The organism is Aciditerrimonas ferrireducens (assembly GCF_023130475.1).
In the GTDB taxonomy this organism is placed as follows: Bacteria; Actinomycetota; Acidimicrobiia; order Acidimicrobiales; family UBA8190; genus Aciditerrimonas; species Aciditerrimonas ferrireducens.
The window spans coordinates 5,931-63,601 of sequence record NZ_JAKHEX010000012.1; the positions used below are offsets into that span (position 1 = coordinate 5,931).

General features: G+C 74.0%; 46 protein-coding genes (1 of these 46 only partly in view). 32 read left to right on the forward strand and 14 right to left on the reverse strand.

The genetic code is table 11. The features are described 5' to 3' along the window. The coding region (locus Acit_RS08030) for an acyl-CoA mutase large subunit family protein (RefSeq protein WP_248107859.1) at positions 1–1,099 on the forward strand (1,099 nt) is incomplete at its 5' end. A gap of 83 nt (positions 1,100–1,182) precedes the next feature. Here the strand turns inward: Acit_RS08030 and Acit_RS08035 are convergent. From Acit_RS08035 to Acit_RS13945, 3 genes are read right to left on the reverse strand one after another with little or no spacing between them, the layout of a single operon-like run. After that, complete coding sequence (locus Acit_RS08035) at positions 1,183–2,412, reverse strand: M20 family metallopeptidase (RefSeq protein ID WP_282436598.1); 1,230 nt, start codon at positions 2,410–2,412, stop codon at positions 1,183–1,185. Beyond that, entirely contained in the window at positions 2,393–2,536 is a 144-nt protein-coding gene (locus Acit_RS08040) for a hypothetical protein (RefSeq protein ID WP_248107862.1), read from the reverse strand. Before Acit_RS08040 ends, Acit_RS08035 begins: the two co-directional genes overlap by 20 nt. Further along, positions 2,478–2,813 (reverse strand): SpoIIE family protein phosphatase, encoded by a 336-nt coding sequence (locus tag Acit_RS13945; RefSeq protein WP_376746037.1) that lies wholly within the window; start codon positions 2,811–2,813, stop codon positions 2,478–2,480. Before Acit_RS13945 ends, Acit_RS08040 begins: the two co-directional genes overlap by 59 nt. Between Acit_RS13945 and Acit_RS08045 the strand changes: the two genes are divergently transcribed. Both Acit_RS08045 and Acit_RS13080 read left to right on the forward strand, forming a co-directional pair. Beyond that, positions 2,731–3,108, forward strand: a complete 378-nt coding sequence (locus Acit_RS08045) for a hypothetical protein (protein ID WP_248107864.1) — start codon at positions 2,731–2,733, stop codon at positions 3,106–3,108. The genes Acit_RS13945 and Acit_RS08045 overlap by 83 nt on opposite strands. Positions 3,109–3,304: 196 nt before the next feature. After that, positions 3,305–3,652: a response regulator transcription factor gene (locus tag Acit_RS13080; protein ID WP_282436599.1), complete on the forward strand. Its 348-nt coding sequence runs from the start codon at positions 3,305–3,307 to the stop codon at positions 3,650–3,652. Here the strand turns inward: Acit_RS13080 and Acit_RS08055 are convergent. Next, positions 3,642–5,423 (reverse strand): acetyl/propionyl/methylcrotonyl-CoA carboxylase subunit alpha, encoded by a 1,782-nt coding sequence (locus Acit_RS08055; protein WP_248107866.1) that lies wholly within the window; start codon positions 5,421–5,423, stop codon positions 3,642–3,644. The genes Acit_RS13080 and Acit_RS08055 overlap by 11 nt on opposite strands. A gap of 158 nt (positions 5,424–5,581) precedes the next feature. Here Acit_RS08055 and Acit_RS08060 point away from each other — a divergent pair, with 158 nt between their 5' ends. Then, positions 5,582–6,442: a biotin--[acetyl-CoA-carboxylase] ligase gene (locus tag Acit_RS08060; RefSeq protein WP_248107874.1), complete on the forward strand. Its 861-nt coding sequence runs from the start codon at positions 5,582–5,584 to the stop codon at positions 6,440–6,442. 133 nt (positions 6,443–6,575) lie between these two features. After that, positions 6,576–7,352, forward strand: coding sequence for a hypothetical protein (locus Acit_RS08065; protein WP_248107876.1), 777 nt, complete (start codon positions 6,576–6,578; stop codon positions 7,350–7,352). 245 nt (positions 7,353–7,597) lie between these two features. Here the strand turns inward: Acit_RS08065 and Acit_RS08070 are convergent, their stop codons facing one another. Next, complete coding sequence (locus Acit_RS08070; protein ID WP_248107878.1) at positions 7,598–7,840, reverse strand: ribbon-helix-helix domain-containing protein; 243 nt, start codon at positions 7,838–7,840, stop codon at positions 7,598–7,600. Between the two features lie 155 nt (positions 7,841–7,995). Between Acit_RS08070 and rfbB the strand changes: the two genes are divergently transcribed. The 5 genes from rfbB to Acit_RS13085 are packed head-to-tail and all read left to right on the forward strand — an operon-like array spanning position 7,996 to position 13,862. Next, entirely contained in the window at positions 7,996–9,024 is a 1,029-nt protein-coding gene (gene rfbB / locus Acit_RS08075) for a dTDP-glucose 4,6-dehydratase (protein WP_248107880.1), read from the forward strand. Continuing rightward, positions 9,021–10,001, forward strand: coding sequence for a dTDP-4-dehydrorhamnose reductase (gene rfbD / locus Acit_RS08080; protein ID WP_248107882.1), 981 nt, complete (start codon positions 9,021–9,023; stop codon positions 9,999–10,001). Before rfbB ends, rfbD begins: the two co-directional genes overlap by 4 nt. After that, positions 9,994–10,860: a glycosyltransferase family 2 protein gene (locus Acit_RS08085; protein ID WP_248107884.1), complete on the forward strand. Its 867-nt coding sequence runs from the start codon at positions 9,994–9,996 to the stop codon at positions 10,858–10,860. The genes rfbD and Acit_RS08085 overlap by 8 nt, the downstream gene beginning before the upstream one ends. A 15-nt stretch (positions 10,861–10,875) precedes the next feature. Next, positions 10,876–11,766, forward strand: a complete 891-nt coding sequence (locus Acit_RS08090; protein ID WP_248107886.1) for a hypothetical protein — start codon at positions 10,876–10,878, stop codon at positions 11,764–11,766. Further along, positions 11,763–13,862, forward strand: a complete 2,100-nt coding sequence (locus Acit_RS13085; RefSeq protein WP_312710265.1) for an NAD-dependent epimerase/dehydratase family protein — start codon at positions 11,763–11,765, stop codon at positions 13,860–13,862. The genes Acit_RS08090 and Acit_RS13085 overlap by 4 nt, the downstream gene beginning before the upstream one ends. Here the strand turns inward: Acit_RS13085 and cofE are convergent. Both cofE and cofD read right to left on the reverse strand, forming a co-directional pair. Then, the gene (gene cofE / locus Acit_RS08105) at positions 13,786–14,517 is read right to left on the reverse strand and encodes a coenzyme F420-0:L-glutamate ligase (RefSeq protein ID WP_248107896.1); all 732 of its coding nucleotides are present in this window, start codon (positions 14,515–14,517) and stop codon (positions 13,786–13,788) included. The genes Acit_RS13085 and cofE overlap by 77 nt on opposite strands. A gap of 3 nt (positions 14,518–14,520) precedes the next feature. Beyond that, complete coding sequence (gene cofD / locus Acit_RS08110) at positions 14,521–15,474, reverse strand: 2-phospho-L-lactate transferase (RefSeq protein WP_248107898.1); 954 nt, start codon at positions 15,472–15,474, stop codon at positions 14,521–14,523. Between the two features lie 43 nt (positions 15,475–15,517). On the opposite strand from cofD, the gene Acit_RS08115 reads away from it, so the two are divergent. Genes Acit_RS08115 through Acit_RS08130 form a run of 4 tightly spaced genes read left to right on the forward strand, consistent with a single transcriptional unit; the run spans position 15,518 to position 19,975 of the window. Then, a complete protein-coding gene (locus Acit_RS08115) occupies positions 15,518–16,711 on the forward strand; it encodes a glycosyltransferase family 4 protein (RefSeq protein WP_248107901.1) in 1,194 nt (397 codons plus the stop codon). Then, positions 16,708–17,862 carry a glycosyltransferase family 4 protein gene (locus tag Acit_RS08120; RefSeq protein WP_248107902.1) on the forward strand — a complete coding sequence of 385 codons (1,155 nt, stop codon included), beginning with the start codon at positions 16,708–16,710 and terminating at the stop codon, positions 17,860–17,862. The genes Acit_RS08115 and Acit_RS08120 overlap by 4 nt, the downstream gene beginning before the upstream one ends. Next, positions 17,859–19,088: a glycosyltransferase family 4 protein gene (locus tag Acit_RS08125; RefSeq protein ID WP_248107905.1), complete on the forward strand. Its 1,230-nt coding sequence runs from the start codon at positions 17,859–17,861 to the stop codon at positions 19,086–19,088. Before Acit_RS08120 ends, Acit_RS08125 begins: the two co-directional genes overlap by 4 nt. After that, the gene (locus Acit_RS08130; protein ID WP_248107907.1) at positions 19,073–19,975 is read left to right on the forward strand and encodes a GDP-mannose 4,6-dehydratase; all 903 of its coding nucleotides are present in this window, start codon (positions 19,073–19,075) and stop codon (positions 19,973–19,975) included. The genes Acit_RS08125 and Acit_RS08130 overlap by 16 nt, the downstream gene beginning before the upstream one ends. A 25-nt stretch (positions 19,976–20,000) precedes the next feature. On the opposite strand, the gene Acit_RS08135 is transcribed toward Acit_RS08130, so the two are convergent. Continuing rightward, positions 20,001–20,327, reverse strand: a complete 327-nt coding sequence (locus tag Acit_RS08135) for a hypothetical protein (protein ID WP_248107909.1) — start codon at positions 20,325–20,327, stop codon at positions 20,001–20,003. A 128-nt stretch (positions 20,328–20,455) separates the two neighbouring features. Between Acit_RS08135 and Acit_RS13090 the strand changes: the two genes are divergently transcribed. Together Acit_RS13090 and Acit_RS08150 are read left to right on the forward strand one after the other, a co-directional pair. Further along, a complete protein-coding gene (locus tag Acit_RS13090; protein ID WP_282436602.1) occupies positions 20,456–23,962 on the forward strand; it encodes a glycosyltransferase family 2 protein in 3,507 nt (1,168 codons plus the stop codon). Further along, positions 23,959–25,428: a hypothetical protein gene (locus Acit_RS08150; RefSeq protein ID WP_248107911.1), complete on the forward strand. Its 1,470-nt coding sequence runs from the start codon at positions 23,959–23,961 to the stop codon at positions 25,426–25,428. The genes Acit_RS13090 and Acit_RS08150 overlap by 4 nt, the downstream gene beginning before the upstream one ends. Positions 25,429–25,456: 28 nt before the next feature. On the opposite strand, the gene ftsH is transcribed toward Acit_RS08150, so the two are convergent. Then, entirely contained in the window at positions 25,457–27,574 is a 2,118-nt protein-coding gene (gene ftsH, locus Acit_RS08155; RefSeq protein ID WP_248107913.1) for an ATP-dependent zinc metalloprotease FtsH, read from the reverse strand. A 228-nt stretch (positions 27,575–27,802) separates the two neighbouring features. On the opposite strand from ftsH, the gene Acit_RS08160 reads away from it, so the two are divergent. The 14 genes from Acit_RS08160 to Acit_RS08225 all read left to right on the forward strand — a co-directional run bounded on the left by Acit_RS08160 (position 27,803) and on the right by Acit_RS08225 (position 44,927). Continuing rightward, positions 27,803–28,576: a CPBP family intramembrane glutamic endopeptidase gene (locus tag Acit_RS08160; protein ID WP_248107915.1), complete on the forward strand. Its 774-nt coding sequence runs from the start codon at positions 27,803–27,805 to the stop codon at positions 28,574–28,576. Between the two features lie 73 nt (positions 28,577–28,649). After that, on the forward strand, positions 28,650–30,026 hold the full coding sequence (locus Acit_RS08165) for a phosphohexomutase domain-containing protein (protein ID WP_248107917.1): 1,377 nt from the start codon (positions 28,650–28,652) through the stop codon (positions 30,024–30,026). Beyond that, positions 30,023–30,283, forward strand: a complete 261-nt coding sequence (locus Acit_RS08170; protein ID WP_248107919.1) for a Trm112 family protein — start codon at positions 30,023–30,025, stop codon at positions 30,281–30,283. The genes Acit_RS08165 and Acit_RS08170 overlap by 4 nt, the downstream gene beginning before the upstream one ends. Beyond that, the gene (locus tag Acit_RS08175; protein WP_248107921.1) at positions 30,280–31,329 is read left to right on the forward strand and encodes a bifunctional phosphoglucose/phosphomannose isomerase; all 1,050 of its coding nucleotides are present in this window, start codon (positions 30,280–30,282) and stop codon (positions 31,327–31,329) included. Before Acit_RS08170 ends, Acit_RS08175 begins: the two co-directional genes overlap by 4 nt. Before the next feature lie 104 nt (positions 31,330–31,433). After that, on the forward strand, positions 31,434–32,897 hold the full coding sequence (gene ahcY, locus Acit_RS08180) for an adenosylhomocysteinase (RefSeq protein WP_248107923.1): 1,464 nt from the start codon (positions 31,434–31,436) through the stop codon (positions 32,895–32,897). 415 nt (positions 32,898–33,312) lie between these two features. Beyond that, on the forward strand, positions 33,313–36,123 hold the full coding sequence (secA, locus tag Acit_RS08185; RefSeq protein ID WP_248107925.1) for a preprotein translocase subunit SecA: 2,811 nt from the start codon (positions 33,313–33,315) through the stop codon (positions 36,121–36,123). Then, complete coding sequence (gene prfB / locus Acit_RS08190) at positions 36,110–37,288, forward strand: peptide chain release factor 2 (RefSeq protein ID WP_248107927.1); 1,179 nt, start codon at positions 36,110–36,112, stop codon at positions 37,286–37,288. Before secA ends, prfB begins: the two co-directional genes overlap by 14 nt. Positions 37,289–37,387: 99 nt before the next feature. Then, complete coding sequence (gene ftsE, locus Acit_RS08195; RefSeq protein ID WP_248107928.1) at positions 37,388–38,074, forward strand: cell division ATP-binding protein FtsE; 687 nt, start codon at positions 37,388–37,390, stop codon at positions 38,072–38,074. Positions 38,075–38,158: 84 nt separating this feature from the next. Beyond that, a complete protein-coding gene (locus Acit_RS08200) occupies positions 38,159–39,055 on the forward strand; it encodes a cell division protein FtsX (protein ID WP_248107930.1) in 897 nt (298 codons plus the stop codon). An 11-nt stretch (positions 39,056–39,066) separates the two neighbouring features. Next, positions 39,067–39,990, forward strand: a complete 924-nt coding sequence (locus Acit_RS08205; RefSeq protein WP_312710283.1) for a serine hydrolase domain-containing protein — start codon at positions 39,067–39,069, stop codon at positions 39,988–39,990. A gap of 34 nt (positions 39,991–40,024) precedes the next feature. Then, positions 40,025–40,732 (forward strand): sugar phosphate nucleotidyltransferase, encoded by a 708-nt coding sequence (locus tag Acit_RS08210; RefSeq protein ID WP_248107932.1) that lies wholly within the window; start codon positions 40,025–40,027, stop codon positions 40,730–40,732. A 178-nt stretch (positions 40,733–40,910) separates the two neighbouring features. Further along, positions 40,911–42,446 carry a GGDEF domain-containing protein gene (locus tag Acit_RS08215; RefSeq protein WP_248107934.1) on the forward strand — a complete coding sequence of 512 codons (1,536 nt, stop codon included), beginning with the start codon at positions 40,911–40,913 and terminating at the stop codon, positions 42,444–42,446. Positions 42,447–42,727: 281 nt separating this feature from the next. Continuing rightward, positions 42,728–43,648 carry a hypothetical protein gene (locus Acit_RS08220; protein WP_248107936.1) on the forward strand — a complete coding sequence of 307 codons (921 nt, stop codon included), beginning with the start codon at positions 42,728–42,730 and terminating at the stop codon, positions 43,646–43,648. 163 nt (positions 43,649–43,811) lie between these two features. Further along, positions 43,812–44,927, forward strand: a complete 1,116-nt coding sequence (locus tag Acit_RS08225; RefSeq protein ID WP_248107970.1) for a sortase domain-containing protein — start codon at positions 43,812–43,814, stop codon at positions 44,925–44,927. A 41-nt stretch (positions 44,928–44,968) separates the two neighbouring features. On the opposite strand, the gene Acit_RS08230 is transcribed toward Acit_RS08225, so the two are convergent. After that, entirely contained in the window at positions 44,969–47,539 is a 2,571-nt protein-coding gene (locus Acit_RS08230; protein WP_248107938.1) for an efflux RND transporter permease subunit, read from the reverse strand. 260 nt (positions 47,540–47,799) lie between these two features. Here Acit_RS08230 and Acit_RS08235 point away from each other — a divergent pair, with 260 nt between their 5' ends. Further along, positions 47,800–51,714: a multifunctional oxoglutarate decarboxylase/oxoglutarate dehydrogenase thiamine pyrophosphate-binding subunit/dihydrolipoyllysine-residue succinyltransferase subunit gene (locus tag Acit_RS08235; RefSeq protein WP_248107939.1), complete on the forward strand. Its 3,915-nt coding sequence runs from the start codon at positions 47,800–47,802 to the stop codon at positions 51,712–51,714. 108 nt (positions 51,715–51,822) lie between these two features. Here Acit_RS08235 and Acit_RS08240 read toward each other — a convergent pair whose 3' ends face one another. Beyond that, entirely contained in the window at positions 51,823–53,355 is a 1,533-nt protein-coding gene (locus tag Acit_RS08240) for an NYN domain-containing protein (RefSeq protein ID WP_248107942.1), read from the reverse strand. A gap of 72 nt (positions 53,356–53,427) precedes the next feature. Between Acit_RS08240 and Acit_RS08245 the strand changes: the two genes are divergently transcribed. Beyond that, positions 53,428–54,135: an HAD-IA family hydrolase gene (locus Acit_RS08245; protein WP_248107944.1), complete on the forward strand. Its 708-nt coding sequence runs from the start codon at positions 53,428–53,430 to the stop codon at positions 54,133–54,135. Here the strand turns inward: Acit_RS08245 and Acit_RS08250 are convergent. From Acit_RS08250 to Acit_RS08260, 3 genes are all read right to left on the reverse strand, one after another. After that, entirely contained in the window at positions 54,126–55,991 is a 1,866-nt protein-coding gene (locus tag Acit_RS08250) for a hypothetical protein (RefSeq protein WP_248107947.1), read from the reverse strand. The two genes, Acit_RS08245 and Acit_RS08250, sit on opposite strands and share 10 nt — an antisense overlap. Next, a complete protein-coding gene (locus Acit_RS08255) occupies positions 55,988–56,725 on the reverse strand; it encodes a hypothetical protein (protein WP_248107949.1) in 738 nt (245 codons plus the stop codon). The genes Acit_RS08250 and Acit_RS08255 overlap by 4 nt, the downstream gene beginning before the upstream one ends. A gap of 77 nt (positions 56,726–56,802) precedes the next feature. Further along, positions 56,803–57,671, reverse strand: partial view of a carboxypeptidase-like regulatory domain-containing protein gene (locus Acit_RS08260; protein ID WP_248107951.1) — the 3' portion only. Its footprint extends 406 nt past the window's final position; 869 of the gene's 1,275 nt are visible here — the last part of the coding sequence; its start codon lies beyond the right edge, outside the window — the gene reads right to left on this strand; the stop codon is at positions 56,803–56,805.

The window sequence follows — 57,671 nt, forward strand, 5'->3', positions numbered from 1 at the left end:
TGGGGGCACCATCCAGAACGACATCCTGAAGGAGTACGTGGCCCGGGGCACCTACATCTACCTGCCCAGGCCCTCGATGCGGCTCGTGACCGACACCTTCGCCTACTGCCGGGAGCGGATCCCCCGCTGGAACACCATCTCGATCTCCGGCTACCACATCCGGGAGGCCGGGTCGACGGCGGTCCAGGAGATCGCCTTCACCTTGGCCAACGGCATCGCCTACGTGGAAGCGGCGCGGGCGGCCGGCCTGGCGGTGGACGAGTTCGCGCCCCGGCTGAGCTTCTTCTGGAACGCCCACAACAACCTCTTCGAGGAGGTGGCGAAGTTCCGGGCCGCTCGACGCATGTGGGCCCGGATCATGACCGAGCGGTTCGGGGCGAAGGACGAGCGCTCGAAGCTGCTGCGGTTCCACACCCAGACCGGCGGCTCGACCCTGACGGCCCAGCAGCCGGAGAACAACATCGTGCGGGTCACGGTGCAGGCCCTGGCCGCCGTCCTCGGTGGCACCCAGAGCCTGCACACGAACAGCTTCGACGAGGCCCTGGGCCTGCCGACCGAGAAGGCGGCGAAGATCGCCCTGCGGACCCAGCAGATCGTGGCCTACGAGTCCGGCGTGGCCGACACCGTCGACCCGCTCGCCGGTTCCTACTACGTCGAGTGGCTGACCGACGAGGTGGAGCGGCGGGCCTGGGAGTACCTGGAGCGGATCGACGCCCTGGGCGGGGCGGTGGCCGCCATCGAGCAGGGCTTCATGCAGGAAGAGATCGAGGCAGCGGCGTACGCCTACGCCAAGGGCATCGACGACGGCGAGAAGGTCGTGGTCGGCGTGAACCGGTTCGTGGAGGACCAGGCCGAGCCGGCCGAGGTGTTCCCCATCGACCCGGCCCTCCAGGAGGCCCAGGTCGCCCGGACCCGTCGGGTGCGGGCCGAGCGGGACCAGGCCGCGGTGGACGCCGCCCTGGCCGACGTGGCGGCCGCGGCGCGCGGCACCCAGAACCTCCTCGTGCCCATGCGGGAAGCCCTGCGCCGCATGGCCACCCTGGGGGAGGTGTCCGACGTGCTCCGGGAGGCCTTCGGGGTCTACCAGCCGGGCCACTGATCCCGTCCCGCCGCTGGTCGGCCGCCGGCGGGGCCCGTGGGTCGCCGTCGTCGCGCCGTCGGCGGGGACCTCGCTCCTGGGGGTCAGGCCTTCGAGCTCGGCGGCGGGGGTGCCCCGGGGAGCAGGGGCTGTCGCTGCCCGGCCAGGAGCCGGGCCCGCAGACCCGGGTCGGTGGCGGCGTCGACGACCGTCCAGGCCAGCGCGAGGGCCCCGTCGACGAGGGCCCGCTCGGCCGAGGGGCCCACACAGGCCGCGGCGAAGGCGGGCTGGTGGTTGCAGGCGCCTCCGGCGTCGATGCCGATGAGCGGATGGATGGCCGGCAGGGTCAGGGAGACGTTCGCCATGTCGGTCGAGAGGGCAGGCGGCTCCTGGCCGGCGTCGTCGGCCGGGTAGCGCCGGCCGAGGGCCTCGGCATTGGCCCGCCAGAGCCGGAGCAGGTCCTGGTCGGGCTCCATGTGGGAGTAGGTGGGGGCCAGGGGTCGGATCTCGAGTTGGCAACCGGTGGCGAGGGCCCCGGCCTCGAAGCAGCGCTCGATGCGGGGCCGAAGGGCCTGGAGGGCCTCGAGGGTCGGGGCCCGGAGCATCCAGCGGCCGGTGGCCGACTGGGGCACGACGTTGGGGGCCTGGCCCCCCGAGTCGACCACGCCGTGGACCAGGGCGCCGGGCTCGAAGTGTTGGCGGAGCAGGCCGATGGCCACCTGGGCCACGACCATGGCGTCGCCGGCGTTCACCCCTTGCCAGGGGGCGGCGGCCGCATGGGCCTCCCGGCCGGTGTAGGTCACCTGGAGGTGGTCGACGGCCAGGCAGCGGGCGGTGAGGCGGTCCTCGGGCCAGGGGTGGACCATGAGGGCCAGGTGGGCCCCGGCGAAGGCGCCTCGCTCGAGGAGGAGGACCTTGCCCCCGCCGCCCTCCTCGGCCGGGGTGCCGAGGACCACGACCCGGCAGGCCGTGTCCTCGGCCACGGCGGCCAGCCCGAGGGCCGCCCCGAGGGCCGAGGCAGCGATGAGGTTGTGGCCGCAGGCGTGACCCACTCCGGGCAGGGCGTCGAGCTCGGCGCAGAGGGCCACGGTGAGCTCGCCGTGGCCGGCGGCTGCCCGGAAGGCGGTGGCCAGCCCGGCCAGGGGCCGCTCCAGCTCGAAGCCGGCCTTCTCGAGCAGCTCGGCGCAGCGATCCGAGGCCCGGTGCTCGTCGAAGGCCAGCTCGGGGTCGGCGTGGAGGGCCTCGGCCAGGCCGACCAAGGTGGAGCGGTGCTCGTCGATGGTCTCCTGGACCCGGCGTTTCAGCTCGGCGGCGTCACGGGGCACGGGCCTCATTCGAGCACGCCGGTCGGCCGAGGGCCAGGGGCCGGCCCCCGAGGCAGGAGGCCCGATGGCGGAGGTCACGGAGACCGGCCACGAGGTCCCCGGCGTGCTCGACGAGGCCGTCGGTGGAGAGCACCAGGAGGTCCCCCTCCGGCGAGGGAGAGCCGGACCTCCGGGCCCGGTCCGCCGCCCGGCGAGCCGAGGGCGACGCCCGGGACCGGGAGGTAGCGGGCCGGGACGCCGTCGGCCGGGACCAGGAGCGGGGGCAGGTGGCCCGCCGAGGCCAGGGTGCAGGTGCCGTCGTGGGGGTGGAGGTGGGCGACGAGGGCGGTGGGCCCGGTGGCCGTGGCCCTCGGCGTCGACGACGGCCAGGTGGACCGCCCCGTCGGGCAGCCGGGCCCAGTGCCAGGCATCCCCGAGGAGCGGGGCCTCGGGCCGCGCCGGGACGCCGCGGGCGGCCAGCTCGAGCCGCTCGGCGGGAAGGCGGATCACCGTCGCTGCGGGGGCCATCGGGCGCACGGGCCGAGTCTCCTGGGCCTCCCCGGAGGGCGCCTCACCCGTTCGGGCGATTTCCTCCGCGATCCGGTGGGCTACAACGGGCCCATGTCTTCGCTCGACGACCAGGCCAGCCCGGACCGACGCCTGCTGCGGGTGGCCCTCGCCAACGACTACGAGCTCGTCCTGGCTGGACTGGCCCGGTTGCTCTAGCCCTACGGCGACCGGGTGGCGGTGAGCGAGCTGGACGTCCGGCAGGGCCCGAAGCAGCCGTGCGACGTCTGCCTCTTCGACAGCTACGGCCGCGCTGACGACGGGCTGGCCCAGGTCGGGCGCCTCGCGGAAGACCCCCGGGTGGGGGCCGTGGCCGTCTACACCTGGGTGCTGCGGCCGTCCCTGGAACGGGCCTATGTGGCGGCCGGGGCGGAAGTGGCTGCTGACCCGGCGGGAGAGCGAGGTGCTGGCCTTGTTGACCACGTGCATGTCGAATCGGGAGATCGCCGCCGCCCTGTTCCTGAGCGAGCACACGGTCCGCAGCCACCTGAAGGCCATCTTCCGGAAGCTCCAGGTGGCGAACCGGAGCCAGGCCGCCACCTCGGCGATCTTGGACCCGGACTTCGCCCGTCGGTTCGGGACCCCGGGCCAGCCGGAGTCCTCGAGCGACCTCGCCGCCCTGGTCGAGGAACGGCTGGACGCCGGGGACGCCCCGCGGGGCGACGGCGTCGAGGAAGGACGACTGGACGGGGCTAGCCGATGATCGCGACGACGTCGCCGGGGCCGACGGCGTCGCCGGCCTGCACCCGGACCTCCTGGACCGTGCCGTCCCGGTCGGCGGTGATGGCGTTCTCCATCTTCATGGCCTCGAGGACACAGAGGGTCTGGCCGGCCTCGACGGTGTCGCCCGGGGCCACGAGGACCTTCACGATGGTGCCCTGCATGGGGACGGTGACCGTCCCTGAACCGGTCTGAGTGGCGGCGCTTCGAGGTCGGGACGACCGCCCCGCACGCGTGGCCGACTGGCCGGGCCGGGCCCCGAGGGGGGCCGACCCGACGGGGAGGGCAGCGGTCGGGAGCCAGAGCTTGAGCTGGTAGCGGCGGCCGTTGACCTCGGCGGTGACGTCCCGGAGCACCCGCTCCTCGCCGACCTCCTCAGCGCTCGTCGGTGCGGGCGCCGCCTGGACGCCGCGCAGGTCCAGGCGCTGCTCGACCCAGTTGGTCGAGTGGCGGGCCTCGGCGAAGTCCGGGTGGCGGAGGATGGCGAGCTCGGCGGGGATCGTGGTGGCGATCCCCTCGATGGTGGTCTCCTCGAGGGCCCGGATCATCCTGCGCCGGGCCGCGTCCCGGTCGGGCGCCCAGACCACCAGCTTGGCCACGAGGTTGTCGTAGAACTGGCTGACGGTGTCCCCGGCCTCGTAGCCGGCGTCCAGCCGCACGCCCGGGCCGGCCGGTTGGCGGAAGCGCTGGATGGTGCCCGGGGAGGGCAGGAACCGGCCCTCGGCCGGGTCCTCGGCGTTGATGCGGACCTCGATGGCGTGCCCCCGGCGCTCGATCTGGTCCTGGCCGAAGGGCAGGGGCTCCCCGGAGGCCACCCGCAGCTGGAGCTCCACCAGGTCCAGGCCGGTGACCAGCTCGGTGACCGGGTGCTCGACCTGGAGGCGGGTGTTCATCTCGAGGAAGTAGAAGTCGCCGTCCTGGTAGAGGAACTCGACGGTGCCGGCGTTCACGTAGCCGCAGGCCCGGGCCACCTTCACCGCCGCCTCGCCCATGCGCCGGCGGACCTCGTCGGGGAAGGCCGGGGCCGGGCTCTCCTCGACCAGCTTCTGGTGCCGCCGCTGGCAGGAGCAGTCCCGCTCGCCGAGCCAGAGATGGTTGCCGTGGGTGTCCGAGATGACCTGCATCTCGATGTGCCGGGGCCAGGCGAGGTAGCGCTCGAGGTAGATCTCGGGCCGGCCGAAGTAGGCCTGGGCCTCCCGCTGGGCCGACTCCATGGCCTCCCGGACCTCGTCGGGGCCCTGGACGACCTTCATGCCCTTGCCGCCACCGCCGAAGGCGGCCTTGATGGCCACCGGCCAGCCGTGCTCCTCGCCGAAGGCCAGGATCTCCTCGGGGTCGGTCACCGGCTCGGTCCGGCCCGGGACCCCCGACACCCCGGCCGCCTCGGCTGCCCGCCGGGAGCTGATCTTGTCCCCCATGACCTCGATGGCCTCGGGCGGGGGGCCGATGAACGTCACCCCTTCGGCGGTGATCGCCCGGGCGAAGTCGGCGTTCTCGGAGAAGAACCCGTAGCCGGGGTGGACCGCCTCGGTGCCGCTGCGACGGATGGCGTCCAGGATGGCCTCGGTGTTCAGGTAGCTCTCGGCCGCGCTCTGGCCGCCGAGCGCGTACGCCTCGTCGGCCAGCCGGACGTGGAGGGCGTCCCGATCGAGCTCCGAGTAGACGGCAACGGTGGCGATCCCCAGCTCTCGGCAGGTGCGGATCACCCGGACGGCGATCTCGCCGCGGTTCGCGATCAGGACCTTCCCGAACACCTGGCTCCCCTCTCCTCGGTCGTCGTCCCGCCGGGGACCGGCCGCGGCGGGCCAGCCGCCGACCCGGTGGGGACCCTAGCCTGGCACGGCCCTCGCCGGCGGCGCCATCGTCGCTGGCCAGGGCCTGGGGCGACGGTCACCGGCGCTAGGGTCCGGGCGTGGACGAGGCCTGGCCGACCGCCGTGCCCGGGACCCGCTTCGACCGGATCCGGCACCTCCCGGCGGTCGACTCCACCAACGACCTGGTGGCCGAGGCGGCCCGGCACGGTGAGGCCGAGGGCCTGGTGGTCGCCACCGACTACCAGCGCCGCGGGCGAGGCCGACTGGGTCGGCGCTGGGAGGCGCCACCAGGGGCCAACCTCCTTGTCTCGGTCCTGCTCCGCCCTCGCCTCGGGTGGTCCGAGCTCCACTGGGCCACGGCGGCCGTCGCCCTGGCGGCCAGCGAGGCGGTGCGGACGGTGGCCGGGGTGGCCCTGGTCGGGAAGTGGCCGAACGACCTGCTCTCGCCCCGGGGCGAGAAGGTCGCCGGAGTGCTGGCCGAGGCCGTCGGGGGCACCGACGCGCCGTCCCCGGCCGCCGTGGTCGTGGGGCTCGGCCTCAACGTCGCCTGGCCCACCACGAGCGAGGCGCTGCCCGAGGACCTCCGGGGCCGGGTCAGCTCGCTCGTCGCCCTGGCGGGCCACCGACCCTCGCGTCCCGAGCTTCTCCAGGCGCTTCTGCTCGGCCTGGAGGGCTGGCTGGTCGCCCTGGCCGAGCAGGACGGGCGCCGCCGGCTCCGCTCGGCCTACGAGGCCTGGTGCGCCACCCTCGGCCAGGAGGTCCGGGTGGAGCTTGGTCACGAGGTCCTCCTCGGCCGCGCCGAGGCCGTCGACGAGCAGGGAGCCCTCGTGGTGGCCCTGGGCGACGGGAGCCGGCGGGTGGTGGCGGCCGGCGACGTGCAACACCTGCGGGCCGCCCCGCGGGTGCCAGGGGAGCCGAGGCGAGCCGAGGACTCGCGCGGGAGGTCCGGCGTTCCCTAAGATCGGCGGCGAGCCGGGCGGCGGCTCGGCGATCGGCGGCAAAGGAGGAAGGCGTCGTGGCGGGCAGACAGTGGCGGGTTTGGCGCGGAGATGCGCCCGTGCGGAGTGCTTCGCAGAACCGGGGGCATGCGCGGTGAGCACCACCGACTGGCTTTCGGGGCTCGGCTCGGCCGTGGCCGCAGCCGCTGCTGTGGTGGGCGTGGTGCGTGGCAGCCAGAGGCGGGAGGAGCCGAAGAGCGAGCCGGGAGATCGGCCTTCGGCGCCGGTCGGCCCCTCGGCGGCACCGTTTCGAGCCACCGCTCCCAGCCTGGAGACGACCCCGGCGCGTCCACCAACGGCCGCGAGCCGCAAGGACGTGCCGGTCGCTGAAGAGCTCTGGAAAAGAGTGCTGCAGAAAGGCAAAGAGATCGACCTCGCGGAGCTGGGCACACGCGTCGGAGCCCCAGAGCGCGGTAGGCGGCAAGGCGCGCTGGTCGTCCGCTTGCACTACGGCGGCTCTTTCAGTGACCCGGGTCGCCCGAAGTTCGGGCCCGGCCATATCGACCCGACCACGATCCTCGACAACACGGTGAAGTACTGGCAGATCGGTGGGCTCATCGAGTACTGGCGGGAACACCCCGAGGAGATCCCGGACCGGCTGATCGGCTTGGCCGGCCCGGTGCGACAGCGGTTCGTCGTGAGCTCGCTGCCGATCGACACGGAACGACTCTTCGATCGGTGGGAGGCGAATCGCGGCGAGGTCGCTGTCGTCGAGGCGGCGGACGGCTCCGTGGACCTGGACTATCTGGGGCTGCGGTTCTGCCAGGTGAAGGATGCCCGGTTCGGCAACCTCCCGCAGTGCTTCTTCATCTGGGTGGACCGCGACGGGCAAGAACGGGCCGGCGGGAGGGAAGGCAAGAGCCTGACCTGACGGAGCGCAGACCACGCGCCCACCGCTGGGTGGGTGCGGCGTCGAGCCGACCGCAGCGCTCCGACCCGTACGGCGCCGCTCGGGTCGCCGAGGCGGGTTCGTCGGCGCGTCGGTCAGGGAACCAGCTCGAACGCTGGCACGTGCCGGGGTCGCACGACGGAGAAGTGACGCTGGCCCAGCGCGGCGATCACCCGGGCATGCTGGCGCTCGGCCAGGGCCACCACGGAGGCGTCGACGATCAGCGCCTAGCTCGGCCGCCTCCGGCGGGCCACCGCCTTGCCCACGAACTCGTCCACCCGCTCCGAGGCATCGGCCCGCTCGCCGTCGCCGACAGCGACGAAGCCCAGCCGACCCGCAGGGCCCGAGGCAGCGACGTGCTGGGCGACGGCCTCCCGGAGCACGTCGGCGACAGCGACACCCCGACGGCGGGCCTCGAGGCGGACCCTGGCGTCGAGATCGTCGGGGAGGAGGACCGTCGTCCGCTTCACGATGCGACCCTATCGCCTCTCGATGTCCGCGTCGGGCTGGTCCTGCGACGGGTTCGGATGGGCTCGGCGCTGGAGCGAGCCCCTGGGCCCTGCGGTCGAGCGACCCGGTCGTCTCGGGGCTCCGGCCAGGCACCCGCCGTCTACCATGGCCCGCCGTGCACCTGCTCGTGACTGGCGGTTGTGGCTTCATCGGGTCGAACTTCGTGCGCTACTGGGTGGAGGAGCACCCCGAGGACCAGGTGGTGGTGCTCGACGCGCTGACCTACGCCGGGAACCGGGAGAACCTGGCGGGCCTGGAGGAGCGGGTGCCGGTGGTCGTGGCCGACGTCTGCGACGGCGAGGCGGTGGCCGAGGCGGTGCGGCGCTACCGGGTGGACACGGTGGTGCACTTCGCCGCCGAGTCCCACAACAGCCTGGCGGTGCTGGACCCCGGGCGGTTCTTCCGGACGAACGTGCTGGGCACCCAGACGCTGCTGGAGGTGGCCCGACGGGCCGAGATCGCCCGGTTCCACCACATCTCGACCTGCGAGGTCTACGGGGACCTGGGCCTGGACGAGGACCGGGCCTTCACCGAGGAGGACCCCTACCGGCCCCGGACGCCCTACAACGCCTCGAAGGCCGGTGCGGACCACGCGGTGCGGGCCTACGTGGAGACCTACGGCCTGCCGGCCACCATCACGAACTGTGCGAACAACTACGGCCCCTACCAGTTCCCGGAGAAGGTGATCCCGCTGTTCGCCACCCGGGCGCTGCGGGACGAGCCGCTGCCGCTCTACGCCTCGACGGCCAACCGGCGGGAGTGGCTCCACGTGCGGGACCACTGCCGGGCCATCGAGGCGGTGCTGGCCAAGGGCCGGCTCGGCGAGACCTACCACGTGGGCAGCGGCGTGGAGGCCAGCATCGAGGAGATCGCCGACGCCGTGCTGGGGGCGCTGGGCAAGCCGGCGACCCTGAAGACGGTGGTGCCGGACCGGCCGGGCCACGACCGGCGGTACTTGCTGGACACGACGAAGATCCGCCGGGAGCTCGGCTGGGCCCCGAGCATCGGGTTCGCCGAGGGTCTGGCCGAGACCGTCCGCTGGTACGCGGAGCACGTCGAGTGGTGGGAACCCTTGGTGGCCCGGGCCCCGGTGGTCGAGACCGCCTGGGCTCCGGCGGGCTCGAGCGCGGCGGAGCCGGCGTGAGCGTCCGGCGGCCCCTGCGGGTGCTGGTCACCGGGGCCGCCGGTCAGCTGGGCCGGGACCTCCTGGCCTGCCTGGGCGGCGAGCTGCCGGTCGGGGGGTCCGAGGCGTGGCTGGCCGCGGCCCGCCTCCCGGTGTGCGAGGCCGTGGGGACGGACCTGCCCGACCTCGACCTGACCGACCGGTCGGCGGTTCGGGCCCTCGTGGCGACCCTCCGACCCCACGTCGTGGTCCACGGGGCGGCCTGGACCGACGTGGACGGCTGCGAGGCCGATCCGGACCGGGCCTTCGCCGTGAACGGCCTGGCGACCCGCCACGTGGTGGAGGCCGCCCGGATGGTCGGGGCGCGGGTGGTGTACGTCTCGACCGACTATGTCTTCGACGGGGAGGCCGAAGGGGCCTACACCGAGTGGGACCCGCCCCGGCCCCGGTCGGTCTACGGGCGGTCGAAGCTGGCCGGCGAGCTGGAGCTCGGGCCGGGGGACAGCCTGGTGCGGACGTCGTGGGTCTGCGGCGCCCACGGGCGGAACATGGTGCGGACGGTGCTGCGGCTGCTGGCGAGTGGGCAGCCCCTGCGGTTCGTGGCGGACCAGCGGGGCTGCCCGACCTTCACCGCCGACCTGGCCGTGGCCCTGGCCTGGCTGGTGGTCGACGGCCGGCCCGGGCGGTTCCACCTGACGAACAGCGGGGCCACCACCTGGCACGGCTTCGTGGCCGAGATCCTCCGCCAGCTCGGGGAGGACCCTTCCCGGGTCGAAGCCATCGCGAGCGCCGAGCTGGACCCGCCGAGGCCCGCTCCCCGGCCGGCGAACTCGGTCCTGGACAACCTGGCCTGGCGGGCGAGCGGGCTGCCCCCCCTGCCGGCCTGGCAGGACGCCCTGGCCCGGCTCCTGTCGGCCTGGCGGAGCGGCCGGGTCGAGTGGCCGGAGGTGCCGAGCCCAACCGGCGCACCGGAGGCGGGAACGGGACGCCGTGGCTGAGTCGGCCTCAGTGGCGGTGGTCGTCGTCGACTACCGCAGCGGCCGCCTCGCCGACTGCCTGGCCTCCCTGGTCGGTCAGGGGGCTGCCGAGGTGGTGGTGGTGGACAACGACGGGTCGACGGTCGTGACCTGGCCCGCAGGCCTCAGCGGCCGGGTGCTGCGGCCCGGCCTGAACCTGGGGTACGGGGCGGGGGCCAACCGGGGCGTGGCGGCCACCGAAGCCGAGGTGGTGGTGGTGGCGAACGCCGACGTGGTGTTCCGCCCCGGTGCCCTGGCTGCCCTGGCGGCGGTGCTGCTGGCCGATCCCCTGACCGCCGTGGTCGGCCCGCAGGTCCTGCGGCCCGACGGCAGCCGCTACCCGACGCCGCGCCGCTTCCCCTCGTGGGGCGACGCCCTGGGGCACGCCCTCCTCGGTCGGGTGCTACCCGGGAACCGCTGGTCGGCCCGCTACCGCATGGACGACCTGGCCCTCGGGGAGCCGATGGCCGTGGACTGGGTCTCGGGGGCCTGCCTGGCCGCCCGGCGCACCGCCTGGGAGGAGCTGGGCGGCTTCGACGAGGGCTACTTCATGTACGCGGAGGACCTGGACCTCTGTTGGCGGGCCAGACGAAGCGGCTGGCAGGTCCGTTTCGCCCCGGCGGCCGTCGTGGTCCACGAGCAGGGCGCCTCGACCGCTCGTCGACCGGTGGCCATGGCCGTGGCCCACCATCGCTCGGCGTTGCGCTTCGCGGCCCGCCGGGCTGAGGGGTGGCGGCAGCTGCTCCTGCCGGGTGCTGCCGTCGTGCTCGGGATCCGGCTGCTCGGCGAGCTCCTGGCGCTTTCGGCCACCCGGTCCCGCGCCGGATCCGGTGCGGAGTAGGGTGACGGCCCGACCATGGCGAGGCGTGATACCGGCAAGTGGGTCCAGCGGGCAGCCGCCACCGGCGGCAGCCGGGCTTATCGCGGCCAGCGACCGGTCAAGTGGTACACGAGCCTGGTCCTCATCGCCATCCTCGGCGTGGCGCTGGTGTGGTACAGCCGCTACGAGAAGGAGAACCCCTCGGCGGCGACCCAGCCGGCCGTGGGCACCCAGTGGTTCGACGCCTTCGCCGTGGACATCTGCGGGACGGTCGAGCCGAACCTGCCGGCCAACCCGCCGGTGAAAAGGGGGCCCGGCCTGGGGTTGACGACCGCCGGGGACGGGGTGATCCACATCGACCCGAAGACCTCCGCGGAGGCGGGCGACAACGCCACCCTGGGCCGCTTCGTGCAGGACTACCCCGGGCTGGTGCTGACGAGCAGCTCGATCCGCTACCCGGGCCAGCGCAGCGCCGGCCCGACGGTCGACCGGACCTTCAAGAACGGCGAGGTCTGCCCGAAGGGGACGAAGGACGCCGGGAAGGCCGGCCAGGTGGAGGTCGACCTGTGGCCGACGCCGACCTCGACCTCCCCGGAGCGCTTGGCCGACCCGACCGGGTACAAGCTGGGGGACGAGCAGGAGCTCACCCTCGCCTTCGTGCCCGCAGGGGCCAAGGTGCCTCGTCCGTCGGGTTCGGCGGTGACCGCCATGCTCCAGGACGCCTCGTCGGCCGCCTCGGGCAGCTCCCCGACGAGCACCCCCACCTCGAGCACCCCCACCTCGAGCGGCACCGCCAGCAGTGGGAGCAGCGGCACCGGCTCGAGCGGGACAGGATCGAGCAGCGCCGGGTCGAGCAGCGCCGGGTCGAGCGGTTCCTCGGGGTCCGCGGCGTCGTCCCGCTCGAAAGCCTCGTCCTCCTCGTCGTGAGAGCGGTCGTCTTGGTCGGAGGCGAGGGGACCCGGTTGCGGCCCCTCACCTGGACCCGACCGAAGCAGCTGCTGCCCGTGGTCGGGGTGGCCATGCTGGAGCGGGTGGTGGAGCAGCTGGCCCGGGCCGGGGTCGACGAGGTGGTCCTGTCCCTCGGGTACCGGCCGGAGGCCTTCCTGGCCCACTACGGGTCGGGGCGCTGCGGCGTGCTCCCGGCCCGCTGCGTGGTGGAGGCCGAACCGTTGGACACCGCCGGGGCCATCGCGTTCGCGGCCGCGGTGAACGGGGACGTTCTCGCCGACGTGGACCTGGCTGGCCTGCTGGCCCTGCACCGCCGGCTGGGGGCAGTGGCGAGCATCGCCACGGTCGGGGTGGAGGACCCGTCGCGCTTCGGGGTGGTGGTGAGCGACGAGGCGGGCTGGGTCCGGTCCTTCGTGGAGAAGCCGCCGGCAGGGACCGCCCCGAGCAACCAGATCAACGCCGGCTGCTACCTGCTCGAGCCCGAGGCCCTGGCGAAGGTGGAGCCGGGCCAACGGGTCTCGATCGAGCGGGAGGTCTTCCCGGCGCTGGCTGCCGAGGGCCGACTGGGCGCCCTGGCGGTCGAGGGCTACTGGCTGGACACCGGCACCCCGAGGGCCTACCTGCAGGCGCACGCCGACTACCTCGCGGGTCGGCGCGGCTGGCCGCCGAGCCCGGGCGCGAGGGAGCTGCGACCGGGGGTCTGGGTGAGCGGCGAGGCGATCATCGCAGGCCAGGTCGAGGCGACCAGCTGGCTCGGGCCCGGGGCGGTGGTGGCGGCGGGCGCCCGGGTGCGGGGCAGTGCCCTCGGCGCCGGCGTCGAAGTCGGGGAGGGGGCCGAGGTGGTCGACGCGGTGCTGCTGCCCGGGGCTCGGGTCGGTGCAGGCGCACAGGTGCGGGACTCGGTCGTCGGGGAGGGAGCCGAAGTGGGGGCGGGCGCCAGTCTGCGGGCCGAGACGGTGGTGGGGGACGGTGCCCGGGTGCCGGCGGGAACGGCGCTGGAGGCGGCGCGGCTGCCGGACCCCGCGCTGGTGACCGGCGGGGCCGGCTTCATCGGTTCGACCTTGGTGGACCGGCTCCTGGCCGAGGGCCACCAGGTGGACGTGGTGGACAACCTCTCGACGGGCTCGCTGGCCAACCTGGCCGAGGCCCGAGCGGGGCACCGGCGGGCTTTTTCGTTCCACCAGCTGGACATCCGAGGGCCGGAGCTGGTGCCGCTGATGGTGCGGCGGCGACCCGAGGTGGTCTTCCACCTCGCCGCCCAGGCCGATGTGCGCCGCTCGGTCGCCGACCCGGTCGAGGACGCCGAGGTGAACGTGCTCGGGACGCTCCGGGTGCTGGAGGGAGCGGTGGCCTGCGGGGCCAGCCGGGTGGTCTACGCCGCCAGCGGTGGAACACTGTACGGTGAGCCCCGAGCCCAGGACCTGCCGGTTCGAGAGTCGCATCCGCGCCGACCGCTGTCTCCCTATGGCGTGTCCAAGCTCGCCGGCCTGGAGTACCTGCATTGCTGGCGGGAGCTGCACGACCTGGAGTTCTGTGCCTTGGCGCTGGCCAACGTCTACGGGCCCCGCCAGGACCCCCACGGGGAAGCGGGGGTGGTGGCGATCTTCGCCGAGCGGCTCCTGGCCGGCCAGCCCTTGGTCATCTATGGGGACGGCCGGCAGACGCGGGACTTCGTCTACGTGGACGACGTGGTCGACGCCTTCGTGCGGGCGGTCGAGCGCGGGGGTGGTCTGCTGTTGCACGTGGGAACCGGCCAGGAGGTCTCGGTGCTGGAGCTGGCCGAGCTGCTGGGCAAGGTGGCCGGGGTGGAGCCGGCCCTGACCTTCGCCCCGCCCCGAGCGGGCGAGCTGCGGCGCAACGCCTTGGACCCGGGTCGGGCCGCGGTGCACCTGGGGTGGCGGCCCTGGACGCCCCTCGAGGAGGGGCTCACCGCTGTCCTGGCGTGGAGCGCTGGCCGGCACCGGTCTGGTCGCCGGCGGGTCAGCCAGGGCGGCGAGGTCAGCGGAAGAGATCCTCGGCCGGGGGACGGACCACCTCGGCGCGCACCGAGGAGGACCGGAGCCACTCGGGGCTGACCCCGCGGACGATGGCGGCGGCCACCCCGGCGGCCTTGCCCATGACCAGCTCGGCGGCCCCGGCCAGCTCGTCGGCCAGGCAGACCTCGGTGGCCACCAGGGTGCGGCCCGTGGCGTCGGGCTGACCCCGGAGGTCCACGACGGCGGCCACCCCGGCGCAGCCGATGGCCACGTCGGTGACGCCGCGTCGCCAGGTCCGGCCGAAGGTGTCGGAGATGATCACCCCGACGCTCAGGCCGGTTCGGGCCCGGATCTGGTCCCGGAGCCGCCGGGCCGAGCGGTCGGGGTCCTCGGGGAGCAAGGCGGCCGTGCCGGCCGGCACGTTGGACAGGTCCACGCCGCTGTTGGCGCAGACGAAACCGTGGCGGGTCTCGGTGATGACGAGGTCGCCGCGCCGGCGGAGCACCCGGACCGCTTCGGCTTCGGCCAGCCGGCGTCGGGCCGCCGGGTCCTCGGGGTCGATCGGGACCAGGCGGCCCTCGGCCTTGGAGACCACCTTCTGGGTGACCACGAGGACGTCAGCCGAGCGGAGCTCGGCGCAGGCGAGGATGCGGCCGGCGAGGTCGTCCCCCGGGCGGACCTCCCCGATGCCGGGGACCGGCAGGACCAGGAGGCCGCCGGGGGGCGGGTCGAGGAGTCGGGTCGTCTCGGGCACGGTTCAGGCCGGATCGGGGGTCGGGACGCTGGCGGGGCCGGCGGCGAGGACGACGCGGGCGAGCTCGGTGGCCCGGGCCAGGTCGCTCATGAGGGTCGGGGCGAGGACCGCTCGAACCCCGGCTGCCTGCACCGCCGCCACGTCGTCGCGGTCCTGGTGGTCCAGGACCAAGGTGCCCGCGAGCTCGGCGTAGAAGCGGGCGACGGCCGCTGAGCTGGCGTCGTGGCCGAGCTCGGCGAGCAGACGGTCGGCGGGGCCCTTGACGGCTCGGCCGCCGATGAGGGGGGAGACGGCCACCACGTCGTCCCGGCGGGCGGCCAGGGCCGGGCGGACCCCAGGGACGGCCAGGACGGGGCCGATGGAGAGGATCGGGTTGGAGGGAGCCACGACGATCCGCTCCGCCTCGGCGATGGCCCGGAGGACGCCGGGGGCCGGCTGGGCGGCCTCGGCGCCGAGGTAGCGGACGGCTCGGACCGGCACCTGGTGGCGGAGGGCCACGAAGTACTCCTGGAAGGCCACCTCGCGGCCATCGGCCAGGGTGAGACGGGTCCGGACCGGGTCGTCGGACATGGGCAGCAGCCGGAGCGGGGCCCCGAGGCGGGCCACGAGCTCGGCGGTGACCTCGGTGAGGGTGGCGCCCTCGGCCAGGCGCTGGGTCCGGTAGAGGTGGGTGGCGAGGTCCCGGTCCCCGAGGCGGAACCAGGTCTGGCCGCCCAGGCGCTCGAGCTCCTCCATGACCGTCCAGCGCTCCTCCCGCCGTCCCCAGCCCTGGGCCTCGTCGGCCAGGCCGGCCAGGGTGTAGGCGACGGTGTCGAGGTCCGGGCTGACGTGGAGGCCGTGGAGCACGAGGTCGTCGCCGGTGTTGCCGATGGCCACGAGCTCGCTCGGGGGCACGAGCTGGGCGAGCCCCCGGAGCAGGCGGGCTGCCCCCACCCCGCCGGCCAGGACGCAGATCACGGCGGCGACCCTAGCGGTCGGCGGGCTGTGCAAGGCTCCGGAGGTGCCCGCCCCTCGAGACCCGACCGGCGCGCCCCGACTGGCCGTGGCCCTGGAGGCCACGCCGCTGCTGGGCACCCCGACCGGGGTGGGGCGCTTCTGTCGGCTGGCCCTCGAAGCCCTGGCCGCCCGGGGCGATGTGGCCCTGCGAGCGTTCGCCGTCACCTGGCGTCGCCGGGGGGAGCTGGCAGCGGTCCTGCCCCCGGGGGTCGGGGCCGGGCAGCGGGCCATGCCGGCCCGGCCCCTGCACGCCGCCTGGCGGGTCGTCGACCGGCCGGTCCTGGAGCACTTCCTGGGGCCTCTGGACTGCGTGCACGGGACGAACTTCGTGGTGCCCCCCACGGCTCGGGCCGGTCGGGTGGTGACCGTCCACGACCTGACCACCCTGCGGTTCCCCGAGCTCTGCCACCCGGCCACCCTGGGGTTCCCGGCGCTCGTCCGCAAGGCGGCAGCCCGAGGCGCCCTGGTGCACACCCCGACGGCGGCGGTGGCCGAGGAGGTGGTGGCCCTCCTGGGGGTGCCGGCCGAGCAGGTCGCGGCCGTCCCCCACGGGGTGCCCCCGGCGCCGGCCCTCGACCCCCGACCAGCCCGGCAGCTGCTCGGGCTGGAGCCCGCCGTCGAGCGCTACGTCCTGGCGGTCGGGACGGTGGAGCCCCGCAAGGACCTGCCGGGCCTGGTGGCGGCGTTCGACGAGATCGCCGCCGCCCACCCGGAGACGGCGCTGGTGCTGGTGGGTCCGGACGGCTGGGGCAGCGAGGCCCTGGCCGACGCCTTGGCCCGGGCCCGGCACCGGGAACGGGTCCGACGGCTGGGCTACCTGGAGGGGCCGGCCCTGGCCCGGGTCCTGGCCGAGGCGGCCTGTCTGGCCTACCCGTCGCGCTACGAAGGCTTCGGCCTGCCGCCCCTCGAAGCCCTGGCGGCCGGGGTACCGGTGGTGGCCACGGCCGTCCCCGCGGTGGCCGAGGTGGTGGGCGAAGCGGCCGTGCTCGTGCCGGTGGGTGACGTCAGCGCCCTGGCCCACGCCCTGGACCGAGTCCTCGACGGCTGGACCCCCGAGGGACGGCCGGTCGGGGCGATGGTCGAGGCGGGCCGGGCGCGAGCCGCCGAGTTCCGCTGGGACCGGACCGCCGAGGGCCTGGTCGCCCTCTACCGGCGAGCGGCGGCGAGCCGGGCCGGGGCCCGGGCGGGCCGACCGTGACGCAGCGGGTGGCGCTGGTGGTCGAGCAGCTCCGGCAGCCGGTCCCCGGCGGCATCGGGACCTACTGCCGAGGCCTGCTCCAGGGTCTGGCCCAGCTGGCCGCGCAGCCCGGGGGGCTCGGGGGCGTCGACCTGGTCCTCGTGGCCAGCCGATCCCCGGGGAGCCCCGACCCGTTGGCCGGCTGGCCCTGGCCGCTGCTCCCCTCGGCGCTGCCCCGGCGGCTGCTCGGGGAGCTCTGGCGCCGGGGGGTGGTCGGCCTGCCCGCCGGGGCACGGTCGGGGGTGGTCCACGCCACCTCCCTGGCCGCGCCGTGGCGGGCGGCTCAGCGGGGGGCGGCCCTGGTGGTGACGGTCCACGACCTGGCCTGGCGGCAGCACCCCGAGGCCTACCCGGCCCGGGGTCGGCGCTGGCACGAGGCCAGCCTGCGGCACGCGCTCCGCAGGGCCCAGCGGATCGTGGTGCCCTCGGTCGCGGTGGCCGAGCAGGTCGAGGCGGCGGGGGCGGCCGCCCCGGTGGTGGTGGTGCCCCACGGGGCCGATCACTTGCCGCCCCCCGACGAGCCGGCGACCGAGGCCTGGCTGGCTCGGGCCGGGGTCGAGGGACCGTTCCTGCTGACGGTCGGCACGCTGGAGCCGCGGAAGAACCTGGGCCGGGTCCTGGCTGCCTTCGCCCGAGCCCGGGCCGAGCTCGGGAAGGACCTGACCCTGGTGGTGGTCGGTCCGGCGGGCTGGGGCCGACAGGACTGGCCGCCAGATCCGCGGGAGCCGGCGTCGGCGGGGGTGGTGTTCGCCGGCGCGCTGCCCGGACCGGTCCTGGCCGGCCTCTACCGTCGGGCCGTGGCCCTGGTCTACGCGCCGCTCGCCGAGGGCTTCGGGCTTCCGCCGCTCGAGGCCATGGCCACGGGCGCGGCGGTGGTGGCGTCGCCGGTGCCGTCGGTGGACGAGGAGGTGGCGCTGGTGGTCGACCCCCTGGACGTGGCCGGCCTGGCGGGGGCCATGGTGGCGGTCGTCACCGACCCGGCCCGCCGGCGCCAGCTGGCGGCCGCCGGGCGGGCCCGGGCCTCGACCCGGACCTGGCAGGCGGTCGCCGAGGCGCACCTGGCGCTCTGGCGGGAGCTGGGGGCGACGACGGCGAACGGGGGGGTCCAGTGAGCAAAGGGTTTGGGGCCCCGGGGGTCGAGGTGCCAGAGGGCCGCCTGGCCGTCTCGTTGGACGCCACCGCCGTGCCGCCCCACCCCGGGGGAGCGGGGCGCTACACCCTGGCGCTGGCCAGGGCGCTGGCGGCCCGGGACGACGTGGCCCTGACCGTCTGGGGCCGGCGGGAGGACGAGGCGCGCCTGGCGGAGACGCTGGGGTCGGGGACGGCCCGGCTGCTGGCGGTGGCGCCCGGTCCTCGACCCGCTCGGCTGGCGTGGGAACAGCTGGCCCTGCCGCGGGGACTGGCACGGCTCCGCCCGGCGGTGCACCACGGGCCCCACTACACCCTGCCCGTCGCCTGCCGGGCCCCGAGCGTGGTGACCGTCCACGACCTGACCTTCGTGGACCATCCGGAGTGGCACGAGCCGGCGAAGGTGGCGTGGTTCCGCACCGCGATCGCCCTGGCCCGGCGGCGGGCCGGGGTGGTGGTGTGCCCGAGCGAGGCCACGGCCCGGCGGCTGCGGGCCACGGGGCCGGTGCGGGGCCCGGTGCTGGTGGTGCCCCACGGGGTGGACCACGAGCGGTTCCGGCCGGACCCGCCGAGCCTGGCGGCCGACCAGCAGGCCCTGGCCGCCCTGGGGGTCGCCCCGCCCTACCTGCTCTACCTCGGCACCATCGAGCCCCGGAAGGCGGTGGACGTGCTGGTGGCGGCCTTCGGCCAGCTGGCCCCCGAGCTGCCCCCGGACCTCCGGCTGGTGCTGGCCGGGCGGGACGGCTGGGGCACCGAGCGGGTGGAGGCCGCCTTGGCGGCGAGCCCGGTCCGCCGACGGGTCCAGCGGCTCGGGTTCGTGCCGGACGAGGCGGTGCCGGCCCTGCTCCGGCAGGCCGCCGCGGTCTGCTACCCGGCGGTGGAGGAGGGGTTCGGGCTGCCGGCCCTGGAAGCCTGCGCGTGCGGGACCCCGGTGGTGACCACGGCGGGCTCGGTCATGGAGGAGCTGGTCGGGGAGGCGTGCTTCAGCGCTCCACCGGGCGACCCGGGGGGCCTGGCGGCGGTGCTCCGGCGGGCCCTGACCAGTGCGGCGGAGCGGGAGCGGCGGCGGGCCCTGGGCCTGGCGGTGGCCAAGGAGCGGACCTGGGCGGCGAGCGCCGCCGGCCACCTGGAGGCCTACCGGTTGGCGGTCGAGCTGGCTCGGGGCCGCCGCCGAGGGGCCGGTAAGGTGCCGACGTGCGAGCGGTGGTGACCGGGGCGGGCGGCTTCGTGGGTCGCTGGCTGGTCCGCCACCTGGAAGAGGCCGGTGACCAGGTCGTGGCCTTTGACCGGGACCTGGACGTGACCGACGGCGGGGCGCTGCGCCAGGTGCTGGCCGACCTGGCCCCCGAGGCCGTCTACCACCTGGCCGCCCAGTCCCACGTGGGGCGGTCCTGGGAGGAGCCGGTGGAGGTTCTGCGGGTGAACTGCCTGGGCACGGCCAGCGTGCTCGACGCCTGTCGGCGGCTGGCGAGCCCGCCGCGGGTCCTGGTGGTGAGCTCGGGCGAGGTCTACGGGGCGGTGCCGGCCGAGCGACAGCCCATCGGGGAGGACGAGCCGCTGCGGCCCCTGACCCCGTACGCGGCGAGCAAGGCCGCGGCCGAGGCGGTCGCCCTCCAGGCCCACCGGGGCTACGGGCTGCCGGTCGTGGTGGCCCGACCCTTCAACCACGTCGGTCCGGGCCAGTCGACCGCCTTCGTGGTCCCAGCCCTGGCGGCCCGCATCGTGGCGGCCAGGGCCCGGGGCGAGCGGACGGTGGCGGTAGGGAACCTCGAGGCACGCCGGGACATGACCGACGTGCGAGACGTGGTCCGGGCCTATCGGCTGCTGGTCCGCCGAGGGGAGCCCGGCGCGGTCTACAACGTGTGCCGGGGCGAGGCCCGGACGGTCGCCGAGGTGGCGAAGCGGCTGGTGGCCCTGGCCGGTGCCGACGTCGTGCTGGAGGTCGACCCGGCCCTGGTCCGCCCCGTGGAGGTGCCGGCCCTCGTCGGGGACCCGAGCCGGCTCGTGGCGGCGACCGGTTGGCAGCCGCGCTACGAGCTGGACGAGACCCTCCAGGCAGTCCTGGCCGAAGCCACGGCCGAGGCTCCTGCGCCCTGAGAGTCCCCGACGAGGGCCGCGGGCCTCAGGCCGCCCGGTGCCGACCGAGGGCCCGCCGACCGGTCTGCTCGAGGCGCTGGGCCTGGCGGCGGAGGCTTTCCTGCGTCCGCTGCGCAGTCCCGGCGACCTGCTTCAGGGCCTCCTCGGGTCGGGAAGCCAGGCTCCGGACCGGCTCGGGCACCCGCTGGAGCTGGCTCCGGAGCCGCTCGGCGGCCTGGCCGGCCTGCCGGCCGAGCCCGAGGCCGCGGGCCTGGGCCTTCTGGGCGGCGAGGACCCCGAGGCCGACCGTGACGTAAGCGGCGTCCTTGGCGGTGCGGGTGAGGTGATCGGCGAGCGAACGCGGTGTGGGCACGGCGAACCTCCTGGTCGGGGGGCGCGGCCCCGGCGGGCCGCCCCGGTGTGCTGCTCGCGATCATAGCTGAGTCGCTAACTTCTGCAAGCACCGGCGGGGAGATGGGACGCGCTAGCCTCTCCCCCCTGATGTCGACGGCTCGAGACGATCGAGCGTCGCGGCAGGAGATCGGCACCGAAGGCGTCGTTCCCGCTGTCGTGGCCGTGGTGGCCGCTTCGGACCCGGGCCCTTGGTTCGAGGAGTGCCTGGGTTCCCTGGCCGAGCAGGACTACCCGGGCCTGACCCTGCTGGTCGTGGACGCGGCGAGCCGCGAGGACCTGGCGCCGCGGGTCGAACGGGCGGCCCCCGGCGCGTTCTTGCGCCGCCTGCGCGAGGACCGGGGCCCGGCGGCCAGTTGGAACGAGGCCCTGGCGGGGGTCGAGGGCGCGTCGTTCTACCTGATCTGTCACGACGACGTGGTCCTGGCTCCCGATGCCGTGGGCCTGCTGGTCGAGGAGGCGTTCCGGGCGAACGCCGGGGTGGTGGCCCCGAAGCAGCTGGTCTTCGGGGATCCCGAAGCCCTGCTGCACGTCGGGCAGGGCCTGGACCGCCTGGGGGCGGTGGTCGAGCGGGTCCAGCCAGGGGAGCTGGACCACGGGCAGCACGACGCTGGCCAGGAGGTCTTCGTGGCCCCGGGGGGCGCCATGCTCGTGCGGGCCGACCTCTTCGACCGGCTCGGCGGGTTCGACCCGGCCATCGTGGCCTTCGGCGAGGACCGGGACTTCTGCTGGCGGGCCCAGCTGGCCGGGGCGCGGGTGGTGGTGGCGCCAGGGGCCCGGGTCTGGCACAAGGAGGCCATGGCCGCCGGCGAGCGGCCGGTGCCTCCGGCGGCGGGGACGGCGACGGTCCGGGCCCTGCAGCGGCGCCACGAGCTCTACAGCACCGTGGTCCTGAACGACGGGTGGTCCCTGCTGTGGCTGGTGCCGGTGCTGGCGGTCCTGGCGGTGGGCGAGGTGGTGGTGGCCGAGCTGACCGGCCACCGGGACCGGGCGCGTGCGGTGGTGGAGGCGTGGCGCTGGAACCTCGGCCGGTTCGGCGCCCTGCGGGCCGCCCGGGCCCGAGCAGCGCAGGTGCGGGAGGTGCCGGACCGGGCGGTGCGGCGGCGGCAGGTCGGGGGCAGCGCTCGGCTGCTGGCCTACCTCCGCCGGGCCGGGGCCTTCGGGCTGCACGTGGCCCACCTGGACACCGAGCGGCTGGCCCTGGCTGCCGAGGACCAGGCGGTGAGCCCCGGCAGCGGCCGGCGGGGGGGTGGGTGGCGGGCCCGGCACCCGCGGGGCCAGCCGCGCCTGGCGCCGATGCCGGCAGGCGACGAGGCCGCGGCCCTGGCCGCCGAGGTGAACCGACGGATTCGCTGGCGCAGCGCCGGGTGGCTGGCGCTGGTGGTCGTCCTGCTCTTCGGCCTGCGGGGGCTGCTGGCCCACGGCCTCCCCGTCCTGGGGCAGGCCCTTCCCTGGCCCTCGCTCGGGGGCCTCTGGCACGCTGCGCTGAGCGACTGGCACGCCGGGGACGGCATGGGGGCCACCGGGGCCGCCAGTCCGGGGGTCTGGCTGGTGGCGGTGCTGGCGAGCGTGCTGGGCGGTGCCACCGGCCTGGCCCAGGTGGTGCTCGTGGTGGCCTGTCTGGCCGTCGGTGGCGTCGGGGTGGCCCGGATGGCCGGCCGCTTGGGTTCGCCGGGGACCCGGCTGGCGGTCAGCGCGCTCTACCTGCTGGCCGGGTTGCCCTTCGACGACCTGGCCCGGGGGCAGTGGCCGGCCCTGCTGGCCTTCGCCGGGGCGCCCTGGCTGCTCCAGGGCCTGGTCCTGGTGGCGACCCGGGAGCGCTCGATGCGCCGGAGCGCCCTCGGGGCGAGCCTCGGGCTGGCCCTCGTGGGATCCCTGGATCCCCCCGGGCTGGTCCTCGGGGTCGTGGCCGGGGTGGGGCTGGCCGTGGGCATGGTGCTAGCCGACGGCTGGCAGGCCTGGCGGCGGGCGGCCCAGGTGGCGGGGGCCGCCGTTGGCGGGCTGCTCGGGGCGCTGGTCCTGCTGCTGCCGTGGTCGGCCGAGGCATTGGCCGGGCCGGGTCGCTGGCAGGTCTTCTTCGGTGGTCGGGTCGCCGACGCCGGGGTGAGCGGGGCCGACCTGCTGCGCTTCGCGCCGGGACCAGTCGGCCAGACGCCCCTGGCCTACCTGCTGGTGGCGAGCGCGTTCGCCGTGCTGCTGGTCGTGCGGGGCTGGCGTTGGCGGTGGGCCGCGGTCCTCTGGAGCGTGGCCGGGGTGGCCTGGCTGGTCGCCTGGGCCGGTACGGCGGGGTGGCTGGGTCCGGTGGCGCCCCCGGCGACCGACCTCCTGGCCCTGGGTCTGGCGGCCCTGGTGGGCTGCGTGGGCCTCGGGGTCTCGGCCTTGCCCGGCTGGCTGGCCGCCCAGGGGCGCCGACGGGGGGTGTGGGTCGGGGCGTTGGCCCTGGGGGTCCTCCTGGCGCTGCTGCCCGCCGGGGGCGCCTTGGCCCAGGGGCGAAGCGACCTACCGAGCACCGGCTGGGGCCAGGCCACCGCCTTCGTGGCTCGGCGGGCGGCCCCGGGCCAGCTCCGGGTGCTCTGGCTCGGACCGCCTGCCGTGCTGCCGGGCCCGTCCTGGCCGGTGGCTGACGGGGTGGCCGCCACCCTCAGCACCGGCAGCACGGTGCCTTCGCTGCCGAGCCAGCTGGACGGGAGCCGACCGGGACCGGTCGGGCCCCTGGTGGCAGCCTTGCGGGAGGCCCTGGCGGGCCGCACGGTGAGCCTGGGCCAGGCCCTCGCCCCCGAGGGGGTCTCGGACCTGGTGGTGGTGGGCAGCGTGGCACCCACCGTCTTGGGGTACCGGTCGGTGGTGCCGGCCCCGAGCATGGCGGGGGTCCTGGGAGCCTTGACCCGGCAGGTGGACCTGGCGGTGGTCACCAGCCAGTCGGACTTCGCCGTGTTCCGGAACACCGTGGCCCTGCCGGTCGAGGGGCTGCTGGCCGCCTCGGGCCGGGAGCCGGTGGTCCCAGCGGTCGGCCAGCGCCCGAGCGCGGGCACAGGGCAGGCTGGGCGGGCCCACTGGCTGGCCGTGCTGGGGGTGCGCCCGGAGGCCGACCAGGCGTCGGGCGTGGTGCCGAGGGGGGTGCTGCGGGTGGCCCTGGCGCCGGCCCAGCGGTTCGACGTCCAGGCGTCGGGCCGTTCCCTGGCCCGGTCGGTGACCGGGCCGGCGACGCTCGAAGCGGTGGTGCCGCGCCGGGAACGGGTCACGGTGGGCTTCGACGGGTCCTGGTCGAACGGGCTGCTCCTGTGCCTGGAGCTCGTGCTCTGGCTGGCGGCCCTGGCCGGGCTGGCCGGGGTCGCCGGGCGTTTCGGGGCCCGGTGGCGACGCCGTGCCGTCGGGGCGGCGGGGTCGCTCGCCGGGACGTCGGGGGTCTCCGGGGGGGCGGAGGGACCCGGCGCCGTGGATCGGTCCCCCCTCGGGCCGCCCGGTCGACGGGCGACTGGTCGGGCACTCGAGGGGGCCGGGGTCCGCCGGCCGGCGCACCGGCCGGCGAGAGGGGGCAGGCGGGGCCGAGAGCCGGTGGGCAGCCGTGCCCGCGGTGCCGGCCGGTCGGGCTCGTGAGCGGGTTCGGCGCCAGCCGGCGGGCGAACCCCGGGGAGAGCGGGGCACTGCGGCGCTGGGCGGTCCTGGGAGGGGCGGCAGCCCTGGTGGCCGTGGTGGGCGGCGTCGCCGTCCAGGGCGCCGCTCGGGGCCCCGCGGTGCAGGGCCCGCCGGCCCTGGCGAGCGGGGTGCTGCCGGCAGCTCGGGGCCTCGGCTCGACCTGGTTCTGCCCCGGTGGCACGGGCACGACCGGCGGCGCGGCGGCGACCGTGGTGGTGAGCGACCCGGCCGGTCCGGCGGTCACGGGCGAGCTGACGGCGACCTCCTCCACCGGTCGGAGCCGGACGGTGCCGCTGCGGGTGCCGAGCGGCCGGCAGGTGGGCATCGGCCTCGCCGGCCTGGTCCCTGGCCCGTGGGTGAGCGCCACGGTGACCCTGGACCGGGCGGGGGTGGCGGTGGGGGAGACGGTGGCGGGTGCTGCGGGGTGGGCCGCTGCGCCCTGCGTGGCCACGACGGCGAGCACCTGGTATCTGCCGCCGGGCTCCACCGCCGGGGGCGACCAGCTGCTGGTGGCGGTGGCCGACCCGACGGCCACGACCGCCGTGGTCGACACCACCCTGCTGCGCGCGGGGGCGGGGCGTCTTTCCCCGTCGAGCCTTCAGGGGGTGACCGTGCCGGCCCACGGGGTGGTGGTGGAGTCCCTCGACGAGGTGGACGTCGGGGACCCCTCGGTGGCGCCCGTGGTGAGCGCCTTGAGCGGCACGGTGGTGGCTGCCGGGGTGGAGGTGGCCCAGAGCGGAGGGGCGAGTGGCGTGGCCCTCCTCGACGGGGTCCCCCGACCGGTCCGGGATTGGACCGTCCCGATGGTGACGGGCGAGCCGGCCGGCGCCGTGACGGTCCCGATCGTGAACCCGGGACCGAAAACGGCGCGGGTGACGGTGGTGGCGCGCTCGGTCCAAGGGAGCGAGGCGACGGGAACCCTGACGGTCGGGCCCGGTGAGCAGGAACTGGTCCCGGCCGGGTTGCTGCGGGCCGCCACGGCCGGGGGCGCCGGGTCCCTTGCCGTCCGGAGCCGAAACGGCGAAGGGGTGGTGGTGGCCCGACGGACCAGCGGGTCGGCCAGCTTCGGAGCCCCCCAGGTCGGCACGGTGCTCGGCGTGCCGAGCCGAGGGGCGCGCACCTGGCTGCTGCCGGCAGTCGAGGCTCCCGCAACCGCCCCCATCGGCCTCGGTCTGGTCGACCTGGGTCGGGCCCCGGCCCAGGTCGAGATCGAGGGGAACGCCCCGGGCCAAGCAACGCCGAGCGTGCTGGCCCGCCTGACCGTGGAGCCCGGCGCCCCCCTGGAGCGTCTCGGGAGCGTCCCCGGGGACCTCGGCTTGGTCCCGACCGAGCTCCAGGCGAGCCAGCCGGTCGCGGTCGAGATCGACCCGGGGGGCGTGGGACTCTACGGGGTCAGCGTCTTGCCGAGCCAGCCGGTCCTTCCCTGAAGGGTCGCCGGCCGGTCCCCGGGTCGAGTCAGCCGGCGGTCGGCGGGGCCGGGTCCTCGCCTCGAGGCGCCTCAGGGTCCGAGCGAGGACTGGCCTGGTCCTCGGCGCGGGCAGGGTTCGGGCGGGGGGCAGGCACGTGCTCGGCTCCAAGACCTGGTGTCGCCGTCGCCTCGGCGGCCGCCGGCAGGGCCGGCTCGGTCCCGACCGCGCCGTTCGTGCCGGCGACGAACGCCGGGACCCGCTTGCGCCGAGCGGTGCGGTCCTGGTGGACCGGCCGGCCGTAGGCCTCGTCCACCAGCCGGCCCACCTCCTCGCCGCTGAGCGTCTCGCGCTCGAGGAGGGCCCGGGCCACCGCCTCGAGGCCGGCGCGGTGCTCGGTGAGCAGGTCGATGGCCCGGCGCTCCTGCTCCCGCAGGATGCGGGCCACTTCGTCGTCCACCACCCGGGCGGTGTCCTCGGAGTAGTCCCGGGAGTGCAGGAGGTCCTCGCCGAGGAAGACCATGCCCTGGGAACCCCAGGCCATCGGGCCGAGCTTCTCGCTCATGCCCCACTCCCGGACCATCTTGCGGGCCAGCTCCGTGTTGCCGACCAGGTCGTTGCTGGCCCCGGTGGAGAGGTCCCCGTAGACGATGAGCTCGGCCGCCCTGCCCCCCATGCGGACCACCAGCGAGTCCTCGATGACCTCCCGGGGGTAGATGTGGCGCTCCTCGCTCGGCAGCTGCTGGGTGACGCCGAGGGCCATGCCGGTGGGGAGGATGGTGACCTTGTGGACCGGGTCGGCGTGCTCGAGGACGTAGGCCAGCACGGCGTGGCCCCCCTCGTGGTAGGCGACCCGCTCCTTCTCCTCGTCCGTGAGGACCAGGCTCTCCCGACGCTGGCCCATGAGGACCCGGTCCCGGGCCGCCTCGAAGTCCTCCATCTCGACCTGATGGGCGCCTCGCCGGACGGCGTGGAGGGCGGCTTCGTTCACCAGGTTGGCCAGGTCCGCGCCGCTCATCCCCGGCGTGCCCCGGGCGATCAGCTCCAGGTCGACGTCCGGCCCGATCCGCTTGTCGCGGCAGTGGACCTTGAGGATCGGCAGGCGCTCCTCGAGGTCGGGGAGGGGCACGACGATCTGCCGGTCGAACCGGCCGGGACGCAGGAGGGCCGGGTCCAAGATGTCGGGCCGGTTCGTGGCGGCCATGATGACGACGCCCTCGGCCGGGTCGAAGCCGTCCATCTCCGAGAGCATCTGGTTGAGGGTCTGCTCCCGCTCGTCGTGCCCGCCGCCGAGGCCGGCACCGCGCTTGCGGCCGATGGAGTCGATCTCGTCGATGAAGATGATGGCCGGCGCCTGCTTGCGGGCGGTCTGGAACAGGTCACGGACCCGGCTGGCGCCGACCCCGACGAACATCTCCATGAAGTCGGACCCGCTGACCGAGAGGAACGGCACGCCGGCCTCGCCAGCCACGGCCCGGGCCAGCAGGGTCTTGCCGGTCCCCGGCGGGCCGACCAGGAGGATCCCCTTGGGGATGCGGGCCCCGATGTCCCGAAAGCGGTTCGGGACCTTCAAGAAGTCCACGACCTCGGAGATCTCGAGCTTGACGCCCGGGTAGCCGGCGACGTCGGCGAAGGTGGTCCGAGGCCGCTCGGTGGTGTAGAGCCGGGCCCGGGACCGGCCGATCGACATGATGCCGGTCATCTGTCCCTGGGCCCGTCGGGAGAACCAGTAGAAGATGCCGACGAGGACCAGGACCATGATGATGACGGGCAGCCACTGGGAGAGGAAGCTCTCCTGGGGGGTGACGTAGCGGGCCGAGACGCTGGCCAGGAGCTGCTCCTCGACGCTGGTGACCGGCGAGGGCCCGTCGACCGAGTAGTGCTTCCCGTTGCGCAAGGTGCCGGTGATGACCCCGGTGGAGTTGTTGACGGTGGCCGAGGAGATCTCGTGGGCGTGGACGTCCTTCACGAAGGTGGAGTAGGGGATGTTCTCGACCGGCGTGTGGTGGAGGAGGGGCGGGATGACCACGACGGCTAGCACCGCCAGGATGAGGAGCGCGAAGACCCAGCGCCAACTCTGATCGGGGCCCGACCCGGGGGCGCCGCTGCCGCCCGGTCCGCCCATCGAGTTGCGGCCCTGGCGCCGGTCGGAGGTGTTGACAGGCATCGCCCCATCGTAGGCCGACGACGTGCTGCTCCAGGTCGCGGCGGGCGGCACCCGGGGGTTGGCTAGCCTGAGCGCGTGCCCCGGGCGCCAGAGGGCGGTGAGCGGGCCCCCGCAGCGGGGCGGACTGCAGCGGGGCGGACTGCGGCGGGGCGGACTGGGGCGGGGCGGTCGTGGCCGGCTGAGCCCGGGCGGAACGAGCGCCCGTCGGAGGCCCGCCCGGCGCCGGTCGTGCCGGCAAGCGGTCGGGACGCGGCAGCCTGGCTGTTCCTGGGCCTGGTGGGCTTCGCCGTCGGGCAGCTGCTGGCCCTCCTGTTCGTCAGCGTGGTGGCCGCCGCCCTGGGCGAGCTGGGGCGGGTGGCCGCGCTGACCGCCGCCGCCGAGCCGCCGGGGTGGGTGGTGGTCGCCGAGCTGCTGGGCCTCTGGGTGGGGTTCCTGGGCGCCGTCGTCGTGGCCAGCCGGACCCGGGGGACGGGACGGGTCGCCCGGGACATGGGCCTGGCGATCCGCCCCGCCGACCTGGTGGTCGGGGGGGCGATCGGGGCGGCCTGCCAGCTGGTGCTGATCCCCGTGCTCTACCTGCCGCTCCGGGCCCTGATCCCCCACCTGGACCGGCGGCTGTCGACGCCGGCCAAGCACCTGACCGGGGGATTCCACGGTCCTGAGCTGGCCCTCATCGGCTTCCTGACGGTGGCCGTGGTCCCGGTGGTGGAGGAGCTGCTCTTTCGGGGCCTCGTGCTGCGGGCGCTGCTGCGGCTCGCTGCGCCGGCCGGACGGGTGCTGGGTCCGGCCCTGGCCGTGGTGGGCACGGGGATCCTCTTCGGGCTGGCCCACGCCGAGCCGCTGGAGCTGCTCGGGCTGGCCGTCTTGGGCATGGTGCTGGCCGTGCTGGCGTGGCGGACCGGGCGCCTGGGCCCCTCAATGGCGGCACACGGGGCGTTCAACCTGGTGGCCATCGTCACCTTGGCCTTCGGCACCGCCGGTGTGCCCGGCCTGTGGCGCTGAAAGCCAGGGCCCCGTGGGGTGCCCGCTGCGTCCTTCGGGCCCGTCGGGCGGCATTGGGTAGGGTGAGGGCGCCATGGCGGACCTGCGCAGCCTCTTCAAGGCCTACGACATCCGGGGGCTGGTCCCCGAGCAGCTCGACGACGAGATCGCCCGGGCGATCGGCTACGGTTTCGGGCGCTTCGTGGGCGGCCGGCGGCTGGTGGTGGGGCGAGACATGCGGCCCTCGGGGGAGGGGCTTGCGGCAGCGTTCATCGAGGGGGCGCGGGCCGCGGGGTCGGACGTGGTGGTCCTTGGGCTGGTCTCGACCGACCTGCTCTACTTCGCCTCGGGCCACCTGGACGCCCCGGGGGCGATGTTCACGGCGTCGCACAACCCGGCGGCGTACAACGGCATCAAGCTCTGTGGCCCAGGAGCCAGCCCGGTGGGGCAGGACACCGGTCTGGCCGAGGTGCGGCACGTGGCGGAAGCGGTGCTGGAGGGCCGCGAGCAGCTCGGGCCGGCCCGGGGGACCGTGGAGGAGGCAGACCTGCTGGAGGCCTACGCCGCGCACGTCCGGTCCTTCGTGGACCTTGGGGCCCTGGCCCCGCTGTCGGTGGTGGCCGACACGGCGAACGGGATGGGCGGCCTGGTGGTGCCCCGGGTGTTCGCCGGCCTGCCGTTCCGACTGCGGGTGCTCTACCCGGAGCTGGACGGCACCTTCCCGAACCACCCGGCGGACCCCATCCAGCCGGAGAACCTCCGGGACCTCCAGGCGGCGGTGGTGGCCGACGGGGCGGACGTGGGCCTGGCCTTCGACGGGGACGCCGACCGGGTCTTCCTGGTCGACGAGCGAGCCGAGCCGGTCTCGGGGTCGCTGACCACGGCCCTGGTGGCCCGGGCCATGCTGGCCAAGCACCCGGGGGCCACGGTGCTGCACAACGTCATCTGCTCGCGGGTGGTGCCCGAGACCATCCTGGCCTGCGGGGGCCGACCGGTGCGGACCCGGGTGGGGCACTCGTTCATCAAGCAGGTCATGGCCGAGACCGGGGCGGTCTTCGGCGGCGAGCACTCGGGGCACTACTACTTCAAGGACAACTACCGGGCGGACTCGGGGCTGATCGCCGCCCTGCTGGTCCTGGAGGAGCTCTCGAAGGCCGGCCAGCCCCTCTCGGCGCTGCTGGCGCCGCTGCGGCGGACCTGGACGTCGGGGGAGGTCAACACGGAGGTCGCCGACCCCCAGGCGGTGGTCGAAGCCGTCGCCGAGCACTACGGGGCGATGGGGGCCGCCGTGGACCGGCTCGACGGGGTCACGGTCGACCTGGGCGACTGGTGGTTCAACGTGCGGCCCTCGAACACCGAGCCGCTGCTGCGGCTGAACCTGGAGTCGAGCGTGGTGGACGAGGGGCCCAAGCGGCTCGAGGAGGTGCTGGGGGTGGTCCGGGGTTTGGCGAAGGGACAGGAGCAGCCGTGAGCCTGGACCCGATCCTGCTCGAGGTGCTGGCCTGTCCGCAGGACAAGGGTCCGCTGCTCTACGTGGAGGACGAGCGGCGGCTCTACAACCCTCGGCTGCGCCGGAGCTACCCGGTCCGGGAGGGCATCCCGGTGATGCTGGTGGAGGAGGCCGAGGCGGTGGACCCGGCGGAGCACGACCGGCTGATGGGGAAGGCGGAGCGGGGCGAGGCCCGCTGGACGCTGCAGGGCCAAGGGCCGGTTGGGGAGGCCGGGTGAGCGGGTCGACGACCCCACCGGGGATCGACAGCCTCGGGATGTTCGAGGCCACAGCCGGCTGGCCCGAGCAGGTCGAGGCGGCCCGCAAGGCCTTCGAGCCCCTGCCGGGGCTGCCGTCGCGGGGCGAGGTGGAGCACGTGGTGGTGCTCGGCATGGGGGGCAGCGGCATGGCCGGCGAGGTGGCCGCGGCGGCTGCCGGCCCGTTCCTGCCGGTGCCCATGGTCGTGGTCCGGGACTACGAAGCCCCGGACTACGTCGGCCGGAACTCCCTGGTCATGGCGGTGTCGTTCTCGGGGGACACCGAGGAGACGGTCCAGGCGGCGGGGGAGGCCTACGAGGCCGGGGCCCACCTGGTGGTGGTGACCGCCGGGGGTGCCCTCGGCCGGCTGGCCGAGGAGTGGCGGGTGCCCCGGGCGGCGGTGCCCGACTCGCTGCCCCAGCCGCGGGCAGCCCTCGGGGCCATGGTGGTGCCGCTGTTGCTGGTGCTCGAGCAGGTGGGGCTCTTCCCGGGGGCCGGGACCTGGCTGGCCGGGGCGGAGGGGCAGCTCCGCCAGCGGCGGGACCAGCTGCTCGGCGACCGGAGCCCGGCCCTCGAGGTCGCCCGGCGGATCGGGCGGACCATCCCGCTGGTGCACGGGGCCGAGGCGGTGGGGGCCACGGCGGCCCGGCGGTGGCGAGCCCAGGTCCAGGAGAACGCCAAGACGCCGGCCTTCGCCTCGGCCTATCCCGAGCTCTGCCACAACGAGCTGGCCGGCTGGGGGCAGCTCGGGGACGTGACCCGGCAGGTTCTGACGGTGGTGAACCTGCGGCACGACGGCGAGCATCCCCAGGTCGGCCGGCGCTTCGAGCTGGTGCGGGAGCTCATGGGCGAGGCGGTGGCCGACGTGCTGGAGGTCCGGGCCGAGGGCGAGGGCGAGCTGGCCCAGCTGCTCGACCTGGTGCTCTTCGGGGACTTCGTGTCGTTGCACCTGGCCTGGGCGGCCGGCGTCGACCCGGGTCCGGTGCCGGTCCTCGGCGAGCTGAAGGCCCGGCTGCGCCAGCCCTGAGGCGGCCCCGCTAGCCTCCCAGTGCCCCGCAACGAACGCTGGGCCGAACGACGGGCCAGGGGCCTTCCGAGGGCGAGGAGCGAGGAGCGGTCATGGGTGCTGGGATGGCAGGGCGAGCGACCGGGAAGCCAGGCGGTCTGGAGTTCGAGGTCGCCGACCTCTCGCTGGCGGCCTGGGGCCGGCGGGAGATCGAGCTGGCCGAGCACGAGATGCCGGGCTTGATGGCCATGCGGGAGCGCTACGGGGCGTCTCGGCCCCTGGCTGGCGCTCGGATCACCGGGTCGCTGCACATGACGGTGCAGACCGCGGTGCTCATCGAGACCCTGGTGGCCCTCGGGGCCGAGGTCCGGTGGGCGAGCTGCAACATCTTCTCGACCCAGGACCATGCGGCGGCCGCCGTGGTGGTGGGCCCGAACGGGACGCCGGAGGAGCCGGCTGGCGTGCCGGTGTTCGCCTGGAAGGGCGAGACGATCGAGGAGTACTGGCGCTGCACCGAGCGGGCCCTGCGCTGGCCAGGGGGCCATGGGCCGACGAGCATCCTGGACGACGGGGGCGACGCGACCTTGCTGGTGCACCAGGGAGTGGCGGCGGAGAAGGCCGGCTCGGTGCCCCCGCCAGAGACCGCTTCGTCCGAGGACGAGGCGGAGGTGCGGCGGCTTCTGGCCCGGTCGCTGGCCGAGGACCCGCAGTACTGGACGACCCTGGCGAACGGGATCCGAGGGGTGACCGAGGAGACCACGACCGGGGTCCACCGGCTCTACGAGCTGGCCCGGACCGGTGAGCTGCTGTTCCCGGCGATCAACGTCAACGACTCGGTGACGAAGTCGAAGTTCGACAACACCTACGGCTGCCGGCACTCCCTCATCGACGGCATCAACCGGGCCACCGACGTGCTGATCGGGGGCAAGCTGGCGGTGGTCTGCGGGTACGGGGACGTGGGCAAGGGCTGTGCGGAGTCCCTGCGGGGCCAGGGCGCCCGGGTGGTGGTGACCGAGATCGACCCGATCTGCGCGCTGCAGGCCGTCATGGACGGCTTCGAGGTCGCCACCTTGGACGACGTGGTCGAGCGGGCGGACATCGTGGTGACGGCGACGGGGAACCGGGACGTGGTGACCGTGGACCACATGGCCCGAATGAAGCACCTGGCCATCGTGGGGAACATCGGGCACTTCGACAACGAGATCGACATGGCCGGGCTGGCCAAGGTGCCGGGGATCCAGAAGGAGGAAGTGAAACCCCAGGTGCACACCTGGACCTTCCCGGACGGGCACGCCGTGGTGGTCCTCTCGGAGGGGCGCCTGTTGAACCTGGGCAACGCCACGGGTCACCCGAGCTTCGTGATGTCCTGCTCGTTCACGAACCAGACCATGGCCCAGCTGGAGCTCTTCCAGCGGCCCGAGCACTACGAGGTGGGCGTCCACGTGCTGCCCAAGCACCTGGACGAAGAGGTGGCTCGACTGCACCTGCCGGCGCTCGGAGCCCGGCTGACCCGGCTGACCCCCGAGCAGGCCGCGTACATCGGCGTGCCGGTCGAAGGGCCCTACAAGCCCGACCACTACCGGTATTGAGTACCGGGAGCGAGGGTCAGGCCCTGGGGTCGTCGGCCCTCGACCCGGGGCCGGGGGCCCCAGGTCGGGCGTTAGGCTTCGCTCGCCGGGCCCCGGGTCTGTGGTTGCAAGTCGAGGCCAGTCGCAGGCGAAACGACCCACGTAAGGCAACTCGTGGTTGCCGAGCATGGTGCGGCTTAGGTGTAAGTCCTGCCCGGGAGCCCCGAGGGCCGGGGCCGACGGAGAAGGGGTGAGGCGAGCCGTGACGGTGCGGCGGGGCCGGTCGACCGGCCGCCCGCACCGGGCCGTCGAGCCGCTCGGCAGGCGAGTGTGGGGGCAAAGACCAGGTCAGCCGGGGCCCGGCGCGACCCGCCAGCCACGGGGGACGGCTCCTGCCGGACGGCCGGTGGGAGCCGAGGGGTAAGCTGGGCTGGCCATGAGTATCTTCGCGCGCGTCCTGCGGGCTGGTGAGGGGAAGAAGGTCCGCAGGCTGGCGGAGCTGGTCCCGCTCATCAACGAGCTCGAGCCGGAGATGGAGGCCCTCTCGGACGAGGAGCTGGCCCATCAGACGGTGGTGTTCCGGGAGCGGTTGGCCAACGGGGAGTCGCTGGACGACCTGCTCGTGGAGGCCTTCGCCACCGTGCGGGAGGCAGCGGTCCGGGTGCTGGGGCAGCGGCACTACGACGTGCAGCTCATGGGCGGCATGGCGCTGCACTTCGGCTGGATCGCCGAGATGAAGACCGGGGAGGGCAAGACCCTGGTCTCGACCCTGCCGGTCTACCTGAACGCGCTGACCGGCCGGGGGGTCCACGTCGTCACGGTGAACGACTACCTGGCCAAGCGGGACGCCGAATGGATGGGGCGGGTGCACCGCTTCTTGGGTCTGACCGTGGGCCGGGTCACCCCCGAGGTGAGCGACCCGGCGGCCAAACGGGCGGCCTACGCCTGCGACGTGACCTACGGGACCAACACGGAGTTCGGGTTCGACTACCTCCGGGACAACATGGCTCGGTCCCGGGAAGCCATGGTCCAGCGGGGCCACGTCTACGCCATCGTGGACGAGGTGGACTCGATCCTGATCGACGAGGCGAGGACGCCGCTCATCATCTCGGGACCCGCCGCCGAGTCAGCTCGGCTCTACTACCAGTTCGCCGGCATCGCCCGGACGTTGGTCCGAGACGAGGACTACGAGGTCGACGAGGAGAAGCGGGTGGTGGTGCCCACCGAGGCAGGCATCGCCAAGGTGGAGCGGCAACTGGGGGTGGAGAACCTCTACGACCTGGTCTCGGTGAACTACCTGCACCACCTGACCCAGGCGCTGCGGGCCAAGGAGCTCTACCACCGGGACAAGGACTACCTGGTGGTGAACGGCGAGGTGAAGATCGTCGACGAGTTCACCGGCCGGACCCTCGAGGGTCGGCGGTGGTCCGAGGGGCTGCACCAGGCGATCGAGGCGAAGGAGCGGGTGCGGATCCAGGAAGAGAACCACACCTGGGCCACGATCACGTTGCAGAACTACTTCCGCCTCTACGAGAAGCTGGCCGGCATGACCGGGACGGCGGAGACCGAGGCGGCGGAGTTCGCCAACACCTACGGCATGTCGGTCGTGCCCATCCCGACCAACCTGCCAATGATCCGGGTGGACCACCCGGACGTGATCTACAAGACCGAGGACGCGAAGTTCGCCGCGATCGTCGAGGACATCGTGGAGCGCCACGAGCGGGGCCAGCCGGTGCTCGTGGGCACGGCCTCGGTGGCCAAGTCCGAGCACCTCTCCCGGCTCTTGGCCCGCCGGGGCATCCCGCACACGGTGCTGAACGCCAAGCAGCACGCCAAGGAAGCCGAGATCGTGGCCCAGGCCGGTCGATTGGGCGCGGTGACGGTGGCGACGAACATGGCCGGTCGGGGGGTGGACATCCTGCTGGGGGGCAACCCCGAGGGTCTGGCTCGGCAGGAGGTGCTGGCCCAAGGGCTCGACCCCGAGAGCGAAGAAGGCCAAGCCGAGTACGAGCGGCAACTGGCCCGCTTCGAGAAGGAGTGCGCCGAGGAGGGCGACCGGGTCAGGGAACTGGGCGGGCTCTACGTGCTCGGCAGCGAGCGGCACGAGAGCCGGCGGATCGACAACCAGCTGCGGGGCCGGGCCGGTCGCCAGGGGGACCCTGGGGAGAGCCGTTTCTTCCTGTCCCTCGAGGACGAGCTGATGCGGCTGTTCGCCACGAACGCCATGCAGTGGGTCATGAACCGGGCCCTGCCCGAGGACGTGCCGATCGAGGCGAAGATGGTGTCGCGGGCCATCGAGCGGGCCCAGAGCACCGTCGAGGGACGCAACGCCGAGATCCGCAAGGACGTGCTGAAGTACGACGAGGTCCTCGACGAGCAGCGCAAGGTCATCTACGCCCGGCGGCTCCAGGTCATCGACGGGGAGGACCTCAGGGAGCGGACCGAGCGGCTGCTCGAGGAAACCATCCGGGACATCGTCCAGGCCACCTGCCCTGGTCCCTACCCCGAGACCTGGGATCTCGGGGCCCTCGTGACCGAGGTCGAGCAGTACTACCCGACGAAGTTCACGGTCGAGGACCTCCAGGAGGCCGAGAGCCGCGAGCAGCTGGAGGCCAGCGTGCTGGCCGAGGCCCTGGAGTACTACCGGAGCCGTGACGAGGCCTTCCCGGGCGGGGCGGAGGAGGCGCGCCAGGTCGAGCGGGAGGTCATGCTCCAGATCATCGACCAGCGCTGGCGGGACCACCTGGCGGAGATGGACTACCTGCGCGAGGGGATCAACCTGCGAGCCATGGGCCAGCAGGACCCCTTGGTGGCCTGGCAGGCCGAGGGCTTCGAGATGTTCGGCCGGATGATGGCGGCCATCGACGACGACTACCTGCGCTACGTCCTCCACGTCCAGGTGGTGCCCCAGGAGGCGGGCGAGCCGGACCTGAGCGCCGCTCGCTACGAGGCGGCCGAGGACCCGGTGGCGGGGGACGGGCTGCTGGCAGCCTTGGCTGCCCTGCCCCAGGCCGCCGTGGCGGAGGTGCCAGGGGACGAAGGGGTGCCGGTCGTCGAGGGCGCCGGCGGTGGCGCCGGTCGCCCCGTGTCCGCCGGTGGCGCGGCCGGTCACGGTGCCGGTGAGCGGACCGGCGCCGGGGCCACTCGGGTGGGCCCGGCCAGTGCGGGGAACCGGAAGTTGGGCCGGAACGACCCGTGCTGGTGCGGGAGCGGGAAGAAGTACAAGGTCTGCCATGGGGCCGGCTGAGGCCCGGCCCCTCGAGGCGGGCCGGGGCGGCGGCGAGCGGGACGTTCCGGGCGAGCTGGCCGCCCTCCGCCGACGGGTCGAGGAGGCCCGGGCCGACCTGGGGGAGGAGCGGCTGCGGGAACGGCGGGCCGAGCTGGAGGCCGAGGTGGCCCGCCCAGACCTCTGGGAGGACCAGCACCGGGCGAAGGCGGTGACCGCCGAGCTGGGCAAGGTCAACGCGGACCTCGGCCTGCTGGAGGAGCTGGGCCAGCGCCTGGCCGACGCCGAGGCCGCCGGCGAGCTGCTCGAAGAGGAGCCGGACCCGCAGCTCTCGGCCGAGCTGACCGAGAGCCTGGAGGAGCTCGGCCGGCGGCTGGACGAGCTGGAGCTGCGTTCGCTGTTCCGGGGGCAGTACGACGAGGGGGATGCCATCGTCGAGCTGCACGCCGGGGCGGGGGGCACCGACGCCCAGGACTGGTGCGAGATGCTCCTGCGGATGTACCTGCGGTGGGCCGAGCGTCGGGGCTTCGACGTCGAGGTGGACGAGGTGAGCCCTGGGCAGGAGGCCGGGATCCTCTCGGCCACGTTCGTGGTGAAGGGCCGTTTCGCCTACGGCCTGCTCCAGGCTGAGCGGGGGGTCCACCGGCTGGTCCGGATCTCGCCCTTCGACGCCCAGCACCGGCGCCAGACGAGCTTCGCCTCGGTGGACGTCACGCCGATGGTGCCCGAGGACGCCGAGGTGGCGATCGACGAACGGGACCTGCGGGTCGACACCTACCGGTCCTCGGGGGCCGGCGGGCAACACGTCAACAAGACCGACTCGGCGGTCCGGATCACCCACCTGCCGACCGGCATCGTGGTGTCCTGCCAGAACGAGCGGAGCCAGCACCAGAACCGGGCGCGGGCGATGCAGATCCTGGCCTCGAAGCTGGCCGCCCTGGCCGAGGAGCAGCGGCGAGCCGAGCTGGCCGCCTTGTCGGGTCCGAAGGTGGACGTGGCCTGGGGCAACCAGACCCGGAACTACGTCCTGGCCCCCTACCAGCTGGTGAAGGACCTGCGGACCGGGCTGGAGACGGGCAACGTCGAGGCGGTCCTCGACGGGGACCTGGACCGCTTCATCGAGGCCGAGCTCCGTCGACGCCGGCGGGAGGAGGGGGACCAGGAGGCGGGCCGAGCCGGGTCCTGAGCCGGTCCCTGCAGGGCGGCTGGCCGGCTGCTAGCCTCGTCGGAGCCCGTTGCTGGCGCGCCACCGCAGGGTGGTGCCGACGCCCGAGCCCATCCGACCATGATCCGATTCGACCACGTCACGAAGACGTACAAGGCCGGGACCGTCGCGTTGCGGGACGTGTCGCTGGAGATCGGCAAGGGCGAGTTCGTCTTCCTGGTCGGTCCCTCGGGGTCGGGCAAGACGACGATGATCCGGCTGCTGCTGCGGGAAGAGACCCCGGACCAGGGACGGATCTGGGTTGCGGGGCGGGAGATCGGTCGGCTGAGCTCCTGGCGGATCCCCTACCTGCGGCGGAACATCGGCTGCGTGTTCCAGGACTTCCGGCTGCTGCCGACGAAGACGGTCTACGAGAACGTGGCCTTCGCCCTGGAGGTCATCGGTCGGCCAAGGCACGTCATCCAGACCCAGGTGCCGCCGGTGCTGGAGCTGGTCGGGCTGGCCCACAAGCGGGACAACCTCCCCCACGAGCTCTCGGGGGGCGAGCAGCAGCGGGTGGCGGTGGCCCGAGCCTTCGTGAACCGGCCCCTGGTGCTGCTGGCCGACGAACCCACCGGGAACCTGGACCCAGCGACCAGCCAGGGCATCATGAAGTTGCTGGAGCGGATCAACCGGACGGGGACCACGGTGGTGGTGGCGACCCACGACGCCGGCATCGTCGACCAGATGCGGCGCCGGGTGATCGAGCTGCACCGGGGCGAGCTCGTGCGGGACCAGGCCCGGGGCGTCTACGGGATCGCCACCTGAGACCGGGGGCGGGGCCGGAACCGGCGGGCATCGACCACCCCCGAAGACGAGCTGGACCGAGCGCAACGACGAGGATCGACCGTAATGGCAGTGTCCGTGGAGTACGTGGCCCGAGAGACCGCCGCCAACCTGTGGCGGAACCGGCTGATGACCATCGCCGCCGTCCTCACCGTGGCCGTATCGTTGTCGCTGGTCGGGGTGTCGTTGCTGTTGCGCCAAGGGGTGGCCCAGGCCACGACACAGTGGCAGCACGGCGTGGACGTGCTGGTCTTCTTGGACCCGGTGCCCCAAGCCCCGACGCAGCCCACCGCCCAGCAGCGGACCGTCGACGAGCAGTTGCGGCAGCTGCCCTACGTGGAGCGCTGCTTCTACCGGGACCAGGCCTACGACTACCAGGAGGCCAAGCGGCTGCTGGACCCGTCGGCAGCCTCGGTCCTGAGCATCGGGACGACCCCGGCCTCGTGGCGCTGCGTGCTGAGCCAGCCGGCCGAGGCCTCGGCCCTAGCGAGCCAGTTCAGCCGGTACCCGGGGGTCGACGGGGTCCGCTACCCGCAGCAGGCCATCCGGACGATGGAGACGGTGGTGCACGTCCTGGACGCGGTCTTCCTGGTCCTGGCGGTCATCCTGCTGCTGTCGGCCGCGGTGCTCATCTTGAACACCATCCGCTTGGCCATCTTCGCCCGACGTCGGGAGGTGTCGGTGATGAAGCTGGTCGGGGCCACGAACTGGTTCATCCGGATCCCCTTCATGTTCGAGGGCATCGTCCAGGGCCTGGCCGGTGCGGTGGTGGCCGTGCTCGTCACCGTGGGACTCCACGTCCTCCTTGACCACTTAGCAGGGTCGAATATTCACTCTCTGCTGTATGAGATGCGGACGCCGGCCGGTGAGGTGGCGGTGACGGCGGTCCTGGTGGGGCTCATCGGCGTGGTGATCGGCGCCGCGGGGTCAGCCATCGGCATCCGACGGTTCCTGGACACCTGAGCGCCGTGTCGGTGGCCGCCGACCCCCCGGACCTGGACGAGCCCATCGGGGCCCCGGGCTCGCTGAGCGCCGCCCTGGCCCGGGCGAGCGGGTGGCCGGCGCCCCAGGTCGCCGTCGGAGTCGTCCTCGCTGAGCCCCCGGGGGGACCGATCAGGCAGGTGGTCCGGGCCGGGGCCCACCGGACGGCCCAGCCCTGGGCCTCGGTGTCGAAGCTGCTGGTCGCCCTGGCGGTGCTGCTGGCCGTCGAGGAGGGCACCCTGACGCTGGACGAGCCGGCCGGGCCGCCTGGCGCCACGGTCCGCCACCTGCTGGCCCACGCCTCGGGACTCGCCCCCGACGAGCGCCGGGTGCTGGCCCCACCGGGGGCGCGCCGGATCTACTCGAACGCCGGCTACGAGGTCCTGGCCGAGACCCTGGCGGCTCGCAGTGGCATGCCCTTCGACGCCTACCTGGCCGAAGGGGTCCTCTGGCCGCTGGGCATGGAGGGCACCGTCCTCCCCCCGGGGGCCTCGCCGGCCAGCGGGGTCGTGGGACCCTTGGACGACATGGTGCGCCTGGCGAGCGAGCTCCTCGCGCCGAGGCTGCTGGATCGAAGCACCCTGGCCGAGGCGACCCAGGTGGCCTTCCCCGGCCTGGCCGGCGTGGTCCCGGGGGTGGGGCGGTTCGACCCCTGCGACTGGGGCCTGGGCGTGGAAGTGCGGGACGGGAAGGTCCCCCACTGGACCGGGACCCGGGCCTCGGCCCGGACCTACGGCCACTTCGGCCGTTCGGGCAGCTTCCTCTGGGTGGACCCCGAGGCGGGTTGCGCCTGCTGCGGGCTGACCGGCCGGTCCTTCGGGCCCTGGGCCCTGGCGGTCTGGCCGCCGTTCGCGGACGCCGTGTTGGAGGCGGTCTCGGCCACGCGGGCGTCGGGCCCCCTAGGATCGGCCCGGTGAAGCGGCCGGCGGCGCGCGTGGCGACGGGGGAGCGATGAAGGGGGTGATCCTGGCCGGAGGGACCGGGAGCCGGCTCTACCCCCTGACCCGCATCACGAACAAGCACCTCCTGCCGATCTTCGACCGGCCCATGATCGCCTGGGCGATCGAGGCGGTGGTCCAGGCGGGGATCGAGGAGGTCATGCTGGTCACCGGCGGCACCCACGCCGGAGAGTTCCTGCGGCTGCTCGGCAACGGCCAGGAACGGCCCGGTGGCATCGCCGAGGCCCTGGGACTGGCCGAACGGTTCGTCGGCGACGACCCGGTGCTGGTCATGCTGGCCGACAACATCGTGGAGCGGAGCCTGCGGGGGGTCGTGCAGGGGTTCGAGACCCAAGGGCGCGGGGCCCGGGTCGTCCTGAGCGAGGTCGGGGATCCCGTTCACCTGCGGCACCTCGGGGTGCCGGCGTTCTCGGCCGACGGTCGGATCGAGCGGATCCTCGAGAAGCCCGAGCAGCCCCCCAGCCCCTACGCCGTGACCGGCATCTACTGCTACGACGCCGAGGTCTTCGACGTGGTCCACCGGCTCCGCCCCTCGGCGCGCGGCGAGCTGGAGATCACGGACGTGAACAACTGGTACGTCGAGCAAGGGCGGATGGCCTTCGACGTGCTGGAGGGGTTCTGGGGGGACGCCGGGGAGTCGATCGAGGCTTACTGGGCGGTGAACGACTTCGTCCGGGCCCACGGCGCCAACAAGGGTTGAACGCCAACAAGAGCGGAACGCCACCAAGGCTGCTCGAGCGCCGAGCGCCGAGGTCATCGCCGGCGGACGCCACTCGTGCGTGACGGACCGCAAGACGCGGCGCGGCGCGTCGTTCCTCTGACGCCCGGTGTCGGAGTCGGGGTCGCAGGTCCCGAGGGCGGCGGGCAGGGGGGCGGTCATGGATCAAGGGGGGTGGCTGCGAGAAGCGGTCGTCGCCGCAGCGTCGGGCGGCAACGACGAGGCGGCTCGGGCGGCAGGCCGGGACCTGGGCGCGCGCTGCGGAGATCCCGAGGCGCTCCTGGGCCAGTGCCGGGCCCTGCGCCGGGCCCGGCCGGCAGCCCTCGCCGAGGCCCGCTGGCAGGCAGCCGTCGACCAGCTCCTGGCCGGGGCGCTGGAGGCCTTCCTGGCGCCCATCGAGGCCCTGGCGGACGAGGATCCCCTCACCGGGGTGGGCAACCGCCGGGCGTTCGAGCGGGCCGTTGCCGTGGCCGTGGCGGACGCTGCCCGAACCAGCCGGACCCTGGGCCTGCTCCTGGTGGACCTCGACGGTCTGAAGGTCGTGAACGACCGGTTGGGGCATGCCGCCGGGGACGAGGCCTTGCGCCGGTTGGCCAAGGCGCTCCGAGCGGCGTCCCGCGCCGGGGATGCCGTCTTCCGGGTCGGGGGCGACGAGTTCGCCGTCCTGCTCGACGGGGCGGGGCCGCGCGCTGCCGAGGCGGTGGCGGCCAGGGCCCAGGACCTCGGGGCCCCCGCGTTCTCGTGGGGGGCGGCCCGAAGCGAACCCGATGGAACCGTGGCGGGGCCCGACGGGACGCGCCAGGTGTTCGAGGCCGCCGACCAGGACCTCTACCGCCGTCGCGCCCTGACCCGAGCCCGCAGGCTCCGCGTCGAGGCGCCGGGCGGGGCGGGGTTGGCTGGGCTCGGCCCCCTCCTGACCGAGACCCTCGGGGGGAGCCTCCCCTCGTGGCCCGGTCCTCGACCCTGGCGCCGATCGGCGGGCCGACGGGTGGCGTCCGGGCGCGGCCCGGGCGTCCGGGGCCGCCGAGGGCCAGAGGGGACCCGTCGGCGCTCGGGCGTGGTCGCGCTGCTCGTGCTCCTCGCCGGCCTGGTGCTGGCCGTGGGGGTGCCCCCGGTCCTTCGCCATCCCCCGGGCCGGGCCCTTGGGGTGCGCGCGTCCCGAGGCACGACGGGGCCGCTGCCGGCCTCGTCGCCGTCGGGGAACCGGCTGCCCGGGGCAGGGTCGACTTCCAGTCTGCCGGTCTCCCGACGGGCGCCGGGCCAGGGTCCTGAGTCTGGCCGCCCGCCGGCGGTCGCCCTGCCGGCGACAGCCAGCCGTTCCCCTGGTCCGGCCGCCGGTCGTGAGACGACGAGCCCCCTCGCGACGGTTTCGGTCGTGAGCGGGGGTGCCAGCGGGGGTGGCTCGGGGCCTGGCTCGGGGCCGGCAGGTCCCCCGCCTCCTGCGGGCCGCGGGGTCGGCACCGGTGGAGGAGGCGGGGGAGCGCCGCCCGGCCCGTCGAACCCCGCGAGCCCGTCGTCGCCAGCGCCCGGCTCCCTCATGGCCCCGTCGGCCGGACCCCTCGGGAACCTGGTGGGCGCCGTGGACACCCTGGTCGCCGGCCTTCCAGCGGTCGGGGCCCTCCTGGCGCCGCTCCTTGCCGCCCCGGCCTCGGGCGGCGGCGTGTCCCTGGGCGGCGTGATCGAGCTGCGGTCCTGAACGCCGGGCATCCCGACGCCGCAGGTGGGGCAGGGGTGGGGTCGTCGGCGGCGGCGGGGCCGCACCCAGGCCAGGCTCAGCCGTCAACACAACGGCGCTCCCCTTTGCCGTGCGTTGACAACACTCTCCGCGGTTCCTTAGGATGCGCCACCGGGGATGTCGGCGCCGGTCGGCAGCGAACAGGCCGGGCCGTCGCCAGGTGCTTGGGCCCGAAAAGGGCGAGGCGCGCAATGACAACGCCGGCTGGGATGCCGGTGAGCAAGCGGGGAGGCAAAGGCACGATGGGGAAGCGGTCGGGAGCCATCCGGTGGGCGGCGGCGGCGGGGCTCGGGGCAGCCACGCTCAGTGCGGCAGGCGTGGTCGGGGGCCTCGCCTCGGGGGTGGCTGGTGCCGCCAGCCTGAGCTGCGCCAGCCAGCTGTCAGGGAGCAACAACCTCTGCGTGGTGGGGTCGAACGGCGTCCTGACGGTGACGCCCGCGGCCTCGCTGAACACGAGCCCCCTGGTGATCCACGGGGTGGCGAACGCCATGCTGGGCACGCTGAGCTCGAACGGGACGACGAGCTTCCCGGCGTCGGGCGCGCAGTGGGTGAGCGGGTTGCAGGGCACCTTGGCCGGGATCACCGCCTCGATCAGCATCCAGGACGACGGCACGGCGACCGGGACCTACGACCCGTCGACCGGTCAGGTCTCGCTGTCGGGCAACCTGCGGGTGTCCCTCTCCGCCCCGACCGGGCCGTGCACGTACACGCAGCCGTTCCAGGTCAGCGGCAGCCTCGGGTCTCCGTCGGCCAGTGGGGGGGTCTACACAGCGACCGGGACCGTCACCCAGGCCAGCACACCGGTCGACATTACGAACGATGCAACGGGAAGTGGCTGTGGCGTTGCGGAAAGTGTGCTGAAGGGGGCGACGCAGACCCTGAGCCTGCCGGTGACGGCCTACACCACGGTGAACCCGAGCACGATCACGGCGAGCAGCAGCTCGTCCACCTCCTCCACGCCGACCAGTTCGACGCCGTCGAGTTCCACCCCGTCGAGCTCGACGCCGAGCACGTCGGCGAGTGGGACGGTGCCGAGCGCGAGCACGGGGGAGCCGTGGTCGGGGTGGACCTGGTGGGCGGCCATCGGTGGAGTGGCCGTAGCCGGCGCCGGCCTGCTCGTGCTCGGCTCGGTGCGCCGCCGTGGTGTGAGCCAGCGGTCCTGAGGGGCCGGTGCCGGACCTGGCTCGGTCCGGCGTGGCGCCGCTTGCGACGCACGGGTCCGGGAGCCGTGGCTGACCGTGCCCCGGGAAGCCGTGGTCGGGGTGGCCCGTGGTGGGCGACGGTCGGCGTGTTCCCTCGTCGGAGTAGGGGGCCGTCGTGGGGCGCATGAGGACAGCTGAGCGGGGGCGTCGGGGCCTGCTGGGCCTCCTCGGGGTCGGCCTGCTCGGGCTGGCGGCGGTCGGCGTGGCGTATCCCCTCTGGTGGCAGCGCCGGCAGGAGGTCGTCGGTGCCGCCAGGGTGCGGGTCTTGGAGACGAGAAGCCAGGCGGACGCAGGCCAGCAGGACTGTGGTGCGCCGAGCGGACCGGGCGTGCTGAGGATCCCTGCGACGGGGGTCGTGGCGCCGGTCGAGCAGGGGCTCGCCCAAGGGACCCTGGCCACCGCAGTCGGCCACCTGCCCTCGAGCCCATGGCCTGGCCAGCCCGGACTGGCCGTCGTGGAGGCCCACGACGTCGGCTACTTCGGCGCCAACGACCAGCTGCGGCCCGGGGACCTGGTCAGCTACCAGGTCGGGTGCGCGGTGGCCACCTTCGAGGTGCTCGGGCACCGGATCGAACACCCCGGGCAGCCCTTGCCCAGCCTCCCGGCGGGCAGGGCCGGCCTGGTCCTCATCTCCTGCTGGCCTCCCGACGCGCTCTGGTTCACCTCCGAGCGCCTCGTGGTGACCGCCCAACTGGTCGGGGGCACCGAAGGTGACGCCCTGGGGCAGGTGGCCACGGTCGCCAGCGACGCCCTCCAGGGCACGGCCGATCCCCCGCCGGGTCTGCCGCCCGGCGTGCCCGGGGGGCAGCCGCCGGTCTTCGGCTACGTCCGCGCCGGCACCCTGCGGCTCGCTGGCCAGCCCAGCCTGGCGTTCCGGGGATCCCGGGAGCCCTTGGCCTGGCTGGGCGCGGCCCTGGACGCCTTGGCCGCCTACCGTCAGGGCACCAGCGAGCACGCCGGTTGGCTCAGTCGGCTGGTGCGCCAAGCGCCACCGGCCATCTGGGGACCGGACATCCCGAGCGGTTCCCTGGACGCGATCGAGACGGTCGAGGACGGGGACCAGGTCCAAGCGGTCGAGCTCGTGGCCCGCTTCGGCGCGGACCAGGTCGCCACGTTCGTGGTCGAGCCCGGCTCGAGCGGCCTGCAGGTGGTCGGGGGCCAGCTCCTCGCGCACCAGGACGCTGCGGCCGCGGTGGCTGCCCGCCTGGGCCCCCTGCCGACCGGCTCGACGAAGGGCTGACGTCAGGCGGCCGAGCGGGGTCGGGCGGGGCGGGCGTTGCTTCAGTCGTCCCGCACGCCGGTCAGGATGCGGCTCAGGGGCACGGCCGGCTCCGCATGGGGGTCGACCACGGGTTGCCGGCTCGGCGCAGGCGAGCTTGGTGGGCGACCCCCGGTCCGGGGCGTCTCCTGGACGGCAGCGGTGAGGCCCCGCGAGACGACGTTGCGGCAGTTGCGTTCGGCCCAGACCAGGATGGGCGGGAGGACCACCAGGGCGCAGACCAGGGCGATGGCCACGTTCAGGCCGACCACGACCCCGAAGCCCCGCAGCAGCGGCCACGACGAGGAAGCGATCACCGCGATGCCGGCCACGGCCGTGAGGCCCGAGACCATGAAGGCCCGCCCGGTCCGGCTGGCGGTGGAGGCCATGGCAGCGGCCGGGTCGAGTCCCCGAGCCCGCTCCTCGACGAAGCGGAGCAGCATGAGGGAGGTGAACTCGGTGCAGACCGCCACCACCAAGGGCCCTGAGACCGCCGTCATGGGGCTCAGCTGCACGCCCAGGGCCCAGGTCGCCAAGGCCACGATGCCGACGGCGATGACGACGGGCACCAACGAGAGCAAGGAGCGCCAGACGCTCCGGAGACGGACCGCCAAGAAGAGGCCCACGAAGAGCACCGCCAGGTAGGTCAGCAGACTGCGCGACGCCTGGAGGTTGTCGATGAGCCCTACCCCCACCAGGGCGATGCCGCCCGGGGTGGCCTGGATGCCCTTCGGGGGGTGGACGTCGTGGAGGATGTCGTCCACCACGGGCGTGAGGGGCTCCAGGGTGGCGGTCTTGGCTTCGAAGACGATGCCCAGCTCGTGGCCGCCGTTGGCCACCAGGGTCCGACGGATGTCGGGCGGTGCCAGGCTGGCCACTTCCCGGACCTGGGCACCGGTCGGGGGGACGGGCTGGACCCCGGGGAGGTCGGTCAGCTCACTGACGAGGTTCACCATGCCCGAGCCGAGGTAGAGCTCGTGAGGGAACCGGGCGAAGAGCTGCCGGGAGAGCTGATCGACGAAGTCCACCGTCTGGTCGCTGTAGGGGTGGTCGGTGCTGACCAGGACCTGGAAGTAGTTGTCGCTCCCGATCCCGGCCCGGACCTCGTGCATGGCGCGGACTGTCGGTGCTGAGGGATCGATCCACTGGATGGGGTCGGTTTCCATCTTCAGGTGCCCCTCCACGGCCACGCCCCCCACGAGGATGACCCCGGAGATGAGGATGAGGGGCACGGCGGCCCTGGGCGAGACCTTGCCGAGACGGACGGCGAGACGGGAGAGGAAGCCCCGGGAGAAGTCCCGTCCCCTGGTCGGGGAGCGGTACTCGCGGACGCCCAGGACGGCCAGGGTGCCGAAGATGGAGAAGACACAGACGGCCACGATCCCGACGACCAAGAGCCAGCCGAACTGCCGCACCATGGGCACCTTGGAGAAGGCCAGGGACACGAAGGCGAAGACGCAGTCGAAGGTCACCACCAAGAGCGCCGGACCGAGGTTCCGAGCGGTGGCCTGGATGGGGTGGGCCGCCCGGTCCAACACGACTTCCTCCTCCACCCGCGAGTGGAGCTGGATGGCGTAGTCCATGCCCACGCCCAGGAGGACCGGCAGGCTGGCGATGCTGCCCAGGGTGAGGGGGATGTGGAAGTAGCCGGTGAGCCCGAAGGCCCAGACGAGCCCCACGGCCACGATGGCAAAGGGCAGGAGCCGCCAGCGGACGGTGAAGAGGAGCAGGAGGATGACGGCCATGACCAGGGCTGCGATCGCCCCGAGGGTGATGAAGCCGCTCGTCAGGTAGTCGTTGATGGTCCGCAGCAGCTCGGGGACGCCGGTCACCAGCGTCCGGGCGTGCTGGAAGTGGGTGGCGTCGATGATCCGCGAGACCGTCCGGGCCGCCGCCGACTCCTGGGCAATGGTCTGGTGGCCCTTCAAGAAGATGAACATGGCAGCGTGGCCGTCGTTCGGGAAGAACGCCTCGCTGGCGGCCCGCAGGGTGCCATTGGGGTTGTGGAGCAGCACCTCGACCCAGGCCGGGTCGGCCAGTTGGCGGGCATCGGGCGGCACGCGGTCCAGTTGGCCCAGGCTGGAAGCGAGGTAGGCCGAGAGCACCGCCTTGCCCTTCGCCGAGGGCTCCCGCTGGAGGGCCGAGAAGAGCAGGTGGAACGCCACCGTGGCCGTGGGATCGACGCTGCCGGGAGGTTCGGCCAGCAGGCGGTCGGCCAGGGTGACCGCATCGAGGGGGGTCATGACCGAGAAGACCGAGGGGTCCTTGTGGAGGGCAGCTTGGACCCGCTCGAAGGCGGCCACGTTCGCCGGGGTGAAGAGGTCGTTCACCGTGAAGCCCCGGTCCATGGTGAACATGGTCACGATGAGGTCGCCGCCGAAGTAGTGCTCGTAGCGGTGGTTGTCGATCTGGGCCGGGTCGTTGGCGTTGAGGTAGCTGGCGTTCGAGGTCTGGAAGCGCAGCAGCGTGACGCCGAGGCCAAGGACGATGGTCAGCAGGAGACCCACGGCAGCCACCAGCCCGGCTCGACGCCCCAGGTTCAAGCCCAGCCAGGACCACGCGTCCCGCCACGACCAGCGCCTTGCTCCTCCCATCGCGCCCCCCGCTCTCGGCTCCCACGACCGACGGCGGCACCGTGGCCGGGCCCCGCTGCTCCGCCCCGACCAACGGGCGTGCCGGCTGGGATCTTCGCAGACCCCGTCCACTGCCGCAACGTGTGGTCAACTGCGTGGCTGCTCGACCGCCTCTCGTGGTCTCCAAGCACGAGGGCGTGACGCAAAGGAGCGGCGATCGGCAGCGTTCGAGGGTCGCGGGCCGGCGCCGTGGCCGGACCAGGGGCCGGTAGGGTGGGGGCATGGACGCGCCCCGAACTGCCGCCGGGGGCCGTACCGCTGGGGGAGCGTTCGGCCCCAATGCCTGGCTCGTTGACGACATGTACGAGCGCTACCGAGCCGATCCGGCCTCGGTGAGCGAGAGCTGGCGGGAGTTCTTCGCCGACTATGTCCCCTTGGGCGGTCCCCCCATCGACGTCGTCGCCTCGACCGCGCAGGACGCGGAGGGACCCCGGGTCGCTCGCCACGCCAACGGGGCGCCGTCGGCGACCGCCCTCGACGGTGGCACGGCGGGGGCCGCGTCGTCGGTGCCTGCCTCGGTGCCGACCAACGGCCACGCGCCGGCCGAGGCCACGGGGGCGAACGGCGTGGCGACCGCCCCGAGCAACGGCCACCGGGTGACCACTGCCCCAGCGCCAACTGGTGGGCAGGCGACGGCGGAACCCCACGCGGAGCCGCTGCGGGGAGCCAAGGCTCGGCTGGCGGCCAACATGGTGGCCTCGCTCCAGGTGCCAACGGCCACCAGCGTGCGGAGCGTCCCCGCCAAGTTGCTGGAGGTCAACCGGGCACGGATCAACCAGGCGCTGGCCCGGACCACGGGCAGCAAGGTCAGCTACACCCACCTCATCGCCTGGGCCGTCGTGAAGGCCGTCATGGCCGTCCCGGCGCTGAACAGCGCCTACGTGGACGACGCCGACGGCAAGGGCCACCCCGGCGTGGTCCACCACCCCCACGTGGGCCTAGGCCTGGCGGTGGACCTGCCCCGACCGGACGGCTCCCGGGCGCTGGTGGTGCCGGTGGTCAAGCAGGCCGACACCTTGGACTTCCGGGCCTTCGTGGCGGCCTACGAGGACCTGGTGCGCCGAGCCCACGAGAACCGCCTCACCCCCGAGGACTTCGCCGGCGCCACCGTGACCCTCACGAACCCCGGCACCTTGGGCACGGTCCAGTCCGTCCCCCGGCTCATGCCCGGCCAGGGGGCCATCATCGGAGTCGGGTCCATCGGCTACCCGGCCGAGTTCCAGGGGGTCGACCGCCAGACCCTGGCGGAGCTGGGGGTAGGCCCAGTGGTCACCCTCACCTCCACCTACGACCACCGGGTCGTCCAAGGGGCCGAGTCCGGACTGGCCCTGGCGTACGCCGCGGCGTGCCTCGCCGGCGAGCACGGCTTCTACGACGAGGTCTTCGCCGACCTCGAGCTGCCCATGGCGCCCGAGCGTTGGCTCGCCGAGCCGTCGAGGGGGCGTGGCCGCCCGGAGGGGCAGCTCGACCGGACCGTGAAGCAGGTTCACGTCCAGAGCCTCATCAACATGTACCGGGTCCGGGGCCATCTGATCGCCAACCTGGACCCCCTCGCGGCCGCGCCCCCGCCGCTGCACCCGGAGCTCGACCCGGCCACCTACGGCCTCTCGGTCTGGGACCTGGACCGGGAGTGGGAGGTCGACGGCCTGGCCGGCCGGGAGCGCATGACCCTGGGCGAGGCCCTGGAGGTCCTGCGGGACGCCTACTGCCGGACCCTGGGCATCGAGTACATGCACATCCAGGACCCCGAGCAGAAGCGCTGGATCCAACAGCAGGTCGAGGGGGTCCGCACGGAGCTGACCGTCGAGGAACAGCGTCACGTCCTGGACCGCCTGAACGCGGCGGAGGCCTTCGAGCGGTTCCTCCACACCCGTTACGTGGGCCAGAAGCGCTTCGGGCTGGAGGGGGCCGAGTCGACCATCGTCCTCCTGGACACCTTGCTCAGCGAGGCTGCCCGCTCGGGTCTGGACGGGGCCGTCATCGGCATGGCCCACCGGGGCCGGCTGAACGTCCTGGCGAACATCGTCGGGAAGTCCTACGGGGAGATCTTCCGGGAGTTCGAAGGCGACCTCGACCCCGAGACGGTCCAGGGCTCGGGCGACGTGAAGTACCACAAGGGGGCGGTCGGGGTCTTCCAGGCCAAGGATGGCAGCAGCATCGAGGTGGCCCTGGCGTCGAACCCGTCGCACCTCGAAGCCGTCGACCCGGTGGTCGAGGGGATGGTCCGGGCCCGCCAGGACCGGATCCGGCGCCAGCGGGCCCGGGTCGGCGGGAGCGACGAGACGAGCGGGGCGCCGGCGTTCCCGGTGCTCTCGGTCCTGGTCCACGGGGACGCGGCCTTCGCCGGCCAAGGGGTGGTGGCCGAGACCCTCGAGCTGTCCCAGCTCGCCGGCTACCGCATCGGCGGCACCGTCCACCTCGTGATCAACAACCAGCTGGGGTTCACCACCGCCCCCGAGTCGGCCCGGTCCTCGGTGTACCCGACGGACGCCGCGAAGATGGTCCAGGCCCCGATCCTGCACGTCAACGGCGACGACCCCGAGGCCTGCGTCCGGGCGGCCCGCATCGCCTTCGGGTTCCGGCAGGCCTTCGGGAAGGACGTCGTCATCGACCTGGTCTGCTACCGCCGGCACGGCCACAACGAGGGCGACGACCCCTCCTACACCCAGCCCCTCATGTACAAGCTGATCGACCGCCACCGGTCGGTCCGCAAGCTCTACACCGAGACCCTGGTCCGCCGGGGCGACCTGACCCTGGAGGAGGCCGAGCGCGCCCTCGACGACTTCCAGGCCATGCTCCAGCGGGCCCTCGACGAGACCCGGCAGACGGCCGGCCCGCCCCCGGCGAGCCTGGTCACCCCGCCGCCGCCCCCTCCGCCAGCGGCCCCGCCGACCGGAGTGGACCGAGAGGTGCTCGAGCGGCTCGTGCCGGCGGCCACGGCGGTCCCCGAGGGCTTCACCGTGCACCCCAAGCTGGCCCGCCAGTTCGCCCAGCGCCAGGCCATGGTCGCCGCTGGCGAGGTCGACTGGCCTCTCGGTGAGGCGCTGGCGTTCGGCTCCCTGCTCCTGGAGGGCACGGACGTCCGCTTGGCCGGCCAGGACTCCCGGCGGGGGACCTTCAGCCAGCGCCACGCCGTCCTCGTGGACTACGAGACGGGGGCCGAATGGGTCCCCCTCGCCCATCTCGGCGACGACCCCCAGCTGGGACGCTTCGGGGTCTACGACTCCCTGCTCTCCGAATACGCCGCCTTGGGCTTCGAGTACGGCTACAGCGTCGAGTCCCCTCAAGCCCTGGTCCTCTGGGAGGCCCAGTTCGGGGACTTCGCCAACGGTGGCCAGATCGTCATCGACAACTTCCTCGTGGCGGCCGAGGACAAGTGGGGCCAGCGCTCCAGCCTGGTTCTCCTCCTGCCCCACGGCTACGAGGGCCAAGGGCCCGAGCACTCCTCGGCCCGCATCGAGCGCTTCTTGACCCTCTGCGCCCGGAACAACCTCCGGGTGGTCCAACCGACCACCGCAGCCCAGTACTTCCACCTCCTGCGTTCCCAGGTCCGCCTGCCCCTCCCGAAGCCCCTGGTCGTCTTCACCCCCAAGTCCCTCCTCCGGGCCCGCCAGGCCCGCTCCCCGCTCGAGGACTTCCTGGCCGGCGGCTTCCAGGCCGTGCTCGACGACCCGGCCACCACGGGCCGCCTCGGGGCCCAGGCCGCCGAGGCGGTCGACCCTGGGCGAGTTCAGCGGGTCGTCCTCGCCTCGGGCAAGGGTGCTTTCGAGGTCATGAGCCGCCGGGACCAGCTCCGCCAGGGTGCCGACGACCGATCCGCACTCGGGGTCGACCCCGCCGCGGTGGCCGTCATCCGCGTCGAGCAGCTCTACCCGTGGCCTGAAGCCGAGCTCACCGCCCTGCTCGGCCGCTACCCCGCAGCCACTGAGGTGATCTGGTGGCAGGAGGAGCCCGAGAACATGGGGGCCTGGACCTTCGTCCACGGCCGGCTCCACCGTCTCCTGCGCGACCGCTACCGGCTCGTCCACGTCAGCCGTGCCGAGTCGGCCAGCCCGGCGACCGGGTCGGCGGCCGTCCACCAGCTCGAGACCGAGGACCTGCTCGTCCGGGCCTTCGCCCCCCTGCCGAACGTCTGACCCGCCGCCGTCCCTGACGAGCACCCTCCCCGGCACCCTCCCCGTCAGGGACCGACGGGACTCTCGCTGTCTCGCTGCGGCCACCTCGCCCGCCGGGGGCGAGCGCGCTCAGCGGGTCCCGGTCGTCGTCTGAGGCCGCGCCCGAGTGGACCCGCTTCGGGCCACGGTGGTGTCGGGGGTCTCTTTGGTCGCCGTCCGTTTGGCTGCGGTCTTCTTGGCTGCGGTTTTCGTGGCGGGGGTCTTCTTGGCGGCGGCTTTGGTGGTGGTCTTCGTGGGGGTGCTGGCGGGGGTGGCGTCGGTGGGGGTGGTCGCGGGGGCTTCGGTGGTGGTCTCGGCGGTGGTCTTCTTGGTGCGGCGCTTGGTGGGGGCGGGGGTGGTGTCCTCGCTGGCGTTGTGGAGCTTGTGTGTTTGGGTGGCTCGGGTGCGGGTGGTGGGGGCCACGGTGGTGTCGGGGGTCTCTTTGGTCGCAGTCCGTTTGGCTGCGGTCTTCTTGGCTGCGGTTTTCGTGGCGGGGGTCTTCTTGGCGGCGGCTTTGGTGCTCGCCTCGGCGGGGGTGTCGTCGAGGGGCTGGGTTGGGGTGTGGGGGGTCTTCCGTGCCGAGGTCTTGGTGGCAGAGGTGGTGGGGGGCGGCGGCTCGGGGAGGCTGAGACCCCGCCGCTCGGCCACCTCGGGCAGGGCCAGCTCGGCGCCGCGGCGAAGGGGATCGAGGGCAACGAGGACGAAGGTGCGCTGCTCCCCTCGGCTGAGGACGGCGCGGGCCCGGGTGGGCGGGGGATCGGCGAGGTTGCGGAGGGGCACGTAGCAGCGCATGTCGCCGACCCGGACCATGGCGCCGTGGGAGACGAAGCCCTCGACGACGGCGTCGAGGCGGGTCCCGATGGGGTGGTCGGCGATGAAGGTGAGGAAGGTGAGGGGCTCGTTGAGGGGCTCGGCGCTGGTCCTGGGCGAGCGGCCGGTAGCCTCGGTTGGCACGGGGCTCGGCGCCCGATCCTCGGCGGGGGTGGGCGGGGCTGCGGGCGCGCTGGCCGGGCTGGCCGAGCTGGCCGGGCTGCTGCGGCGCCGGCGCCGACGAGCGGATCCGTTCGCCGCCGCCTCGGCAGCCGGGGACGGAGTCGGCGCGGGCGACGGCGCGGCTGCGCCGAGGAGAGCCGCGAGGGTCGAGGACTTGGCCGCGGTGCGCTTGGTGCCCTTGGCGGCAGCGGTGGCCTTGCGGCTCTTGACGCCGCGGACCGGGGTGCGAGGGGTGAAGACCCAGCCGATGCCGGGGATGGGTTTGCCGCCGAGGAGGCGCCCAGGCTCGAAGAGCCAGGGATGGTCGCCGTGGAACTCCTGGAAGGAGTCGTTGGAGAGGACCACGGCGCCGGCCCGGGCGGCGACCTGGAGGAGGAAGGCGTCCCCCCGGCCGATGGTGCCGGCCGGGGGCGAGATGAGCTCGCCGTGGGCCTCGGCTTCCTCGTACTGGGCTCGTTCAGCAGGGTCGATGCGGTGGCCGAAGGTGGCGTCGACGACGACGATGATCTCGTGATCGGGCAGCTCCTCGTGGAGCTGACGGACTGCCTCGTCGAGTTGGGCGAGGCTGGGGGTCGAGCGCCCCTCGGTGGCGATGTTGGAGCCGTCGACGACGACACGTGCGGTGTTCATGGCTCCTGGTAGTCAAGCACGCGGCGTGGAGCCTCCGGGTGACCCTCCGGTGGGGGGCCCTAGGATGCGAGCATGGTCGCGGACGTGGAGCCGGGCCGCACCCGCCGATTCGAGGCAGTGCTGTTCGACATCGGCGGGGTGGTGACCGAGAGCCCCTTCGAGGCCTTCGGCCGCTTCGAGCAGGAGCAGGGTCTGCCCGAGGGCTTCTTGCGTGCGGTCAACAGCCGGAACCCGCAGGACAACGCCTGGGCCCGCCTGGAACGCGGCGAGGTGGACTTCGACACCTTCCGATCCCTGTTCCGGGAAGAGACAGCCAGCTTGGGGCACCCGGTGGACCCCGCGGGCCTCTTCGAGCTGCTCGACCTGGCGGTGCGACCCCTGCTGCTCGTCACGCTGGACCGCCTGCGCGGCCGGTACCGGCTGGGCGCCGTCACGAACACCTTCGCTGCCGGCCCGACCAGCGGCCTGCCGGGGACGCTGGCGGAGCGGTTCGACGTAGTGGTGGCCTCGACCGAGGTGGGCCTGCGGAAGCCTGATCCCCGGATCTACCAGCTGGCCTGCGAGCGCTTGGGGGTGGTCCCGAGCGAGTGCGTGTTCCTGGACGACCTGGGGGTGAACTTGAAGCCGGCTCGGGCGATGGGCATGGCGACGATCAAGGTGGGGGACCCGGTGGCAGCGGTGGCCGAGCTGGCCGCTGTCCTCGGCGAGCCGGGACTGCTGGCCGACCTGCCTGCCGTGACCGACGACGGCGCGCGAGGTGGCCAGCGGGCTCAGGTCTGACGGGGGAGGGGGCCGCACCCGGCGACCTGGCAGGTGAGAGTGGGCTGGAGGCTCAGGCTGGCGAGTGTCCAGGAGGCGGTGCCGGGGTTGAGGTAGTAGGGCGGGGCCAACGTGGTGAGGCGGGTGTCCCAGACGTAGTTTTTGAGGTAGCCAGAGGCGATCTGGCTGTTGCCGGTGTAGGTGCCGACCGGGCCCCGCCAGTTCTGGGCGATGGCTCCGAGGACGCTGAGGGTGCCGAGGGGCTGGCCATCGCTCCAGTTGGCCACGACAAAGGAGTGGGTGAGGGAGAGCGAGACGGCGTCGACGACGGGGTTCTCGAGGTCGCAGTGGGGCGGGGCAGGGGCGTGTCGGGTGCCGCAGATCGGGGCGTTGAACGAAAGGGGACCGAAGAAGCTCTGGACCACCTCGACCGGGTGGTTGAGGACGACGAAGTTCTGGGCGATCAGGCCGAGGATGGGCGGGGGCAGCCCCGGGAGGGGGGCGATCTGGCTGGGCACGGTCGGGCAGGAGCCGGTGGTGCTGGGGTAACAGAGGTTGCCGTCGATGACGACGTTGTTCTCGGCGGCCACGGTAAGGGGGGTGCCGACGGTGCCCTGGACGATGGCATCCCCTTCGGTTGGTCCGATCGATCCTGGTTGCCCAGTCCCGGCAAGGGGGTCGAAGGTGCAGGCTTGGTCCTGGGCCGGGCAGTCCTGCACGTAGACGACGCCGTTGGCCGGGGCGGGGATGGTGCCGCCGGCATGGCTGGGCAGGCAGCGGTTCGGGTTGGCCGGGGCGTCGAGGGCGTCGTTCGAGCCGCTCTTGGTGCCGAGACCCGGGGTGTCGGGGCTGGTGACCGCCATGACGGTGCCCCTTTGGGTCGTGGCGAAACTGAGCTCGGTGGGTCCCTCGTAGACGCAGCCCAGACGCTCCGCCACCTGAAGCAAGGTGGCGTTCGTCGGGGGCACGGTCTCGTCGGGCGTGTTGGTGCCAGTGGTGCTGGCGGCTGGGTCCTGGATCTGGGGCGCATTCGGGCACCCCGAACCAGCCGAGACCGTGAACGTCCCCGGGGGCAGGTCGGGGTCCTCGGTGTGGACCTCGGTAAACGTGGGGCTGCCGCAGACGAAGATGGCGTCCTTCACGAAGACCGGGCCGTCGAGGACGTCCCCGGTGACGAAGGCCACGTCGGTGCAGCTGCTGCTCGGCCCGAGCGTGTTGGAGGTCTTGGGCTCGCTCTGGCCGGTCCATTCGTTGACGCCGTAGTCCTGCCAGTAGAGGCCGCAGGTCGGACCCGGGTCCTCGGTGGTGCCCTGGGGGTCGAGGAGCAGGGGGTCGATCTGGTCGTAGTCCAACCAGAGGAGGTCCCGGAGGAAGTCGTTCGTGGCCCGGAGGGCCACCTGGGCCTGCTCATAGGCGACGTGGCGGGCCGAGAGGTCGCCGGCGGCGCCGACGACGGTCACGGCGACCTGGCCGGTGGCCTGGTCGACCGCCGGGTCCGAGAGCCAGAACCACGACGGCACCGCGCCGGGGGCCTGGTCGGAGAGGGCCTGCCAGGACTCGAACGCGGGCCCGCCGCTGCAGAAGCCGCTGGTCTCGTTGGCCGTGCTGCAGACCACCTCGTCGGGGTTGGCGTTCACCGCGGCCAGGTAGTCGTCGACCCCGGCCATGGCTGCCTCGTGGGCCTGCTCGGCCAGGGTGCCCTGGGTGAGGACCGGGCCCCCGCCCAGAGAGGCCTGGGCGAGGGCCAAGCCGCCGATCGTGAGCAGGCCGACCAGGCCGAGGACGATGGCCAGGGCCTGGCCGTCCTGACCGGGACGGCCGGTCGGCCAACGGCCCCGATGGCCGAGGCCTCGACGGAGAAGGTGCCGCTGGCTCATCCGAGGGCCGGGTCGTAGGTCGGGGAGGCCAGCCAGACCTCGGACTGGACGGCGGTTGGGGGCGTCCCGTTCCTCTCTACCTGGAGGTCGAAGGTGACCGCCTGGACCTGGTCGAGGGGGCAGTCCATGGTGCTGCTGCTGTCGGTGCAGGTGCTGGACACGGTGGACTGGAGCTGGTTCGCACTGGAGCCGGAGCCGGGGACGAGGAACTGGAAGAGGGGCTGGGAGCCGAGCTGGAGATGAGGCAGGTCGAAGAGCTGCTCCTCCCAGCCGGGGTACTGACAGCCGCTCGTCACAGGTTCCGCCGTCCCTGCGGGCGGGCAGGTCCCGGGTTGCGGCAGGGCCAGGCTGGCGACGAGCTGCTCCCCGCCGCCCGGGGTGGACTCGGGGGTGACGCTGACGGTGACGAGTGCCGGGCCAGTCACCGCGCTGGCCGGGTTGCCCTGCTGGAGCTCCTGGCCGAGGGGCCCGACGTCGGCGGTGAAGACCAGTTGCCGGTCCGAGGTGCCGGGCTGGAACACTGCCCACCAGGTGCCGGACCCGGGTGGGGCGGGGGCGACGGCCTCGGTGAGGAGCCGGGTCAAGGTGGCGGCCGGGCCCTGGAGCTGGTCGGCGGCGTCGAAGCTTGCGGTGACCGCCTGGCTGGCCTGCCCCAGGGTGGTGACGACGGGGAGGACGATGCCGAGGAGGAGGCCGAGGAGGGCCACCACGACCACGACCTCGACGAGGGACATGACCCCGCGCTCGTCTGGTCGGGGTCCGTGGTCCCGGGGCCGACCGGTCCGGCGTCGGCCGAGGCAGTGCCGCGTGGTCATCCCACGGCCACCGGGATGGGCTGGCCGGCCTGGTAGGGGGTCGTGGTGCCGCCCTGCGTCACGAGCCACTGCTCGGTGCTGGCGTCCCAGGCGAGCTGGACGGTGGTGCTGGCGCCGTCGGCCTGGTCGACCAGGGTCAGGGTGGCCGGGAAGGCCAGGACTTGCCGGTCGAGCTGCCCGGCGCCCTGGTGGAGGGACGAGGGTCCGAGCGGGAACTGGTCGGCCGGGCAGCCGCTGCCCGAGGGGGGTGCGAGGGTGAGGGTGCCGCTGACCGGTCCGGCCCCCTTGGCGCTGACGGCCAGGTCGAGGGGCACCAGGCCGGCCAGGTCCACCGTCTGGTCGGTTCCCGGGCTGGTGGGGAAGCCGGTGGGCGAAGCCGGGGCCTCGGCGCTGCAGTCGCCGAAGAAGGCCTGGTAGCCGGAGGGGAACGGGAAGAGGGGGGCGGGACCCTCGCTGGTCGAGCCGGCGGCCACCACGACCTGGGCGCCCGAGGGCAGGCCGCTGGCGGTGACCGTGACCGGCAGGCCAGGCACCGGCGGGGGGCTGGCGGCAGCGGGCGCGAAGGTCGTGGGGGCAGCCTGGTCGAAGGGGACGGCCAGCTGGGTGACCTGGCCAGCTTCGACCGAGACCTGCCCCGGCGGGGTGGCGGCCTGGCCGCTCGGGTCCACGAAGAGCGGGCTCTGGGGGCTCTGGACGCTGACCGTGTAGCTGCCGGCGGGCAGGGCGAGGTAGACGCAACCGGCCGAGTCGGGCGTTGCTGTGGTGACCGTTTGGCCTTGAGCGTTCTGGACCACCACGGCGATCGCCTGGACCTGGGTGGGCGGCTCGGACGGGTTCTGCGCGCTTTGGATCTGCACGGCGAGGT

Bases quoted from the DNA above. Each gene is read 5' to 3' on its own strand.
- ftsE (WP_248107928.1), top strand. From the start codon at position 37,388: ATGATCCGATTCGACCACGTCACGAAGACGTACAAGGCCGGGACCGTC.
- Acit_RS08255 (WP_248107949.1), bottom strand. From the start codon at position 56,725: ATGTCCCTCGTCGAGGTCGTGGTCGTGGTGGCCCTCCTCGGCCTCCTC.
- Acit_RS08235 (WP_248107939.1), top strand. From the start codon at position 47,800: ATGGACGCGCCCCGAACTGCCGCCGGGGGCCGTACCGCTGGGGGAGCG.
- secA (WP_248107925.1), top strand. From the start codon at position 33,313: ATGAGTATCTTCGCGCGCGTCCTGCGGGCTGGTGAGGGGAAGAAGGTC.
- Acit_RS08250 (WP_248107947.1), bottom strand. From the start codon at position 55,991: ATGAGCCAGCGGCACCTTCTCCGTCGAGGCCTCGGCCATCGGGGCCGT.
- Acit_RS13945 (WP_376746037.1), bottom strand. From the start codon at position 2,813: ATGCCTGGCACTGGGCCCGGCTGCCCGACGGGGCGGTCCACCTGGCCG.
- Acit_RS08240 (WP_248107942.1), bottom strand. From the start codon at position 53,355: ATGAACACCGCACGTGTCGTCGTCGACGGCTCCAACATCGCCACCGAG.
- prfB (WP_248107927.1), top strand. From the start codon at position 36,110: ATGGGGCCGGCTGAGGCCCGGCCCCTCGAGGCGGGCCGGGGCGGCGGC.
- Acit_RS08230 (WP_248107938.1), bottom strand. From the start codon at position 47,539: ATGGGAGGAGCAAGGCGCTGGTCGTGGCGGGACGCGTGGTCCTGGCTG.
- Acit_RS08035 (WP_282436598.1), bottom strand. From the start codon at position 2,412: ATGAGGCCCGTGCCCCGTGACGCCGCCGAGCTGAAACGCCGGGTCCAG.
- Acit_RS08090 (WP_248107886.1), top strand. From the start codon at position 10,876: ATGGCGAGGCGTGATACCGGCAAGTGGGTCCAGCGGGCAGCCGCCACC.
- Acit_RS08220 (WP_248107936.1), top strand. From the start codon at position 42,728: ATGGGGAAGCGGTCGGGAGCCATCCGGTGGGCGGCGGCGGCGGGGCTC.
- Acit_RS08215 (WP_248107934.1), top strand. From the start codon at position 40,911: ATGGATCAAGGGGGGTGGCTGCGAGAAGCGGTCGTCGCCGCAGCGTCG.
- Acit_RS13080 (WP_282436599.1), top strand. From the start codon at position 3,305: ATGTGGCGGCCGGGGCGGAAGTGGCTGCTGACCCGGCGGGAGAGCGAG.
- Acit_RS08225 (WP_248107970.1), top strand. From the start codon at position 43,812: ATGAGGACAGCTGAGCGGGGGCGTCGGGGCCTGCTGGGCCTCCTCGGG.
- Acit_RS08245 (WP_248107944.1), top strand. From the start codon at position 53,428: ATGGTCGCGGACGTGGAGCCGGGCCGCACCCGCCGATTCGAGGCAGTG.
- ahcY (WP_248107923.1), top strand. From the start codon at position 31,434: ATGGCAGGGCGAGCGACCGGGAAGCCAGGCGGTCTGGAGTTCGAGGTC.
- Acit_RS08200 (WP_248107930.1), top strand. From the start codon at position 38,159: ATGGCAGTGTCCGTGGAGTACGTGGCCCGAGAGACCGCCGCCAACCTG.
- Acit_RS08210 (WP_248107932.1), top strand. From the start codon at position 40,025: ATGAAGGGGGTGATCCTGGCCGGAGGGACCGGGAGCCGGCTCTACCCC.
- Acit_RS13090 (WP_282436602.1), top strand. From the start codon at position 20,456: ATGTCGACGGCTCGAGACGATCGAGCGTCGCGGCAGGAGATCGGCACC.
- Acit_RS08165 (WP_248107917.1), top strand. From the start codon at position 28,650: ATGGCGGACCTGCGCAGCCTCTTCAAGGCCTACGACATCCGGGGGCTG.
- ftsH (WP_248107913.1), bottom strand. From the start codon at position 27,574: ATGCCTGTCAACACCTCCGACCGGCGCCAGGGCCGCAACTCGATGGGC.